The organism is Photobacterium sp., assembly GCF_033720175.1.
Classification (GTDB): Bacteria; Pseudomonadota; Gammaproteobacteria; order Enterobacterales; family Vibrionaceae; genus Photobacterium.
In genome coordinates this window covers 57,672-115,342 of record NZ_JAWWDA010000001.1, presented here as the reverse complement: position 1 = coordinate 115,342, position 57,671 = coordinate 57,672, and the positions used below count along the sequence as shown (strand labels likewise).

General features: G+C 45.8%; 45 protein-coding genes and 1 tRNA gene (2 of these 46 cut by a window edge). 22 read left to right on the top strand and 24 right to left on the bottom strand.

Going from position 1 to position 57,671, the window contains the following annotated elements:
* Positions 1 to 1,267, bottom strand: partial view of a methyl-accepting chemotaxis protein gene (locus R3289_RS00470; RefSeq protein WP_318923318.1) — the 5' portion only. It extends 602 nt beyond the left edge of the window; 1,267 of the gene's 1,869 nt are visible here — the first part of the coding sequence; the start codon lies at positions 1,265 to 1,267; its stop codon lies off the left edge, out of view.
* Positions 1,268 to 1,768: 501 nt separating this feature from the next.
* On the opposite strand from R3289_RS00470, the gene cobU reads away from it, so the two are divergent.
* The 8 genes from cobU (at position 1,769) to R3289_RS00430 (ending at position 13,585) form a co-directional block, all read left to right on the top strand.
* Positions 1,769 to 2,326, top strand: a complete 558-nt coding sequence (cobU, locus tag R3289_RS00465; RefSeq protein ID WP_318923317.1) for a bifunctional adenosylcobinamide kinase/adenosylcobinamide-phosphate guanylyltransferase — start codon at positions 1,769 to 1,771, stop codon at positions 2,324 to 2,326.
* 128 nt (positions 2,327 to 2,454) lie between these two features.
* The gene (locus tag R3289_RS00460) at positions 2,455 to 3,072 is read left to right on the top strand and encodes a histidine phosphatase family protein (RefSeq protein ID WP_318923315.1); all 618 of its coding nucleotides are present in this window, start codon (positions 2,455 to 2,457) and stop codon (positions 3,070 to 3,072) included.
* Positions 3,073 to 3,304: 232 nt separating this feature from the next.
* Entirely contained in the window at positions 3,305 to 5,194 is a 1,890-nt protein-coding gene (locus R3289_RS00455) for a methyl-accepting chemotaxis protein (RefSeq protein ID WP_318923313.1), read from the top strand.
* A 259-nt stretch (positions 5,195 to 5,453) separates the two neighbouring features.
* Positions 5,454 to 7,778 (top strand): ATP-dependent helicase, encoded by a 2,325-nt coding sequence (locus R3289_RS00450; protein ID WP_318923311.1) that lies wholly within the window; start codon positions 5,454 to 5,456, stop codon positions 7,776 to 7,778.
* Positions 7,779 to 8,024: 246 nt separating this feature from the next.
* Positions 8,025 to 10,712 (top strand): EAL domain-containing protein, encoded by a 2,688-nt coding sequence (locus tag R3289_RS00445; protein ID WP_318923309.1) that lies wholly within the window; start codon positions 8,025 to 8,027, stop codon positions 10,710 to 10,712.
* Positions 10,713 to 11,028: 316 nt separating this feature from the next.
* Positions 11,029 to 11,826 (top strand): transporter substrate-binding domain-containing protein, encoded by a 798-nt coding sequence (locus R3289_RS00440; RefSeq protein ID WP_318923306.1) that lies wholly within the window; start codon positions 11,029 to 11,031, stop codon positions 11,824 to 11,826.
* A 66-nt stretch (positions 11,827 to 11,892) separates the two neighbouring features.
* Complete coding sequence (locus R3289_RS00435; RefSeq protein WP_318923304.1) at positions 11,893 to 12,840, top strand: amino acid ABC transporter permease; 948 nt, start codon at positions 11,893 to 11,895, stop codon at positions 12,838 to 12,840.
* 19 nt (positions 12,841 to 12,859) lie between these two features.
* Entirely contained in the window at positions 12,860 to 13,585 is a 726-nt protein-coding gene (locus R3289_RS00430; protein WP_318923918.1) for an amino acid ABC transporter ATP-binding protein, read from the top strand.
* Between the two features lie 247 nt (positions 13,586 to 13,832).
* Here R3289_RS00430 and R3289_RS00425 read toward each other — a convergent pair whose 3' ends face one another.
* Entirely contained in the window at positions 13,833 to 16,988 is a 3,156-nt protein-coding gene (locus R3289_RS00425) for a C25 family cysteine peptidase (RefSeq protein ID WP_318923303.1), read from the bottom strand.
* A 663-nt stretch (positions 16,989 to 17,651) separates the two neighbouring features.
* Between R3289_RS00425 and R3289_RS00420 the strand changes: the two genes are divergently transcribed.
* Entirely contained in the window at positions 17,652 to 17,864 is a 213-nt protein-coding gene (locus tag R3289_RS00420; protein WP_318923301.1) for a hypothetical protein, read from the top strand.
* Positions 17,865 to 17,935: 71 nt separating this feature from the next.
* Here the strand turns inward: R3289_RS00420 and R3289_RS00415 are convergent, their stop codons facing one another.
* From R3289_RS00415 to R3289_RS00380, 8 genes are all read right to left on the bottom strand, one after another.
* Positions 17,936 to 18,700: a metal-dependent hydrolase gene (locus R3289_RS00415; protein ID WP_318923299.1), complete on the bottom strand. Its 765-nt coding sequence runs from the start codon at positions 18,698 to 18,700 to the stop codon at positions 17,936 to 17,938.
* Between the two features lie 272 nt (positions 18,701 to 18,972).
* On the bottom strand, positions 18,973 to 19,683 hold the full coding sequence (locus R3289_RS00410) for a DUF445 family protein (protein WP_318923297.1): 711 nt from the start codon (positions 19,681 to 19,683) through the stop codon (positions 18,973 to 18,975).
* A 250-nt stretch (positions 19,684 to 19,933) separates the two neighbouring features.
* The gene (locus tag R3289_RS00405) at positions 19,934 to 20,440 is read right to left on the bottom strand and encodes a hypothetical protein (RefSeq protein ID WP_318923295.1); all 507 of its coding nucleotides are present in this window, start codon (positions 20,438 to 20,440) and stop codon (positions 19,934 to 19,936) included.
* 177 nt (positions 20,441 to 20,617) lie between these two features.
* Entirely contained in the window at positions 20,618 to 21,802 is a 1,185-nt protein-coding gene (locus tag R3289_RS00400; protein WP_318923294.1) for a pyridoxal phosphate-dependent aminotransferase, read from the bottom strand.
* Positions 21,803 to 21,956: 154 nt separating this feature from the next.
* Positions 21,957 to 22,033 (bottom strand) — tRNA-Val (locus tag R3289_RS00395).
* A gap of 523 nt (positions 22,034 to 22,556) precedes the next feature.
* Positions 22,557 to 22,817, bottom strand: coding sequence for a DUF5062 family protein (locus R3289_RS00390; RefSeq protein WP_318923293.1), 261 nt, complete (start codon positions 22,815 to 22,817; stop codon positions 22,557 to 22,559).
* A gap of 302 nt (positions 22,818 to 23,119) precedes the next feature.
* Positions 23,120 to 23,980: a glutathione-dependent disulfide-bond oxidoreductase gene (yghU, locus tag R3289_RS00385; protein ID WP_318923292.1), complete on the bottom strand. Its 861-nt coding sequence runs from the start codon at positions 23,978 to 23,980 to the stop codon at positions 23,120 to 23,122.
* Between the two features lie 167 nt (positions 23,981 to 24,147).
* Positions 24,148 to 25,518 (bottom strand): MATE family efflux transporter, encoded by a 1,371-nt coding sequence (locus tag R3289_RS00380; protein ID WP_318923291.1) that lies wholly within the window; start codon positions 25,516 to 25,518, stop codon positions 24,148 to 24,150.
* Between the two features lie 217 nt (positions 25,519 to 25,735).
* On the opposite strand from R3289_RS00380, the gene R3289_RS00375 reads away from it, so the two are divergent.
* Positions 25,736 to 26,338 carry a riboflavin synthase subunit alpha gene (locus tag R3289_RS00375; protein WP_318923289.1) on the top strand — a complete coding sequence of 201 codons (603 nt, stop codon included), beginning with the start codon at positions 25,736 to 25,738 and terminating at the stop codon, positions 26,336 to 26,338.
* A 242-nt stretch (positions 26,339 to 26,580) separates the two neighbouring features.
* Here the strand turns inward: R3289_RS00375 and R3289_RS00370 are convergent, their stop codons facing one another.
* The 8 genes from R3289_RS00370 to hutC form a co-directional block, all read right to left on the bottom strand.
* Positions 26,581 to 26,784, bottom strand: a complete 204-nt coding sequence (locus tag R3289_RS00370; RefSeq protein ID WP_318923288.1) for a CPXCG motif-containing cysteine-rich protein — start codon at positions 26,782 to 26,784, stop codon at positions 26,581 to 26,583.
* 350 nt (positions 26,785 to 27,134) lie between these two features.
* Positions 27,135 to 27,788 (bottom strand): hexitol phosphatase HxpB, encoded by a 654-nt coding sequence (gene hxpB / locus R3289_RS00365; protein WP_318923286.1) that lies wholly within the window; start codon positions 27,786 to 27,788, stop codon positions 27,135 to 27,137.
* A gap of 166 nt (positions 27,789 to 27,954) precedes the next feature.
* Positions 27,955 to 28,824, bottom strand: coding sequence for a fructosamine kinase family protein (locus tag R3289_RS00360; RefSeq protein WP_318923283.1), 870 nt, complete (start codon positions 28,822 to 28,824; stop codon positions 27,955 to 27,957).
* A gap of 260 nt (positions 28,825 to 29,084) precedes the next feature.
* Positions 29,085 to 30,617, bottom strand: coding sequence for a histidine ammonia-lyase (gene hutH / locus R3289_RS00355; protein WP_318923281.1), 1,533 nt, complete (start codon positions 30,615 to 30,617; stop codon positions 29,085 to 29,087).
* A gap of 23 nt (positions 30,618 to 30,640) precedes the next feature.
* Positions 30,641 to 32,368, bottom strand: coding sequence for a urocanate hydratase (gene hutU / locus R3289_RS00350; protein ID WP_318923279.1), 1,728 nt, complete (start codon positions 32,366 to 32,368; stop codon positions 30,641 to 30,643).
* 45 nt (positions 32,369 to 32,413) lie between these two features.
* A complete protein-coding gene (hutG, locus tag R3289_RS00345) occupies positions 32,414 to 33,430 on the bottom strand; it encodes a formimidoylglutamase (RefSeq protein WP_318923276.1) in 1,017 nt (338 codons plus the stop codon).
* Positions 33,420 to 34,673 (bottom strand): imidazolonepropionase, encoded by a 1,254-nt coding sequence (hutI, locus tag R3289_RS00340; protein ID WP_318923274.1) that lies wholly within the window; start codon positions 34,671 to 34,673, stop codon positions 33,420 to 33,422. The genes hutG and hutI overlap by 11 nt, the downstream gene beginning before the upstream one ends.
* A 222-nt stretch (positions 34,674 to 34,895) precedes the next feature.
* The gene (gene hutC / locus R3289_RS00335) at positions 34,896 to 35,600 is read right to left on the bottom strand and encodes a histidine utilization repressor (protein ID WP_318923271.1); all 705 of its coding nucleotides are present in this window, start codon (positions 35,598 to 35,600) and stop codon (positions 34,896 to 34,898) included.
* Positions 35,601 to 35,852: 252 nt separating this feature from the next.
* Here hutC and yqfB point away from each other — a divergent pair, with 252 nt between their 5' ends.
* The 6 genes from yqfB (at position 35,853) to rplT (ending at position 40,558) form a co-directional block, all read left to right on the top strand.
* Positions 35,853 to 36,149 carry a N(4)-acetylcytidine aminohydrolase gene (gene yqfB, locus R3289_RS00330; protein WP_318923917.1) on the top strand — a complete coding sequence of 99 codons (297 nt, stop codon included), beginning with the start codon at positions 35,853 to 35,855 and terminating at the stop codon, positions 36,147 to 36,149.
* Between the two features lie 265 nt (positions 36,150 to 36,414).
* Positions 36,415 to 36,627 (top strand): cold-shock protein, encoded by a 213-nt coding sequence (locus tag R3289_RS00325; protein ID WP_107282525.1) that lies wholly within the window; start codon positions 36,415 to 36,417, stop codon positions 36,625 to 36,627.
* A 760-nt stretch (positions 36,628 to 37,387) separates the two neighbouring features.
* On the top strand, positions 37,388 to 39,316 hold the full coding sequence (thrS, locus tag R3289_RS00320) for a threonine--tRNA ligase (RefSeq protein ID WP_318923267.1): 1,929 nt from the start codon (positions 37,388 to 37,390) through the stop codon (positions 39,314 to 39,316).
* 3 nt (positions 39,317 to 39,319) lie between these two features.
* The gene (gene infC / locus R3289_RS00315) at positions 39,320 to 39,871 is read left to right on the top strand and encodes a translation initiation factor IF-3 (RefSeq protein ID WP_107282386.1); all 552 of its coding nucleotides are present in this window, start codon (positions 39,320 to 39,322) and stop codon (positions 39,869 to 39,871) included.
* A gap of 95 nt (positions 39,872 to 39,966) precedes the next feature.
* The gene (gene rpmI, locus R3289_RS00310) at positions 39,967 to 40,161 is read left to right on the top strand and encodes a 50S ribosomal protein L35 (RefSeq protein WP_006232269.1); all 195 of its coding nucleotides are present in this window, start codon (positions 39,967 to 39,969) and stop codon (positions 40,159 to 40,161) included.
* A 43-nt stretch (positions 40,162 to 40,204) separates the two neighbouring features.
* Positions 40,205 to 40,558 carry a 50S ribosomal protein L20 gene (rplT, locus tag R3289_RS00305; RefSeq protein ID WP_005367388.1) on the top strand — a complete coding sequence of 118 codons (354 nt, stop codon included), beginning with the start codon at positions 40,205 to 40,207 and terminating at the stop codon, positions 40,556 to 40,558.
* A gap of 205 nt (positions 40,559 to 40,763) precedes the next feature.
* Here the strand turns inward: rplT and R3289_RS00300 are convergent, their stop codons facing one another.
* On the bottom strand, positions 40,764 to 42,257 hold the full coding sequence (locus R3289_RS00300) for an acyltransferase (protein WP_318923227.1): 1,494 nt from the start codon (positions 42,255 to 42,257) through the stop codon (positions 40,764 to 40,766).
* A gap of 464 nt (positions 42,258 to 42,721) precedes the next feature.
* On the opposite strand from R3289_RS00300, the gene pheS reads away from it, so the two are divergent.
* From pheS to btuD, 6 genes are all read left to right on the top strand, one after another.
* On the top strand, positions 42,722 to 43,705 hold the full coding sequence (gene pheS / locus R3289_RS00295) for a phenylalanine--tRNA ligase subunit alpha (RefSeq protein WP_107282717.1): 984 nt from the start codon (positions 42,722 to 42,724) through the stop codon (positions 43,703 to 43,705).
* 18 nt (positions 43,706 to 43,723) lie between these two features.
* On the top strand, positions 43,724 to 46,126 hold the full coding sequence (gene pheT, locus R3289_RS00290; RefSeq protein ID WP_318923226.1) for a phenylalanine--tRNA ligase subunit beta: 2,403 nt from the start codon (positions 43,724 to 43,726) through the stop codon (positions 46,124 to 46,126).
* A gap of 510 nt (positions 46,127 to 46,636) precedes the next feature.
* A complete protein-coding gene (gene ihfA / locus R3289_RS00285) occupies positions 46,637 to 46,933 on the top strand; it encodes an integration host factor subunit alpha (protein ID WP_107282389.1) in 297 nt (98 codons plus the stop codon).
* A gap of 346 nt (positions 46,934 to 47,279) precedes the next feature.
* Positions 47,280 to 48,326, top strand: a complete 1,047-nt coding sequence (locus R3289_RS00280; RefSeq protein WP_318923223.1) for a succinylglutamate desuccinylase — start codon at positions 47,280 to 47,282, stop codon at positions 48,324 to 48,326.
* A 100-nt stretch (positions 48,327 to 48,426) separates the two neighbouring features.
* On the top strand, positions 48,427 to 49,419 hold the full coding sequence (gene btuC, locus R3289_RS00275) for a vitamin B12 ABC transporter permease BtuC (RefSeq protein WP_318923221.1): 993 nt from the start codon (positions 48,427 to 48,429) through the stop codon (positions 49,417 to 49,419).
* A gap of 15 nt (positions 49,420 to 49,434) precedes the next feature.
* Positions 49,435 to 50,196, top strand: coding sequence for a vitamin B12 ABC transporter ATP-binding protein BtuD (gene btuD, locus R3289_RS00270; RefSeq protein ID WP_318923220.1), 762 nt, complete (start codon positions 49,435 to 49,437; stop codon positions 50,194 to 50,196).
* 116 nt (positions 50,197 to 50,312) lie between these two features.
* On the opposite strand, the gene R3289_RS00265 is transcribed toward btuD, so the two are convergent.
* From R3289_RS00265 to R3289_RS00245, 5 genes are all read right to left on the bottom strand, one after another.
* Positions 50,313 to 52,001: a methyl-accepting chemotaxis protein gene (locus tag R3289_RS00265; RefSeq protein ID WP_318923218.1), complete on the bottom strand. Its 1,689-nt coding sequence runs from the start codon at positions 51,999 to 52,001 to the stop codon at positions 50,313 to 50,315.
* 318 nt (positions 52,002 to 52,319) lie between these two features.
* Positions 52,320 to 53,978 carry a putative transporter gene (locus tag R3289_RS00260; protein WP_318923216.1) on the bottom strand — a complete coding sequence of 553 codons (1,659 nt, stop codon included), beginning with the start codon at positions 53,976 to 53,978 and terminating at the stop codon, positions 52,320 to 52,322.
* Positions 53,979 to 54,470: 492 nt separating this feature from the next.
* A complete protein-coding gene (locus R3289_RS00255) occupies positions 54,471 to 54,821 on the bottom strand; it encodes a hypothetical protein (protein ID WP_318923214.1) in 351 nt (116 codons plus the stop codon).
* 118 nt (positions 54,822 to 54,939) lie between these two features.
* Complete coding sequence (locus tag R3289_RS00250) at positions 54,940 to 55,629, bottom strand: NrdJb (protein ID WP_318923213.1); 690 nt, start codon at positions 55,627 to 55,629, stop codon at positions 54,940 to 54,942.
* Positions 55,630 to 55,649: 20 nt separating this feature from the next.
* Positions 55,650 to 57,671: the 3' portion of an adenosylcobalamin-dependent ribonucleoside-diphosphate reductase gene (locus R3289_RS00245; RefSeq protein WP_318923212.1), read on the bottom strand. It continues 129 nt past the right edge of the window; 2,022 of the gene's 2,151 nt are visible here — the last part of the coding sequence; the start codon falls outside the window, past its right edge; its stop codon occupies positions 55,650 to 55,652.

The window sequence follows — 57,671 nt, the reverse complement described above, 5'->3', positions numbered from 1 at the left end:
GCGAAACAATATTGCTGCCATCAATGACGGCGTTATCTGCTTCTTGTGCGGCAGCCGCTGCGCCCTGGGCATTGCCTGCCACATCAGAAGATGTCGAGGCCATCTCATTCATCGCTGTCGCCAATTGTTCTAACTCTTCCAATTGGGTTGCCATCGCTTTGGCGGAATGCTTGGCACCTGCCGCCGTTTGCTCGGTACCCTCCATGATATCCTGGCTGAGACCTTTGGTTTGGATGATCAGATTCTGGAGTTTTTCAGTAAAGGCATTAAACCCTCGCGCTAATTCAGCAAACTCTTCATCAGTATTGGTATCAAGACGTTGGGTCAGGTCGCCCTGACCGGAGGCAACATTCTGGATAGCGGCATTAAGCACTTGAAGCGGGCGCATTAACACTTTAATCAGTAGTAACAGTGCAATGATGCCCAGTACCAGCGCAACTAATGAATAAATTATGGAATTAGTTTTTAACTCATCAACGGCGGCATAAGCGATGCTCTTATCAAGTACAACACCGATAAACCAGCGCTGCCCCTCAATTTTGGCAAACGATACATCAACCTGGTTGCCGTCTAGCTCTGTGGTTTGGATAGAATTTGATATGGAGATCCCGCTTAAGAATGCAGACATTGGCTGGCCATTCATTTTGGTATCTGGGTGCGCAATAACAGTGCCATTTTCTGAAACTAAAAAGAGGTAACCGGCATCAAACAGCGACACCTTGTTCACTGTTTTAGCCATACCCGCCAGGCTGACATCAAAAAAAATGGCACCTTTGAATTGACTTGCTTCCATGACTGGCGTCGCGATGGAGACTAAAATTTCGTTAGTCACAGAGTCTGCATAGGGAGCCGTAATAATAAGATCCCGGGCATTTTTGGTATCTTTATACCAAGGCCGGCTTCTTGGATCCCATGATGTTCCCGGGTTCCAATTAGGATCATTACTGATGTAAGAGCCATCATTTTCAAAACCAACCCCGGTCAATAAAAAAGTGTTTTTGATCGTGGGTTGGCTGATTATCGATTCGATATTATTCAGTGACAGATCCTCTTCGATCATGCTGGCGGCATAGCGGACAAGTGCTTTTCGGCTGTTTAACTCCGCGTTAACGGTATTACCAATTCCGGACACAATTTCATCCACACTTTTCGTCACAAGTGTTTCAATTTCTCCTTTGATATTAAAATATTGGTTTGCAGACAGCAGCGAAAGTGCAACTAGTAGTATAGCTGAAGAAGTCGCGACAACTTTGTGGTTGAACTTCATAGGATCCTTCCCTCAACGAGAGCTAAAAATTATTTTTTATGTGTTACTGATCATTTTATCGGCAAAGAGAATAGATTCTAAAGAGAAGTGTTGAAAATATGTGTGATGAGGATGGATATTTTGTATAACTGCTTGTTGTGAAATAGTTTGTTAGGCTGAGAAATATTCATGTTAGTCGGTTGCGCATCATGGTGGGTATGCATGGTGTTGAAAAGAACACTCAACTTGATTTTCAGATCCCTTCATAAAAATAATTAACCATGTAATATGCAAGGCAGCTGGTTTTAAAGTTATCTTTAAGTGTATGGATATTAATATAAAAATATTTTTATATTAGTTTTGATTTTAATTACACTTCAATATCAGCCGTTTTTCATCTCAATACTTGGCGCACAAACTTAATGATATAGTGGCGTGTATGGTTATGAATTGGAACAACTTCCTTAACGATACTTACTGAAAATCACCCAACAATAATAACTTGGTCGGAAGGTATATGAGATGAACACGCGAATGGGGCACGTTGAATTTATTCTAGGCGGAGCACGTTCTGGCAAAAGCAGCTACGCGGAACGCAGAGCCAAAGAGTCGGGGCTGACAGTTAAATATATTGCGACCGCCACCGTGGATGATGATGAAATGGCGCAGCGTGTCATCCATCATCAGCAACAACGACCGGCACATTGGCCGGTTATTGAAGAGCCGCTGGCACTGGCTGAAGCAATACGTTGCCACAGTATTCCCGGCAGCTGTCTGCTGGTTGATTGCTTGACGTTATGGCTCACCAACTGTTTGTTTGGTGAGCACGATCTCGTCTGGTCTGATGCAAAAGCACAACTGTTAGAAGCACTAGATCAGGCTCAGGGGCAAGTCATCTTAGTGTCAAACGAGGTCGGGCAGGGCATTGTCCCGATGGGGGAAATGTCGCGTCGCTTTGTTGACGAAGCCGGATGGTTGCATCAGGCAATTGCAAAGCAGGCTGATCGGGTGGTTTTCGTAATGGCGGGCTTGCCGCAAATACTGAAAGGCGTCGCCAGTGAGTTGGATTTACGTCATTAGTTGTAATACGGCGGCATAGTTACCCGAACGGTTGCGGGCACTACTCACGATCTCTGGTGAAACCGCCGTAATGTCATTAACACAAAACTGATATCATTCGCTGATCTTAACCGTTTAAAGGCGTAGTTATGACGACCACAACAATCGAGTTATTACGGCATGGCCAGCCAACAGACAGTGACTGCATGCGAGGAAGAACCGATGTTCCTCTGAGCCCGGTAGGGTGGGAGCAGATGCAACAGGCTTTGGATCGCCAGCCAGAGAGTACGTCGGGTATTGATTGTATTATTACCTCACCGCTTGTTCGTTGCGCAGCCTTTGCCAAGCGATTCGGGCAACAGGCAGGAAGGCCGGTAAACGTTATCGAACAGTGGCAAGAAATTGATTTTGGTGACTGGGACGGCATTCCCTACGCGCAGCTGTGGCAGCAAGAGAAAGAACGCTTAAGTCAGTATTGGGCTGATCCCTGGTCGCATACACCGCCCAACGGTGAGGCGCTGGTTGCGTTCGATAGCCGGATTCGAAATGCTTTCCAGCAGCTGCTTCGTGATCACGCGGGGAAACATCTGCTAGTGGTCACCCATGCAGGAGTCATAAGACAACTTATTCAGCAACTGCTCAAGCTACCGAAGGATGATACCCATTTAAGCCGTATCGAGCTTCCTTACGCATCGAGGATCAAGATAACCGTTTATGTTGATGAAGATCAGCATCAGTGGCCGCGTTTACATCTGGCCGTTTTTTGATCGCCTAACTGTTATATCAATGTTCATTTGCGATTTGAGAGGCTCTGGCCTCTCTGGTACTGGCTCCTTTCTCTACCTATATTTTCCAAATCCGGCACTATATTACTGAACAAGGTTCAACTTGTTGCACTTCAATTATTGTATTTATAGCATTTTATGGATACTTTCTAGCTATAACATATAAAAATCATACACTTAAATATAAAAGTGGTTGCACATCAAGGTGGTATCGATGAGTCTCACATTAAAAGCAAAACTGGTGTTAGCCAGTGTGGTCGCTATTACCGTGACCGCAGCGTCTTTTGGCATTGTTTCATATTCTGAAATGAAGCAGGAAGCGTGGCGTGCTATTGAAAGTGAAAGTACGAATACAGCGCAGGCCCATGCGATGGGAATTGGTGACTGGATACTAGGGAAAAGACATGCGATAGAGGGCCTTAAAGAAGCAATTGAAAATGATCAGTCACTCGATATTGTTTCGCACCTTAAACAAACCTATAAGTCAGGTGGATTTGGTTTAAGTTATTATGGTAACGCAAAGGGAGAAATGTTCCGTCAGGATCCGTCGCTCAATACTGCGGGATATGATCCGAGAACCCGAGGTTGGTATAAACAAGCATTCGCAGCAGACAACTTTATTACCACCAAGCCCTATGTGAGCCATACGATGAACGCGCTGGTGGTGACTATGGCGGATCCTGTACGTAATAATGGTAAGGTGATCGGGGTTGCCGCATCTAACTTAGCATTAGATAAGCTTACCCAGGACGTCATTTCAATGCCTGTTTTGGGTGAAGGTTATGCCATGTTACTCGATAACAGCGGGATCATTGTTGCGCACCCAAACAAAGACTTAGTCTTAAAAGATACCGCGGAAATAGGCCAGGGTTTTGCACTGGAGAATTTACGCCGGGAAATGAGTTCCGACAGCTTCTTTAAAACAACAATTGACGGTCAGGAAATGGCCGTGAAGATCGAACGTGTTCCTAACACAACATGGCTTCTTGCGTTTGTTATGGATATCGACGTGCTTGAAGCGCCTTTGAGAAATATGGTCTTACAGCAGATGCTGTTTGGTCTGATGATTCTTCTTGCGATGGGGAGCGGTACAGCGTGGTTTGTGAACCGCCAGCTGGCTGAATTAGCCAAAGTCAGTGATGCGCTTTCTGATATCGCCCATGGTGAAGGTGATCTGACCGTGAGTATCAGCACCCGCAGTGATGACGAGGTCGGAAAACTGGCTTCTAATTTCAATGTTTTTGTTGCGCGTTTACATCAGATGGTCACACGATTAAGTGAAATAACGGTACAGTTGAACGATCAGGCAAAAGTAACCTCTCAAGCGGCAGCTGCGCGACATCAGAATATCCGCCTGCAGCAGGACGAAATCACGATGGTTGCAACGGCTGTTACTGAAATGGCTAGTGCAACTCAGGAAATTGCCGGAAACGCTGAAAACACCGCAAAAACCAGCACTCAGGCGGTGACGCTGAGCAGCGACGGTTACGATCAGGTAAACAAGAGTCAGAGCTCTATTGGAGAGCTGGAAAAAGAAGTTACCAATGCGGTGGGAATTATCGAAGAATTGAACGGCCACGCGCAGCAAATCAGTACGATTTTGGCGACTATTCGCTCGATTGCTGAACAAACGAATTTACTGGCGCTTAATGCCGCTATTGAAGCTGCTCGAGCCGGCGAGCAGGGACGGGGATTTGCGGTGGTAGCGGATGAGGTACGCGTGCTGTCACAACGTACGCACTCGTCAACAGAAGAAATTCAGCAAATGATTGAGACGCTACAATCGACAACCCAACGTGCGGTATTAGTAATGTCAGATAGCCATCAACTTGCTGCAACCAGTGTGGATGATGTGGACGAAGCGGGATCGAGCTTAGAGCGAATTTCGCATGCGATCAGTGAAATCAGTGATATGGCCACCCAAATCGCTTCAGCAGCAGAAGAGCAGTCTTCGGTGACATCTGAAATTAGTCGCAATACTGAAGGCGTAAAAAATGTTGCCGATAATTTAGCCGAAGAGTCTTTGGAAGCCGCTAAGCAGGCAGAAGAGCTCAACCTGCTGGCTTCAGAGCTTGGGCAAGAGGTCGGCCGATTTAAGCTCTAAACCTGAAAAACATAAACCAGAAGAAAAAGCCCGGCCTCAGTTTGCCGGGCTTAATATATCCAAATTACTGCGTAAGAAATTTCATTGAAGCCAGCTTCACTGCCTTGGCTTTAATCGATTTTGATTCAATAATTATTTAATTTTCCATTGTCATTCGAATTAGAGGTGTCAGTTGAGGTTGTTGCCTTTTTAGGGAATATAACGCTCAACTATGGCAGAATCCTCTTTATTCGATAGGATTTGAGATTTGGTTATACCCATGACACGTTTTACCCCTGAACAACAAGCATTTATTCATCATCAAACCGGAAATGCTTTATGTGTGGCGGGAGCCGGAACGGGGAAAACGACCACGCTGGTAGGTCTTATCAAGCATAAACTGGCCAGCATACCTGCGAGTGCAATGCTGGTTATGATGTTTAACCGGGACATTCGCACCGATTTTCAACATAAGCTGCAAACTTCCGGGGTAAGCGACGCCGTACCGGTCCATACCTTCCACAGTTTTTGTCTAAAGCTGCTTAATCAGACCGGATACTTAAGAGAAACGGGCTACCAGCTCGATTTTCAGGAGGGTGATCGGGATAAAGCATTGGCCAAATCCGTGCTTCGAACGCTGGCGGGGCACGAGAAAGGGTATCAACGCCAGCAGCTGATCAAAGATCCTAAGTCAATCGAACTGCTGATGAGTTTTATTGGCCTAGTTAAAGCGCATATGATGGCGCCGAAAGACGTATTCGAATTATCCGATATCAACCGTGAGTACCGATTTATTATTGATGCGTATTGGCAGTTTGAGACGTTACGCAAAGAACACAAATTACTTTTCTTTGATGACTGGCTTGTCGAATCAGTCAATGTGCTCAAAAATTCAGAGGCACTACGAAACGACTACCATCAACAATTCCAATTGATTGTGGTTGATGAATTTCAAGATATTAATACAGCGCAGTATCAATTATTAAAGCAGCTGCTAGGGCCGCAAGCTCAGCTGATTGCCGTTGGTGACGTCGACCAGTGTATTTACAAGTGGCGTGGAAGTGCACCGCAATTCATGCTCAATTTCGAAACGGATTTTTCGCCGGCGAGTACTTACTCACTGTCGAGAACATTCCGCTTTGGTCATAGCCTTGCGCTGTCGGCAAGCCATCTTATTGCCAATAACAAACAGCGATTTCATGATTTTTTGACCGTTTCGCACGATAACGTTGCCGATACGCAAGTTGAAGTGGCGGGAAGTGCGCGTCAGGTCGGGGAAATCATTGAATCTGTTCAGGCATATATTACCAGCGGTGGTGATGCCTCCGAGGTTGCGATTCTGGTCAGACGCTGGTCTCAGACCCTACTGTTTGAACTGGCTTTCTTAAGTAAGCAGATTGCTTATCAGATGCCGGTTCCCTCGGTGCTGGCCAATAGCCGTGAAGTGAAATTACTGATCGATCTGATGTCTGTTGCAACCGGTCGCTATGATGAGTGGAGCCATCAGCAGAAATCAACGCTGCTGTTTAACCTGCTATGCTTTCCGCACTGTTATGTGCCGAATAAGCAACTGCGTCCGATCTGTGACGAGCTGGCCGTTATACCAGCAGCGAAGTGGGATACGTTTGCTAAGAACCTTGAGACTGCGGATCGTGACGGTAAGTTTGATAATTTGCTCGACAGGCTTGATCTCATTGTGCGATTAGCGCGAAAAGGGGCGTTCAAAGCCTTAGATGTTTATCGTCAGTATCGAAGAGAAAGCCAGCTTGACAATTGGATCTGGAAAACAGAATCGACAGCCTCAGAAATTGAGGAAGCAATTGAGCGATTAGACAGTATTGAGACGGTGCTGGATTCGATGGATCAAAACTGTGAAAAAGCCTTGCAGTATTTTGAATATTATTCGCAACAATCAGCCTCAATGAACAAAAATCCACAAGGTATTCAGCTTACAACCATTTTCCGTGCCAAAGGCTGTGAATACAATCAGGTTTATCTGCCCTATTGGGATAAAGATGCTTTCCCTTACGTGAATAAGTCGGCGGTCAGTATATCTGCTGATACGGAAGAAGAACGAAGGTTGGCTTACGTCGGGCTTACCCGGGCTAAGAACATCGCAAAAATCTATTACAGTATGACCAATATCGGTGCAAAAAGCAGTACTGGCAATAAGGCACAGCAAATGAAAAATGCGAGTTCTTTTGTACCGGAAGCCAAAGTTGATATCGCCAGTGAACTGGGCCCTCAGTTATACCAGACGGGCAAATTGCCACACCATAAATCCCCCATTGTTTGCGAATACTATAAGCGTCTGGGACGGTCAGATGACGTTCTAGTGCCTGAGCCGCAAAAAGAAGCCTTACCACAAAGTGGATCTGTACAGCTTAGTGAAGGTAACAATTACAGCTATCTGTGGGCGTTAGAACAACCGGTGCCAAATAATGCTGAAAAAGTAATTCGGGCATTGGTAAAAACCAAAACGGCAAAGTATCTCGATTCAGAAATTGCGCGCGTTCTGCGTGAATTAAAATCAGCACAGGCAACCAAGAAAAGCGTGCTGGTGAATCGCCTTATTGTTGTTGCGAGAGCCAGGGCAAGGCGGTGATTATTCCCTGTTCTGGCATCGCGATAATTCGTATAGAGAAGCAATGGAAGCGTTACATCAGCAGCGCCTGCGAAAGAACAGTCAAAAGCGGTTTTGATTTACTTCGCGCTTTAAATGCGGCATTGGGTACCGGGTGCTATGAGCGAATTTTACCTCGGTATAATATGGAAAAGTACAACTGGCTGTTGTATCAAACTTTTCCCTGTGTTGTTACTATGTAAATGACGAATATAACAATATAAATGCATGACAGATGCAAATAAAAAAGAGACAACGACAAGAATGAACAATGCTGGTTTTCTCGCTCTGACGCACAATGCCGCCTTATTACTGGCAATGTTTTTTATCTACGATATGGCAACCAGTCGCAGTCGTGCCGCATTCGCTCCATTCTGGACGGTGCTCACGGGTATTGCGCTGGGAGTGATCGGCATTATCATCATGCTCACACCCTGGGAGTATGCACCTGGAATTGTATTTGATACCCGCTCGGTGCTGCTTGGGATCGCCGGACTTTTTTTTGGCGCAGTTCCTACTTTAGTTGCTATGGTGATGACCGCAATATTACGCCTTTATCAGGGGGGCGACGCTGCAATTACTGGGGTCATGGTGATCGTCGCTTCAGGCTTATTGGGCATTGCCTGGCACTATTACCGTCAGCGTCCGTTATCAGAGTTATTGGCCCGTGAAATTTACCTGTTCGGCATCGTTATTCATGGGGTAATGCTGGCGTTGATGTTTACTTTGCCGTGGGATATCGCGCTCAAGGTACTCTCTAGCATCACCTTTCCGGTATTACTTATTTACCCATTGATCACCGTTGTTCTGGGGATGTTGTTTACCCGACGTCTCCAGCGTGATCAGACAGCCGTTGCTTTACAGGAAAGCGAATTCCTGTTCCGCTCTCAATTCGATTTGGGCAACATTGGGGTTGCTATCACCCATCCGGAAAAAAGCTGGTTGCGGGTAAACCCCCGGCTCTGTGAAATGCTTGGCTATAGCGAGGAAGAGCTGCTTCGGCTGACCTGGCCTGAGTTGACTCATCCTGAAGATCTGCAGCCTGATCTGGATCAGTTTGATCGTATGCTGAAGGGTGAAAATGAGGGCTATTCGTTAAACAAACGTTTCATCCGTAAGGGGGGCGATACCGTTTATGCCCACATGACGATTACCTGCTACCGAATCGATGGGAAAGTCCAGTTTGTGATTGCCGGTATGTTAGATACCACTGAGAGCAAACAGGCCGAAGAGTCGATGAAACTGGCCTCAATGGTTTATCAAAACAGCAGTGAGGCGATGGTTGTTACTGACAGCGAGGGAGAAATTATTACCACTAACCCTGCGTTTACGGAAATGACGGGTTATTCGCTCGATGAAATCAAAAATAAAAGCCCTACATTTCTGACGTCTAACCAGGATAAAAAGGTCTTCCAGGCCATGTACCATGCTTTAAATACGACTGGCCGCTGGCAGGGAGAGGTGAAGGGTCGTCATAAAAACGGTGAAGACTATGTTGCGATGCTGACAGTTAACTCCATTTATAATTCTGATGGGGCAATCCATCGCCGGGTTGCTCTGTTGTCCGATATTACCGATAAGAAAAAGTCTGAAGAAATTATCTGGACCCAGGCTAACTTTGATTTTTTAACCGGGCTGCCTAATCGCCGTATGTTTATTGAGCGGCTGGATCTGGAAAAGAAGAAGACGGACCTTTCCACCATGCCCATGGCTTTGCTGTTTCTTGACCTTGACCATTTTAAGAAAGTAAACGATACCCTTGGCCATAATTTGGGGGATCAGCTACTTAATGCTGCAGCACTGCGCCTGCGCGGCTGTGTACGGGAAACCGATATGGTATCTCGGCTTGGAGGGGATGAATTTACCGTGATCCTCGGTGAGCTGGAAAATACACAGGGCGCTGAACGAGTTGCCCAAAAAATTCTGCACGCATTCTCTGCGCCTTTCTTGCTCGGCGTTGAAACCATTTATATCACCCCCAGCATTGGGATTACCTTCTATCCGGATGACGGTAATGAAACGGAGGCTCTGCTGATGAATGCCGACCAAGCCATGTATTCGGCCAAGGAGCAAGGGCGTAACCGTTACCACCTTTTTACTGTATCCATGTATGAAGAGGCGCAATACCGGCGGCAATTAGCAAACGATTTACGTGAAGCGATTAAAAACAACCAGTTACAACTTCACTATCAGCCAATCGTTGAGCTGGCAACAGGTAACATCAGTAAAGCCGAGGCATTGATCCGCTGGCAACACCCAGTTCTCGGCTTGGTTAGCCCTGCTGAATTTATCCCTATTGCCGAAGAAACCGGCATCATTGTCGAGATTGGAGATTGGGTATTCCGTCAGGCGGCTCACCAGACCGCTCGCTGGCGTGCATCGCACCATAAAAACTTTCAGATCAGTATTAATAAATCCCCGTTGCAGTTTTGTGACGGAGGAAGTGATATCTCGAGCTGGCTGCAACACCTGCAAGAACTTGACCTGCCTGGGCAGGCTGTTATTGTCGAGATCACTGAAGGTTTGTTGCTTGACGCCAGCAAAACAGTCACGGACAAGCTGCTTGCGTTTCGTGATGCCGGAATTCAGGTTTCACTGGATGACTTTGGCACCGGCTATTCGTCCCTGTCTTATATCAAAAAATTTCATATCGATAATATCAAGATCGATCAATCGTTCGTGCGTAATCTCAAAGCGAATTCAGACGATATGGCATTGTGTGAGGCCATCATCGTAATGGCACACAAACTAGGCATGCAAGTCGTAGCTGAAGGGATTGAAACTGAGGAGCAGCGAGCTTTACTGGCTGCCGCCGGCTGTGATTACGGACAGGGTTACTTGTTTTCCAGGCCGCTTCCGGAACCAGAGTTCAGCCGCATATTGCCGCGCCATATACCGGTGCTAGATATCATTTGATTGTTAATATTGTTAGGACAAAACCATTATTAGCATAAGTTTTCTAATATTCTGAATATTATCTTATTTTCAAAGTATTCATGGGGGCGATATTACTGGTGGGGTGGTAATCACTCTAATCGATACACATAGCCATCAATTATATTGCCAAAGGGCCCCCATGTTAATGGTTTTGCTGTTATTTGTTTCGTAAATGTTTGGGTGTGTAGTGGTTAATTTGTTATAAAAACAACGGTGTCGTATTGATGCTGGTGAGTTATAACTAATTTGCTGTTTAAATTAAAGACTTAAACAGCCTAACTATACAGGGATGTCTATGCGCAAATTATTTGGTGGTTTTGTCGCTGCTTTAGCACTTCTTACTACGTCGGCTACAACGTCTGCTGGTCCGATCCTCGATGATATTGCAAAATCGGGTGAGTTACGGGTTTGTTTTGATGCTGGCTATATGCCGTTTGAAATGAAAAGTAAAAATGGTTCTTTTATTGGGTTTGATATTGATATCGGTAAGTTGATGGCGCGTCAGATGGATGTGAAATATGTGCCGATTAATACTGCCTGGGATGGAATTATACCCACCTTGCTGACGGGAAAGTGCCATATGATTAATGCTGGCATGACAATAAATGCCAAGCGTAATATGCGAGTTAATTTCGCTGACCCTTATATTGTCATTGGCCAGAGTATTCTGCTTAACCCTGAGCTTGAAGGAAAAATCACCAGCTATAAAGACTTGAATGATAGTCAATATACTATTGCGACTAAGCTGGGCACCACGGGTGAGCAAGCAATTAAACGTATGATCAGTAAAGCCAAGCTAAACGTATTTGAAACCCAGTCTGATGCCGTACTTGAAGTGGCAAACGGTAAGGCCGATGCGTTCATTTACGATATGCCGTTTAATGCTATTTATGCCTCGCAAAACGCAGGTAAAGTTGTGCACCTGGATCAGCCATTTACATTTGAACCGCTAGGTTGGGCGGTTGTACAGGGCGATAGCGATATGCTGAATTTTTTAAATAACTTCCTTCGTCAGATCAAAGGCGATGGTACGTATGATCGTGTCTACGACAAATGGTTTAAAAACGACAGTTGGTTGAAGCAAGTGCAATAACCATCATCGGCCAGGCGGTATGTCTGGCCGGCTTGTTTTACTCCCCAACGCCTAATGGAAGAAGTTATGTTTAGGACGTCGAATCGTTGGCTGTGGCACGGCCTTTTTGTTGTTATTCTCGGGTTATCCATTCTTGGTGTGTATCAATCCTCCAAACAAATAAATTACAACTGGCAATGGGAAAGGGTAACCCCTTATTTACTCGATACCTCTCCTCTGGAAATCAGAGCTGGCGGTGATGGAACTGTCATTGTTAATGACAATGGCTCACTGATCATCGATTTTGATTACGATGACAGCCCTCAACGAGTGAAGAACTACGATGAACGTTTGGTCGAAGACGGTGACATCGTATTTGAGGGAGATATTATTGCGCGATCGGAACATTGGTCAATCGGACCCTTAGTGTTCGGACTTTGGGTGACACTGAAAATATCTGTTATTTCATTATTCTTTGCTGTCATTCTCGGTTTAGTCGCGGGACTGATGCGGATATCGGATAATCCGGTTACCAAGAACTTCTCATTTCTCTATGTAGAAATTATCCGTGGTACGCCCTTATTGGTTCAGATATTCATCGTCTACTTTTTCTTGGGTACGATAATGGATTTGGAACGATTTACCGCCGGTGTCGTTGCGTTATCTATTTTTACCGGGGCGTATATCGCAGAGATTATTCGTTCGGGTATCCAGTCCATTCCGCCGGGCCAGATGGAAGCAGCCCGTTCGCTTGGTATGAGTTACCCCAAGGCAATGGTTTATGTCATATTGCCTCAGGCATTTAAACGCACACTGCCACCAATGGCCGGACAGTTGATCACCTTAATCAAAGATTCCTCTTTAGTTTCTGTTATTTCAATTACGGATCTGACAAAAGCCGGGCGTGAAGTGATCAGTGGCAGCTTTGCCACGTTCGAAATCTGGTTCGTGGTAGCGGGGCTATATTTGCTATTAACCACTTCGTTATCTTGGTTTGTTCAACGCATTGAGAAGAGGTTAGCGTCCAGTGACTAGAGATTACAACGGCAACGAGATGATCGTCGCGACCCAAGTCGACAAGATATATCCGAATAACTGTCATGCATTGAAAAAGGTAAGTGCGACCATCAAGCGCGGTGAAGTGGTCGTGATTATCGGCCCGTCGGGATCGGGTAAGTCGACATTTCTGCGCACGCTTAATCAGCTGGAAGATATCAATTCTGGCACTATTATGATTGATGGCATAGATATGTATGCCCGAGGAACTGATATTAACGCCCTGCGTGAAAATGTGGGAATGGTATTCCAGTCATTTAATCTATTTCCGCACAAGACCGTGAAGGGCAATGTCATGCTGGCACCGTTAACCGTCACTAAACGGACAGCGAAAGAGGTTGAAGAGCACGCAGAAAGCTTGCTGTACCGAGTGGGGTTAGCCGAAAAAATGGATGTTTATCCCTCTCACCTTTCTGGTGGACAGCAGCAGCGGGTAGCCATTGCGCGCGCATTGGCAATGAAGCCCGACATTATGCTGTTTGATGAGCCAACATCAGCGCTTGATCCAGAAATGGTCGGCGAAGTGCTGGATGTCATGAAAGGACTCGCAGCAGATGGCATGACGATGGTGGTGGTTACCCACGAAATGGGATTTGCTCGCGAGGTCGCCGACAGAGTGCTGTTTATGGAAGAGGGTGAATTACTGGTCAGTGATACCCCAGAAAATATTTTCGGTAGTGCCAAGCATTCTCGGTTACAGCAATTTTTATCCAAAATACTGTAGTTATAATCATTTAAATCACTGTCTCGACGGTGGTTTAAATGTGAAGAAAAATGGACAATTAAACAACCCGATAGGTTTATTTTTTTGGATTAATTGTACGAGTTTGCAAACAGATTACATCTGAAAATTATTACGTATGTACATCAGCATAACTTTTCGATAGAACCATATTTTTAACAATGACCTTAACCTGACAGCCACCATCCCGAAGATTGCTAACTGTCAGATCAAGTTTCAATTTTATACCTTATTTAACATGGATAGTATTGGTCGATGAAGATTGCATGCCTTCATTATCCGTCACTGTTAATTTGAATGTTAACGTTGTTTCGAATGCCGGTGCTGCAGCATAGGCGTAGTGGCCATCTGAATGGTCAATCCGTACTGCTGGGCCTTCGATCTGAGTCCACTTATAGCTTACGATGGAACCATCAGAGTCGCTTGATTTCCTGCCGTCTAGCGCGATCCATTGATTAAACGATGCTGTTTGTTCAGAACCTGCATGCGCCACTGGTGCCTGGTTAGACGGAACGTCAGGATCTTTTACAACCACGGTCTGTAGAACCGAACTACTCTTACCTTCATTATCGGTGACTGTTAATTGGAATTTTAACGTTGCATCGAATGCAGGTGTTGCAGCATAGGCGTAACTGTTATCCGAATAGTCAATTCTAACTGCAGGCCCCTCAATCTGAGTCCACTTATAGCTCTCGATGGAACCATCAGGATCCATTGATTGTCTGCCGTTTAGAGTGATCCATTGATTAAATGAGGCCGTTTGATCTGAATCAGCTTGTGCGACAGGTGCGAGATTAGTTGTGCTCGCAGGTGCTTTTACAACCACGGTGTGCGAGGCTGAATGACTTAAACCAGATCCGTCAGTTACCGTTAGTTTGAATACCAGAGTTTCATCACTGGTGATATTTTCTGCTGTTTGCACCCAGGCTCTGCTCGAGTAAGCGCGATTGATGGTAACGCTCTGTCCTGAAGTCTGTGTCCAGTGATAACGAAGTCTTCCTTTAGACGCGACAGATTGGCGTCCGTCTAAGAAAAACCAGTCGCTAGCTTCAACGGTTTGACCTGATTGAACATTGGCTTTAGGGCCATTACCTTCAACGGTAATCTGGCCTTCATAGGCCGCTGCATTGTGCTCAGTGACCGTTAGGGTCATCGCTTCATTGGTTTTCAGTTCAAAATGTGCAAGTCCGTTTTGATCCGTGGTGGCCACATGGGATTCACCCGATACGGTAACCAGTGCAACGCGTGCATCTTTTAACAGTTCACCGTCGCTGCGAACGGTGACATCAAATGATGCAACGCTTCCGTGGGTAAAGCGTGTTGGGTGAGTCACCGTTAGTTCTTGCGGACGTTGGGTTCGTAATTCCAGTTCAGGATCGCCAAACCAGCTGAAGAAACGAGCTGTTGAAAGTGCTAGGCCTTGGGCCCCAAAGTGGTTGAACAGGCGGTGCTTGGCACGGTTCATTGCCATTGCCGGACGCCATGAAACCGGGTAAATATTGCTGGACCAATTGCCGTCATAATCATCCCAGAAGCTATCCATAATGGCGGCGTGCATAAGATCGTTGTAACCGGAATAGCTGACACGTACAGCACCTGTGAAGCCTACTGCGCCACCGTTAGGATTGCGCATCCAAGATTCTGCAAATGAATCTTTGCCGTCAAACCAGCCGGTCGCACAGTTAAGGCTAAAAACGACTGGCGACATGTTACCGTTGACCAGTTCGTTGACTTCCGAAGCGGTATATTGCGGATCTGCCCAGCCAGAGCCATCGGCATAACCATGATCTCGGTGCATAACCAGCCCGACGCCTTGGTTAATCGCTGTTGCGATTTGAACCTTGTTACCATTCCCCTGATTTTTCCACTCTTGGGGAACCGTCAACGGCGGTGTTATCCTTGCGCTGCCGTAGTCCCATCCACCATATTGAAGTTCTTTCGTTAGATCGGCGTCCCACTGCAGTGCTGTGTGGATTTGATAGCCTTTGTTAAACAGGTCGCCGGGACTGCCGAAGAAGTTATAATCAGGCCCGAGGAAGTCGGCCACCCGGTGAAGATCTTCCATAAACATTCGATCGGCTTTTCTATTATTATTGCTGTCCTGATACTGACCCGCCAGTAGGGCGTGGCTGTAACGATCTGAATCAAATGGTGTTTTTTCATAATTTAATGTTCGATTGACCATGTTAGTGATCTGATCTTCGGTATCACCAGGTAAACGGCCGATCACCAGGTCAGGGTATTTATCGGAGCCATCAACCAGGGTGTACTCGAAATCGGTGTGCCACTTATGATCCGTGCCATGATAACCATGACCGACGATTTCCCAGGCGGGAACATCTTCATGATCGCCAACAAAAAGAACATAGGAGGTCATTGTCCCTTTCTTGTACGCATTGGCAATGTATTCTTTGATCTGAGCCTGAGTGCTACCGGTTTCAGTAATAGGTGCGACATAAACGTTATAGCCCTTTTTACGCTTCCATGCTGCCAGAGGTTCTATGGCGTTTCTGAATCGATCTGCGGTAATGATTAAGTAATCCGCAGCCTGAGACGGAGTAATTGTCGAATTAGTTTCTGGCTGGGCTGGAATAAAATCCTTTCCAGAGTCTTTCGTCGTTTCGGATCGAATGTCGATGATGGAATCTGTCGGCGCATCAAAATCTAGCGCGTCTTTACGCTTGGCTTTTTGCTGACTGTTTTCTGGCAGAACATAGTTCACATGAAAACGTACTTTTTGCGCAAAACGAACGGTTTTTTCAATCGGATTAAATTCAATTGGTCGATATGAAATTACCGCATAGCTTTTGCCTCGCACACGGATTGTTTCTATAACGGTAACCAGTGGGCTTTTACTATCAGTTAAGAGACCGTAAGCAGCCTCATCTTTAACGAATGGCATGTGTTGATCAGGTCGTTCACCATCCATTGTGACAACGTCAGGGAAGGGCAATTGAACCGGGTCGACGGTGATATCGCTAAATGTTTCAGACCACTCAACCTCATCAATTGCAATATCCAGTTGTGCACCTTCAGGAATGCGAACCATTTGTCGGTAACCTGTCAGATTGGGTTTACCTGGTTCTGCCGGGCTGCCGCCGTCTGGTAGCATAATACGGTTATAGATATTTCCATCAGCCATTTTTATCTTGCCCATGGTCAACGATGAAAGTTTAGCTTCAAAGACTGCGCTATTACTACTTCGGGTCGCTATCGAGAAATATTTATCGCCCTGTGTTGGCGTAGCGGAAGAAACGGCATCAATCATTTGATCAAAATGGATGACTTGTTTGTCAAAAACCGTTGCGTCTGTGTGCTCGACGGCCCAAACGGGTTGTGCCAGCAGAGCAAGAGCACAGGCAGAGCCCTTAAACATTTTTCTCATTATTATCTCCTGTAAGTTCTGATTCGTGTTTGTTGCAAAAACTTGTGATAAGTAAATTCCGCTTAAATTAGCGAGATTGACTAAAAATAAAGACATGCTTGATAGCGCATGATCTGATTTATGTACCGATAAATTAGCTATTTCACTTTCTGATGTTCAAGGTTGGTTATACTGCACATATGAGTTGTGATTTTTAGACTGCGGTGAAAAAGTTGATAGCGAAAAACAGTACTAATCAAGGTGATTAAGCTATTGTTACGTATTGGTAAATATTGATTTATGTCTGATTGCTTTGTTCGGTGGTTGGCATGTCATCTGTTATGTGTAAATTCATTAGAGACGATAATTAATCACTGTTCAAAATGTTGTGCTGTTGAAGTTACCTCAATAAAAATGTTAAGTATTCGAGTGGAAGATTCGAGTTCAAACTGATTTTTTGTATGGCTTGTTAGGCATGAATATATAGCATGGGTTTTGAGGTGTGACGCATAAGATTTGTAGGTAAAGTGAAGTTTTATTATACAAATATGACATTCACCGAATAACTGATTGTTAAATTAAACATTGATTGTCCTAATATTGACTCGTCGTAAATTGAGAGCGTTATACTCATCGAAAGCAGTTGTTTAATTTATTCCTCAGAAGACCATGAAGGGCAATGCCATGCTGGCATCGTTAATGTTGACCAAACGGACAGCGAAAGAGATTGAAGATCATATAAAGAGCTTGCTGTATCGAGTGGGATTTGCCCGCGAGGTCGCCGACAGAGTGCTGTTTATGGAAGAGGGAGAATTACTGGTCAGTGATACCCCAGAAAATATTTTCGGTAGTGCCAAGCATTCTCGGTTACAGCAATTTTTATCCAAAATACTGTAGTTATAATCAGTTAAACCACCGTCTCGACGGTGGTTATTAATATGAAGCAAAATAAATTGCTATGGACGGTATTAAGCTGTATTTGAAAAGCCCTGAAAAATATCGGCTGTCGAGCTAATAAAATCACGCAGGGAATACGAGACGGTTTTTAAATCCAGCCATGACGGACGGAACTGAAACTGTTGCCAATCTGCCAGTAAACTCAGTGTTGAATCATAGGGCGGGGCCGCGAGGTACAGCGCGAGAATAGCCGCGACTTGAGCAAAACTTATCATCGGGTTTCGCAGTGAAATAATTTTAAGCGCAGTGCCAAATGATGACTTGATCTTTCTGTTTGCCAGATCGACGCTATAGACTTCATCCAAAACAAGGTGCAATACGCCTCCTGCCGTTACAAAAAGACCAGAAAGCCAGCTGGTGGTCTCGCGATACCCCATCAAACGGGCTAAGCAAACAATACATATCCCCAGTAATGCAACAAACGCCAGCGAATGACAGCAACCCCGATGGACAGTGATTTTTTCAAACACAGACTTGGCACTGTAGCGGATAAAAAGATAGAGTGAAACCGCATAAAGGATCAATTCCAGCATGGTGACATGCGGGGAAATATGGCACACCAGCACAAAGCTGCAGATCGCCGCTAACAGTCCGAATAACGTTTTCATCGACGTTGAATTATCTGAGTCGATATCGGGTAGCAGCCCACCAATTGAGCCTAAGAAAGCGAGCCATAAGGCGGTGATCGGCTGAATATTGCCTGCTGATAGCAATGCCGTTGCCGCAAGACCACTGGCGATAGCGGCACAGTTTAAATGGGTGCTGAAATTAGCCACTTACAGTGGCTTACTGTGGTATGTAAAGAAAACACCAGCATGGGGCATTTCGGTCGTTATAGTTTTCATCTGTGCCTCACCAATTAGCTGTCTGTATGTACAGTATTATGGCGTAAATCATGACGACATCAATGAAAACGGATGAAATGGCAATTGAAAGTAAATCAATGGCTGATTTTTAGGCGTTATGGCTACAAGATCGTTAGTTTATTATATAAACGCCGCCTTAAGGGGGGGAGGCGGCGTTTTGTATTTAAGGAAGATAACCGAACTTAAGCGGTGATCAGTGCTGAAATGATGCCGATAGCACCGCCCAGTACACCGCCCCAGATCACCAGCCAGCCAAGGTGTTCGCGGATCATCTTTTGCACCATTTCTTTAACTAACTGAGGCGTTAGTTCATTCAGACGCTGATCGATAATCTCTTCAATCGTGGCTTGGATCTCATTGAACATTGCCGGCTGTTCAAACTGATCTTTTAATGCTTGTTTAAAGTCATCGTTCTGGCTGATCTCAGTAATTGATTCCTGCATTTTTTCAATGAAAGGCTGTTTGAGTGGCTGTAACGCTTCTTCGCCGCCCATCATCACCAACATGCCGCCGAAAGAGGAGTTCATGATCACTTCAATCAGCGAATCAAAGGTCGGGCTAAGATCAATCTTCTCAATAACGGGCTGAAGATCCAGCTGAACCGGGTTGGCCATTTCATTGGTCAGGAAGCGGTCGACGTTCTCCTGGGTAAAGAACTGCTCCATCATCATCGTCTTAATGCCGAGTTTGAACTCTTCAAAGCGGGCAGGGATCACGCCCGAACCATAAAGTCCCGGTACTTTTTCAAACAGCATATGAATAGCAAGCCAGTTGGTTAATGCGCCTGAAAAAGCAAACAAGCCACAGAACATGACAACCTGCTGGTTAGTAAGATAACCCACAAGCAAAATCAACAAGGATACAATATTGGTAAGTAGACTTTTACTGGTCATAGCCGCCTCGGGGAAAGATAGAAAACGGCGGGATTTTAGCAAGGTAACGTGATGAATGTCACGAATGTATTTAGGGTAAAACGCAGATTTGCTCCGATGGCTGGGTATTATTTGACATAAAGGCAGGCTGGATAAATTCGGCGTAACTACCCGTAAAATGACAGTGGTAGGCATTTACGCCTTGAATCTGTATGACGTCTCGATAAACTTGCTGTTCCAGATACAACGGACTGGTTGGCTGCGACAGCGATTAACTATCACGGCTAAATTTTTTAGCTATTTTGCTAAAATAGTCTTCCATATCCTTTAAGGAAGCCATAGTGGTGTTTTCAATCTTTTTCTGTGAAACTTTAAATTCATGGACGATGCTATTTCCTTTTTCCTCCATAAAGTCTTCGACATTCATCTTAGCGAGGTGGCTTTGCAGTGCGGCGTGCTCAAGCTCGCCTTTTGCCTCACGGACTTTTTGATGGGTTATTTTTTCAAAACCGTCAAAAGAGTCGCTGATTTTCTGCCATTTGTCATGTGCCTCCATGGCGGCAAGATGGGCTTGCAGGGCTGCGTCATCTTTCTTGCTGGCCAGATGATTTGAAGCTTCACCCAGTTTTCCGTTAATTTCTGAGAGCCGGTCTTTGGCTTGCTGCCACAACTCTTTGGTATCAGCAGAAAACTCCTCAGATTTTTCTTCAATTTTATTGCTTGCCTCCCGAATTTTTTTTCGGGATAGATCGATTTTTTCTTTAAGTTGGTCTTTCATGATTAGCTCCGCTCATTAGTTTATCTGTTTCTTTCTGTCATGCCCTGGGGCTGCGCGTATTAAGTATAGACATTCAATAGGTAACGCAATAAGCCTATTCAGAAAAATGAACTTTTGTTTAGGAAACGAATGACACCTTGTATGCCATTAAAGATTAATTACTAATCCGGCTACGGATCATTTACCGGAAAAGTAGTTTTCTATCCGGTCGAAGGCAATATTGATTGTGTCTTCATCAACACAGTAGGCCATACGGACATGACTTTCACCCGAGGGACCAAAGGCGCTTCCCGGTGTTACCGTTACTTTGGCGTTGTATAGCAGATCAATGGCAAAGGATTTTGAGTCTGTGTGATCCACCAGAATTTTGGGAAACATATAATAGGCACCTTCCGGTTTTTGCCAGGAAAAAAGGTGGGGGACGTTTGACAGTCGCTCGACCATCAAACTGCGGCGTTGTTTGAGTATGGCTTCAAATTCTTGCTTATGGATTGAAGGTTGGGAGAGGGCGGCGATACCAGCCAGCTGAGAAATGCGCGGCGCACAGATCATGGTTGCATCGTGTACCTTCATTGCCTCCCGCTTAAGCTCTTCCGGCATGATCATATAACCAAGACGCCATCCGCTCATGGCGTAGGCCTTGGAAAAGGAATGCAGGTAGACGACATGGTCTTTATAGCGTTCGACGCTGGCAAGATTGAAATATTTGTTGCCGTTTTCATAGGTAAAACTACTGTACGGATCATCAATGATGACCAGAATGTCGTGTTGTCTGGCTATTTCGCCCACTTGTACCAATTCTTGCTCGGTAAATATTTTACCTGTCGGGTTCGAGGGGGTTACCAGCACAATGGCCTGGGTTTTATCGGTAATCAATGCCGGTAACCGATCAATATCCAGACTCCAGTTGTTGCTCTCATCCAAGGGCCAGTAAACGGCTTTGCCGTTAAACAGAATGATTTGTTGGATATGGGATGCGAAGCATGGATCGGTCAGAATGATTTCATCTCCGGGATCGAGCATGGTGTGAAACATTGTATTCAACCCCTGCATATTGCCCGCAGTGATCATGACGTTACTATCGGCAGAGACGTTGATCCCTGTCTCTGCGAGGTGTTTTTGAACAACCAAATCACGGAATTCCGGCAGACCATCCGGCAGGGTGTATTTCCCGGCGTCTGGATCTTCACTGAGCCGCTTGATAACCCCGTTACGGATGTAGTCTGGCGTTCTGAAAGATGGCAATCCCCACGCGAGTGAGACGGCTCCTTCCACCCGGGCACTCAACATCGCCATTTGCTTAATTTCAGACACGCAGGCTTGATGGACGTAGCTGGAAACAATGTCGGTAATAAAAGTCATGAGGTGGTACCAGTCAGAAGAATAGTCCAGATTGGTATAAGGATAGAACAACAAATCTCAATGTGGTTGACTGCAATGGAAACCAGCCTTGCAGTAAGCTCATTAAATGCCACGCACAAAAAAAAGCCTGTTCTGAGAACAGGCTTTCTTAATTTGGTGCTCGCTACTGGACTCGAACCAGTGACACCTTGCATGTCATGCAAGTACTCTAACCAACTGAGCTAAGCGAGCTTTATTTACGTTCTTACTAGGTGTTCCGTCTTGGGAACGAAAGGAATAGTAGCGACTCGAACTAACTGGCGCAAGTGTTTGAGGTCGCTTTTTTCTTAAATAGTGTTTATTTGCTCGCGCATTAATCAGTTTGGTGTCGGTGCATGCACCATATAGCATTAATGATAAAATACAGACGGTTAATCAATCCCCATTTCTCATTGTTTTAAAGGCGAGCTTAATTGAATCGAGTTGGTGGCCTGGCTGTTACTTGAGTTTCGACGCTGTTTTTTTGTGATAAAGCGCAAAAAATGACGATTTAAGTAAAGCAGGGGGAAGTTGCTGGCTTTCTTAGCTGCATGCTAGGCCCGATTACTTTCTATATATGGTAAAGAAATCATCGCCGGAGATCTGCGAACAACGGTAAGTGCTCCTGCTTTGACCGGGCGTTTATTACGGATCGAATAGGTAGCGTGCTAAGAGATTAAGCACATAAGTATCAAAAAGGTCTGCACTGGCAGACCTTTTTGTTGGGAAAAGACAATTAATTTAATAGCTCATGGTCTGGCGGAAGCAGGCGTGAAATCCACAGCACCAACTTGTGCTTCATATTTACCCCATCTTCTTGATCGATTGCCAGCGGGGTAATTTGTTTACATTCCACCAACAGGCGATAAACACACTCGACTCTTTCAGTTGATGAAACGGTTTTTTCCAGATCGCCATACCCTTGTTTCTTTGCAAAGGCCATGCCCAGCTCCATGGCTTTTTTCAGTAGCTTGGCTTCATTTTTGTTCTTTTTCATATCTCATCCCTTGCATATGAATGCATAATTCAATTAACGGCTTACGTTGGAATGCACTGTTCTTCACGTGATTTTGTGCAACAAGAATACATCAGGCAGTTTTATAATCCCACTTTGATCTTGCAAGGATCAAACGTGGATTGCCATATCAGCGCTCTTTTTTGGTGTGTACGCAGAGAAGAAAACCGAGTCAGCATTATCTGCTGACTCGATGCGGAACATAAATGAATAAGACAGTGCGGTTGAATGGCGAACCAGAGGCAAAACCTGGTTGTGTTGTGCCTACGCTAGAGTCAGTGCAATTACGGGCGTAATTTTAATACGCTATCAATATCTTCAGCGGAATGACGCTCTGGAACTTGTTCCCATTCTTCGCCCCAAGAGCGGTTTACGACGCGTCCGCGTTGTACCGCTTCTCTTCCTTCAAGCATTTTCGCCCAACGTACAACGTTAGTATATGTTTCTACTTGTAAGAACTCTGCGGCATCATACAAATGACCTAGCACTAAATTGCCGTACCACGGCCATATCGCCATATCTGCAATACTGTACTCTTCACCTGCGACATAGGTGTGTTTAGAGAGTTGCTTATCTAATACGTCTAACTGGCGTTTGGCTTCCATCGCAAAACGATTGATAGGGTATTCCAGCTTCTCATCAGTATAAGCGTAAAAATGTCCAAACCCGCCGCCAAGGAAAGGGGCTGAACCTTGCGCCCAAAACAGCCAGTTAAATGTCTGAGTTCTTGCATTCCCTTCTTTTGGTAAAAACTGACCAAATTTCTCTGCTAAATGAACCAGAATTGAAGCTGATTCAAATACATGAATTTTTTCATTACCAGACCTATCGACGAGGGCCGGGATTTTCGAGTTAGGATTTACTTCAACAAATCCTGATGAAAATTGCTCACCTTCTCCGATATTAATCAGATAAGCATCATACTCAGCCTCTTTAATGCCTAAAGCTAATAGCTCTTCTAAAAGAATCGTCACTTTTTGTCCGTTAGGTGTACCAAGGGAGTAAAGTTGTAATAGGTGTTCACCGACAGGTAACTCTTTGTCATGTGTCGAACCTGAAACGGGGCGGTTAATACTTGCCCATTTATTACCGCCATTTGTAGCATTAACCCAAACTTTCGGTGGCGTGTATTCATTGTTGCCCATAATTTCTCCCTACTTATGATTAACGTACAAGTGTGATTCTGAGAAACGTTTTTCAAAGCAAATTGACAAATCGCTGTTTGTCAATCTAAACGGTTTCCTGTGTCACAACGCGCGGCGGGCTACAGGCTTCAGCCGGAACGGCACCTTATGACGGCAATGACACTTTGCTATCGAAGTGACATTTCAATCTGGAAATCATTGCCCTGGCGTTGCACCCAGCGTAAACGGCTTGCCAGCATTAAAGCGGCCGATGACAGACCGACAATGTTGCCAATCCAGAAACCATGCGGCCCCATCGATCCAACAACCCAGTCAGTCATACCAAGAATATAACCCACAGGCAGACCTAATATCCAGTAGGCGATAAAGGTGCGAATAAAGATAGCACGCATATCTTTGTAGCCGCGTAGCGCACCCGCTGCGACAACCTGTATAGCATCGGTACATTGATAGATAGCAGCCAAGAACAAAAGCTGTCCCGCGATAAGGATAACGTCAGGGTTGTCGGTATACATTTGCGCGATTTGTTCGCGGAATATCACGGTTAACAGTGCCGTAAGCATTGAAACTACCAGCCCGACGAGTAAACCACAATGAGAAGCAATCTTCGCTTCTTCAAGATCTTGTCGACCGAGCAGGTGGCCCACACGGATACTGAGTGCCGCCCCCAGGCTCATCGGGATCATAAAGATCAGCGACGAGAAATTACTCGCAATTTGATGGGCGGCAACGGTAATTGAACCCAGAGGGGAAATTAACAGCGCAATGGCAGCAAAGAGGGATACTTCAAAGAAGATAGAGGCCGCCACGGGCAACCCCAGTTTGAAAAGGCGCAAGATTGCTGAAAGCTGTGGTTTGTGCCAATGGCTAAACAGCCCGATCGCGTTTAACCGTCTGTTCAGTTTTACGTATACCAGCATCGAAAAGAACATTAACCAATACACAATTGCTGTTGCAACACCACAGCCAACCCCGCCCAGCGCAGGTGCGCCGAACTTACCATATACAAATATCCAGTTAAGCGGGATGTTGGCAGCAAGGCCAATAAAGCCAATGACCATTGCAGGTATGGTAAGAGACAAGCCTTCAGAGAAACTTTTAAGGTTCTGAAAAAAGAGGAACGCAGGAACCGCAAATAAAACGGCATGCAGGTAACCAATCGTTTTATCTGCCAGGTCTTGCTCGACATCCATCATGTCTATCAGAGCGCCGGCATTGTAGAGCACCCAAATAATCGGTAAGGAGATAATGGCAGCCAACATGAAACCATGTTGTACTTCAAATGGAATTTTTTGCTTATTGCCCGAACCATTAAGGGTTGCCACAATAGGAACCAAAGCAATCAGCAAGCCGACACCAAACAGGATAGAGGGTAACCAGACACTGGTCGCAACAGAAACTGCCGCCATGTCAGTGGCACTTACGCTGCCTGCCATTACGGTGTCGACAAACCCCATCGATGTTTGAGCGACTGAGGCGATGAGTACGGGGATTGTTAGCTTGAGTAATTGACGTGTTTCACGCCGGTAATTATGCACAGAATGCTCCTGAAAGCAGGTATATCGGATACAGAGAAATATGTCCGCAGGTGTGCGCTGAATTATAGCGATTCAATGCGCAGAGACAATCGTTATTCTGATAAGTTGAATATAACTGTATTTTTAGGTGGCCTACCTGTGGGGATTATTATCTCGCTTGGTGTTTGGGTATAATATTTATCAATAGAACGCCATCAACCAATATGTAGGAGAGATAATGTTCACCGGAATTGTTCAAGGTACAGCTGAAGTTATTAAAATCATAAAGAAAGAAAACTTTCAGACACATGTAATTCGAATGCCTCAAGGGTTATCTGACGGATTAACACTTGGTGCATCTGTTGCCCATAATGGCTGCTGCCTGACGGTGACAGCGGTGGATGGCGATGTCGTCTCTTTTGATTTAATGCAAGAGACACTGAAAGTGACTAATTTAGGCCTGTTGTCAGCAGGTGATAGCGTTAATGTTGAACGGGCCGCAAAGTTTGGGGATGAGATAGGAGGCCACTCTATGTCAGGTCATATTATGTGCACCGCGGTGGTTAAAGAGGTGGTGGTCTCTGAAAATAACCGTCAGGTATGGTTTACAATGCCGCAAGCACAGATGAAGTATGTGTTCACAAAAGGCTATATCGGGATTGATGGGATCAGCCTGACGATTGGAGATGTGGTTGATAATACTTTTAATGTCAATTTAATTCCCGAGACATTACAGCGCACAAACTTAAAAGTGCGCTCTGCAGGCGATGTGATCAATATTGAGATTGATCCACAAACTCAGGCTGTGGTTGATACGGTTGAGCGGGTATTAGCGAATTAATCAGTGAAATAGACCCAAACCGAGCAATGAATTCTCGCGAAACCCTGTCAGTTAAGATGGTTTGGGTATAAGGTGTGATAGCGGTATAAAAAGGGAATGTTAACTTGTATTCCCTTTTTATTTTGTACCTATTGCTCTCGTTGCGCTTGAAATCCTAATGAGGCACAGCCTAATGGTTTCCATTCATACATAGATATAAAATCGTGGGTGTTAACAGGAGTAACGCTATTATAATTGCTCATTTAAAAGATCTGCTCATCATCGGCATCAATAAATAAGTTAATGGTTTTGTGTTGCTCGTCCACTTGCATATTAAGGTGGATGGCATTACAGCATGCAGGGCATTCATCATAAAATTCCTGGCTTCCCCCGCTGGTATCAAGCGTGATCTGAATATTATGCCCGCAGTGTGGGCAAACGACATTTTGCTCAGAATAGTTCTTCATGTTGTACTCCTTTGAATGCGCTTGCTGGTGCATAAAGCTTATAAAATCCACGCATTCCGTTCTTCTAACGGCTCAATCGGCTGTAATAAATAGGTATAACTAAATCGTAGCGTTAAGTATTCGTTTTTGCCGAGAATTAACAAAGAAGTTTGAGTTAATTTCAAGTTTCGATGATCTAATGGACTGACTGCCTCAAATTATTCATTTTTGCCTGGATATTTTGTTTTTTATACGAACTGAAATATTTTATAAGATGTCAAAAAGGGAACAAATCAGAGAGCTGCAGTGGTAATAACTTGATGTAAAGACAAGTGGGATTATCTTTACACCAAAGAGGAGGAAATTATAATTTACAGGCTGCGCAGTAACCGTTCTTTTACTTCGTGCAGCGAGGAAAGTTTATAATCAGCAATGGCCCAACGTGGGTCATCAGCGTATGCTTTTTCCGGAATGGCAATACCTTTCATTTGTGCAGCTTTGGCGGCAAGTAAGCCATTAACGGAGTCCTCAAAGGCGACACAGGCTTGTGGTGCGATACCAAGTGCATCAGCGGCGTTGATATAGACTTCTGGGTGAGGTTTACCGTAGCGAAGGTGTTCAGCTGACAGTACAGCTTCAAACTTATCTTCTAATGCGAGTGCTTCTAACGTTGCGATAATTAAACTCATCGGAGAAGAAGAGGCAAGGGCAATTTTTAATCCCATTTCTTCGCAGGCATTGATGGCTTCGAAAACACCGGGTAGCGCAGGTTTGTGCTCTTTAACCAGTTCTTTCACACGATCCACGATAGAAGCCGTGACGGCTACGCAATCTGGACCTTGCCATGGTTGCTTGTTAAACCAGAATTCAACCACCTGGTCGATTCGTAATCCCATGGTTTGTAACGTTTCTTTTTGTTCAATAATGACACCTAAAGAAGAAAAAACTTCGACTTGTGCTTGTTGCCAAAAAGGTTCTGAATCGACCAGCAGGCCATCCATATCAAATACTGCAGCTTTTAACATGATTATCCTAACGTCAGTAGTATTACCTATCGGTATTATTCATACTCAACAATATATTGCCCTATAAAATAAAAATTCTTAGCTTACGATGCAAGCTAAGAATTCAGTATCAGGTATCAATAAAGCCAATGGCTGGCACTGTATACCAAAGCGGTGGGGTTGTTACTCATGGCTGTGCTAAACCTAACTTCTCTATTGTGTGTTCGGCCTGAGCTAAATAATCACCACCAAACAGATTACAGTGGTTTAAAACATGGTATAGATTATATAGATCGCGACGATCTTGATACCCGTCATCTAAAGGCCAGACAGATTGGTAGCCTTGATAAAAACTGGCCGGGAAACCACCAAATAGTTCAGTCATCGCGATGTCACACTCTCTGTCTCCCCAATAGGTAGCAGGATCAAAGATGAGCGGACCGGTTACGGTGAGTGCCGTATTACCGTGCCAGAGATCACCATGAAGTAATGAGGGCTTCGGTTGATGGTTCATCAGAAGCTTAATTACGTTACCGGTGATGGTGTCGATGTTGCCGAACTTGATGCCTTTCTCTTCACACAATTGAAGCTGCCAGGCGATGCGTTGCTCAGCAAAAAAACGACACCAACGACGGCGCCATTTGTTCGGCTGCGGTGTTATGCCGATATAATTATCAAAATCAAAGCCATATTCAGGTTGTTCTCCCCATTGATGTAACTTGGCTAATTGCTGGCCAAGTATAAAAGCCGTATCGCTATCAATGGCTTTTGTGGGTAAGTAGTTAAGAATAATAAACGATTTATCACGGCAGGTGCCAACGTGAAAAAATTGCGGGACTTGCACACAATCTGCTTCATTGAGGATCCGTAAGCTTTCCGCTTCGGTTTCAAACATGGCGAGTTGCTCTTTGTCATTAAGCTTGATAAAGAAGCGTTCCTCACCATCACCAATACAATAGCATTGATTAATATCACCACCGGCGAGGGCTTCCCGCTCAGTGATTTTGAACGTTATCCCTAATACCTCTGAAAGCTGGTGAGAAATGGCTTGCCACATAGCATCCTCCACGGCAGAACAATATTGATAGCGATATAATGTTATTGGTGTCTCATCAACATCTTAGACTATTTCAGCAAGAGGTAACCGTGCATTTATCAAGGTTTTAGCTTTATAATGAAGTTGCTTTGAGTGAAAAAGCTTGTAAATCAACTTCTAAGCACTATGTGATAGGTCGATGAAATTACCGGGAGTGTTGAAAAAACAACAATCCCGGTATGGTTTGAGGTAAAACGAATTAATGATCGGCTGCTTATTGTTTATAGACTTGGCAACAGCGCTGCTGGCATTAGTTGATTGTAGAGTGCTTCTTTCAACAGCTGATTTGCCTTTTCGATATCGGGTGCAAAATAGCGATCTTTGTCGTAGAAGGTAACTCGTTCACGCAACTGCGCTTTGGCCTGTTCGATGCGCTCAGAACTTCTTACCGGGCTTCTGAAGTCCAACCCCTGTGCTGCTGCGAGCAATTCAACGGCAAGAATGCCCCGTGTATTTTCAGCCATATCGGTTAAGCGACGACCAGCGAAGGTGGCCATAGAGACATGGTCTTCCTGGTTTGCAGACGTTGGAAGGCTATCTACTGATGCCGGGTGAGCGAAGGTTTTGTTCTCGCTGGCAAGCGCGGCAGCCGTTACCTGAGCAATCATAAAGCCGGAGTTGACGCCGCCATTATCGACCAGAAATGGCGGTAGCTGACTCAGAGTACTGTCGATCAATAGCGCCATACGACGTTCTGACAGGCTGCCTATTTCTGCAATTGCCAGTGCCAGGTTATCGGCGGCCATCGCAACCGGTTCAGCATGGAAGTTGCCACCAGAAATAATATCGCCATCGTCAGCAAATACCAGCGGGTTATCAGACACCGAATTGGCTTCAATTTCGAGAATATCTGCCGAATTACGAATTTGCTGCAAGCAGGCGCCCATGACCTGCGGCTGGCAACGGAGCGAATAAGGGTCTTGTACTTTTTCGCATTGCAGGTGTGACTGGCCTATTTCACTATGATGATCCAACATATGACGATACGCCATTGCTGCATCAATCTGGCCACGGTGACCACGCACACGGTGAATTCGGGGGTTAAATGGACGGCGGCTGCCGAGTGCGGCATCAACGGTCATCGCGCCACAAACTGTGGCAGCCGCATACAGATCTTCTGCTGCAAATAAACCTTCCAGCGAAAAGGCTGTTGACGCCTGAGTGCCGTTCAGCAGAGCCAGACCTTCCTTCGGGGCCAGTGTGATGGGTTCCAGGCCTGCAATCTCAAGCGCCCGGGCGCCAGTAATTACGTCACCGTTGTAGCGGGCCTGCCCTTCGCCCAGCAGAACGGTACTCATGTGGGCGAGGGGAGCAAGATCGCCCGAGGCGCCAACCGAGCCTTTTTTAGGAATGCACGGATACACTTCAGCATTCACTAATTGAATTAAGGCATTTACAACTAATGGGCGAATACCGGAATAGCCACGTGCCAGGCTATTTACCTTAAGCACGATCATCAAACGCACGGTGGCATCATCCATGAACTGGCCAATACCGGCAGCATGGGAAAGCACGATACTGCGTTGCAGGGTTTCCAGATCGTCTGCCGCAATCCGGGTATTGGCCAGTAAGCCAAAACCGGTATTGATGCCATAAACCACTCTGTCTTCTTTGATAATTTGCGCGACGGCTTCTGCACTGGCCAGCATGCCCGGCAATGCCTCATCATTTAACGACAGTTGGACTGAGTGACGGCTGACTTCACGAAGTTGTTTTAACGATAGCTTTCCCGGATTAATTTCTAACTGGTACATGATCCTTCCTTTTTCACGAGCTGTTATTTGTTATTATTGTGATTGCAATCTGTACGGTTAACCATTGGCAGGTCAAGGCCTTGTTCTTTAGCACAGTTAACGGCAATGTCGTAACCTGCATCGGCATGGCGCATTACGCCAGTTGCCGGATCATTGTGAAGCACTCGCCCCACGCGTTCTGCGGCATCGTCAGTGCCATCGGCGACAATGACCATGCCCGAATGTTGTGAGAAGCCCATGCCGACACCGCCACCGTGGTGAAGTGATACCCAGGTTGCCCCTGATGCTGTATTTAACAGCGCATTGAGTAGCGGCCAGTCAGAAACCGCATCAGAGCCGTCCATCATGCTTTCAGTTTCACGGTTAGGGCTGGCAACAGAGCCGGAATCCAGGTGGTCACGGCCGATAACAACTGGTGCTTTCAGCTCGCCATTTTTAACCATTTCATTGAATGCCAAACCGAGACGAGCACGATCTTTCAGACCAACCCAGCAAATCCGTGCTGGTAAGCCCTGGAATTGAATACGCTCGTGAGCCATATCTAACCAGTTATGCAGATGCGGATTATCCGGGATCAGCTCTTTCACTTTCTGATCGGTTTTGTAAATATCTTCCGGATCGCCCGATAATGCTGCCCAGCGGAACGGACCGATACCTTCACAAAAAAGCGGACGTATATAAGCAGGTACGAAGCCCGGGAAGTCAAATGCGTTTTTGACGCCTTCTTCAAACGCCATCTGGCGGATGTTGTTACCGTAATCTACCGTTGCCGAGCCCGCAGTTTGCAGATCTAACATCGCCTGTACCTGAATGGCCATAGACTGTTTCGCCGCCTTTACGACAGCAGCTTCGTCTTTGGTTCGCATTTCAGCGGCATACGCCATGCTCCAGCCTTTTGGCAGATAGCCATTCAACGGGTCGTGTGCCGACGTTTGATCGGTGGTTGCATCTGGTGTAATGCCACGCTCAACCAGCTCTGGATAGATGTCGGCGGTGTTGCCTAACAGTCCGACAGAGACCGGTTTACCGGTTTTTTTGGACTCTTCAATAATGGCCAGGGCTTCATCTAAACGGGTCGCTTTGCAGTCGACATAACCGGTACGCAGACGGTAATCAATTCGGGATTCATCGCATTCAACGGCAATCATTGAGAAACCAGCCATTGTTGCAGCAAGAGGCTGAGCGCCACCCATGCCACCAAGGCCACCAGTCAGGATCCAGCGGCCATGGGCTTCACCATTAAAGTGCTGACGAGCCATTGCCACGAAAGTTTCATAAGTACCCTGCACGATGCCCTGCGAACCGATGTAGATCCAGCTACCGGCAGTCATCTGCCCGTACATCATCAGGCCTTGTTTATCCAGTTCGTTGAAGTGTTCCCAATTCGCCCAATGTGGAACCAGGTTAGAGTTGGCTATTAATACTCGCGGTGCATTGGTGTGTGTTTTAAAAACACCGACAGGTTTGCCGGACTGTACCAGCAAGGTTTCATCACTTTCCAGCCGCTTAAGTACCTCAACAATTTTGTCATAGCACTCCCAGTTACGGGCAGCGCGGCCGATACCGCCATAGACAACCAGTGCATGGGGATGCTCAGCTACATCGGGATGCAGGTTATTCATCAGCATTCGCAACGGTGCTTCTGTTAGCCAGGATTTGGCATTCAATTCTGTACCGGTAGGTGCAATGATGGTTCTTGTTTCATCTAATCGTGCCTTTGCTACTTGGGGGCGGGGTGATACTCGCGTCATGTTGCTCTCCTTGCTATGTGCGATCGTAACTATAAGGGGAAATGATTAACGGATTGCACGGGCGATAGTCCAGGCCAGCCTTGCGGCTAACCGTGCTGTTTGGTTATCAATATCAAAACGGGGGTTATATTCGGCTAAATCGGCAACTAATAGCTTCGAGTCACCTTGTGCATTTTTAGCGCTTAAAATGGGGTTCATTAATGTCTCGACAATTTCAAGCGGTACGCCGCGTGCCGCCGGTGCACTGACACCGGGGGCGACGGATGCAGGAAAGACATCCAGATCGATGGTGAGATACAGGTGATCACACCCGTCAATAAAAGCGTTCAGCTCGGACAGGGTATGTTCGAGGTTATGATGAGTCAGCTCGGTATCGTCTTTGTATCGCACCCCTAGTCGGTCGGCTTTTTCATAGAGTGCCTTGGTATTACTGGTTCGGCTCAGCCCTAAGCAGGTATATTTAAATGGCCAGTTCTGGCGCTGGCAAAAACGCGCGGCCTGATGGAAGGGGGTGCCCGAACTGCCTTGTTCTGCATTCGGGCCTGCTGGGGGATTTCTTAAATCAAAATGGGCATCAAAGTTGATGATACCAACACGAGGTGCGGCCTGTCCAACCGGCTGATCAGCCATATCTTCACAGACGCGCTGCTTCTGCAGCAGATAATTACCAATGCCCTGGAACGTTCCCCATGCCACTTCATGGCCACCGCCAAAGACGATAACCTTGTGGCGCTGGCGCAATGCACGACTGACATCTTCCCCCAAGCGATATTGTGCTAGCTCTACGTTGCCATCATTACAGCAGATATCGCCGCCGTCATAGACGGGTTCCTTGTGATGCCAGGCCAGATTGGCTAAAGCGCGGCGGATGGCAACAGGGGCATCAAAGGCGCCGGTGCGGCCTTTATTACGGGCGACACCTTCATCGCAGGCAAAACCAAGCAGCATAATGCCTTCATTATTAGCCAGATCAGCGGGTAGCACTTTTTGATGCCAGCGCATGCCTAGTTCACCGTCTTCCGGATCACACCGGCCTTGCCATGCACTCATATCAATAGGCATTATGCTTTTCCTTATCTATAGAGCCTTTCGCTTCATTGGCATAGAACAGCTCACCATCAACAACACGCGCGATTAAATCAGGAACCCCCAGGCGGTACGATAATTCTGCCGGGCTTTCTAGCTGCCAGAGAGCCAGATCAGCATCCATTCCTTCCTGGATCCGGCCACGATTTTCGCTGAGGCCTAAAGCCATTGCAGCGTTGCACGTTACCCCGCGCAAGCATTCCTCCGGGGTAAGCCTGAATAAGGTACAGGCCATATTCATCATGGTACGGAGTGATGCTATCGGTGAGGTGCCAGGGTTAAAATCCGTTGCAATAGCCATGGGAACATCCAACTGGCGAAGGTGCTCGATCGGGGGCAGCTGCGTTTCTCGCAGAAAGTAAAATGCGCCGGGGAGCAGTGTTGCAACCGTATTACCCGCCGCAAGAGCGGCAACACCGTCGTGATCCAGATATTCAACATGATCGACAGATGTTGCTCCCATACGGGCGGCGAGGGCGCTACCTCCGAGGTTCGACAGTTGCTCTGTATGGCCTTTAATCCCGAGACCAAATTCTTTCGCTGTGGCAAAAACGCGCTGGCATTGCTGTGGAGAGAACCCGAGCCCTTCACAGAACACATCAACATAATCGGCCAAGCCTTCACGGGCAGCCGCTGGGATGATTTCCCGGCAGATTAAATCGATGTAGTCATCAGCGCGATTGGTGTACTCCGGCGGTACTGCATGCGCGGCAAGCAGGGTCGTCGAGACTTTAATATCTTTGAGTTCACCAATACGGCGTGCGACACGAAGCATTTTTAGCTCATCGTCAATGGTTAGTCCGTAGCCCGATTTGATTTCGATAGTCGTGACGCCGTCACTTTTTAGTCCTTGCAGACGTTGAAGGGCCAGCTGGTAAAGTTCGTCTTCTGATGCCTCGCGGGTTGCGCGAACGGTTGCGAGGATCCCGCCGCCAGCTTTGGCTATCTGTTCATAAGTCACCCCGTTAAGGCGCTGTTCGAATTCGGAGGCACGATTGCCAGCGAAAACCAGATGGGTATGACAATCAATGAGTCCTGGTGTCACCAGTGCATTGTGGCAATCAATCACATCAGGATGGCCATGCAGATCGTCGTGGCAGGCTTTACCTGCAAACATGATCTTGCCATTGGTAATGCCAATCATGCCGTTTTCGATAACTCGATAGCCATTGCCTGTGTGCATCGTCACTAGTCGAAGGTTGGTGAGTACTCGTTCCATGAATTATCTCTGATTCAAAAGTCTGGTTATGTGTCTGTCTGTTCGCAACAATGAATATGTATATACAAATAAATAGACGATTATAACGAGGAACTCAAGATGGTATGTAAAGGAATTGTGATCGAAATTGTAATATTATACTGACAATGAGTGAAATATGTGGCGTGGGAGGTTTTTGGTCGGGCCGTAAAATCGGGTCTGGACTCAAGACCCTCACTGAAATTACACCTTCGTCCGTGAGCTCAATTTATACTTATCGCCTGGATGATAGAGCAAAGCGATACTGATAAGATTCTTCTTACTCCATGTCCTTCGATTCAACAGCAGGCAAGGGGAGCGATCATTCATATTTAGCAGTGTGGAGATGTGCTTAGGTGGAATAATGGCTTCTACAGTATGTTCTATATCACTCAGTGGGCAGGTCTGGACCAGATACTCATTGGGGGTCTGTCGGGTAAAATCTTGCGCAATATACTCTGGTGCGAAATCCGGGTTGACCCAACGCTCTTCCAGCTGAACCGGGACATCATTTTCGTAGTGGACAATTTGAGTAAAGTAAATGACAGTACCGTGTCTGACCCCGATACGTAACGCTATATCATCTTTAGCATCAACCTTCGCTTGGGTAATGATTTTATTTGAATACTGATGACCACGGTTGCGGATTTCAATCGCAATATTGCGGATCTCCATTAAAGGCGACTCGGCCTTCTTATGGCAAACAAACGTGCCCAGCCTCGGTGTACGCTCAAGCAAACCTTCACCGACCAGATCTCGAATGGCTTTATTGGCAGTCATACGACTGACATAGAATTGTTCAGACAGCTCAACTTCGGTCGGAATTTTAAAGCCTGGTGGCCATGTCCGAGATTGAATCTTCTCGTTTAGGTATTGTTTAATTTGTAAATAGCGGGGTGACTGTGCCATTGCGGTTTGTCCATAATTGCCTATACAAATAAAAGCAACTTTTACCGTGTATTTCAAGCTATTGTTTTGTTTCTTTGGCTGAACTGAGAAACAGCGCGATCTGGATGGTGGTGAATGATTTGGCCAATGTCTTTAAGATCTGTTTTAATATACCCACACGAATAAACTGAAGCACAAATCATGACAAACAGTGACACATCTACTACAAAAGCCCAGACAAGCAACGATTCGATGGAAAATCCGCCTACCGTGATGACGTTCTTTGAGCGCTTTGAAGCCGATATTCTTTCAGGCAAGAAGACGATCACGATCCGCGATGAATCTGAATGTGATTATGTACCGGGTTCGCGTGTTGATGTATCGACGTTCGAAGATGGCCGAGGCTTCTGCCAGTTAGATATCATCTCGGTTGAACCCATTTTATTTGATGATTTGAGCTTCTTTCATGCCGAACAAGAAAACATGACGTTGGCAGAGCTGAAAGCGGTGATTCAGGAGATCTACCCGGGTATCGAACAGCTTTATGTCGTGTCATATAAGTTGGTATAAACGATATTGTTGTAAGTCTAAGAACGAGAGGCTGGGAAAGATTTTAAAATTATACTGTACAAAAAATGCACAGGTGTTATTATCTCGCTCAGTTCTTCAGAGAGTTATTAAATGCAACATCAAGTACAAGTTAAACCTTCAGCTACATATACGTTATCGTTTTGTGCTTATGTGTTTCCCTTATATTTATCGTAACATTATATAATTCAATATATTAGAATGTCGCGAATCCGCGATTTTCATGAATTTTAAATAAGGGGCATATATGTCTAATTCAACTACTGGCATCGTAAAATGGTTTAACGAAGAGAAAGGTTTTGGTTTCATCACTCAAGATAACGGCGGCGCTGACGTATTCGTTCATTTCCGTGCTATCGCTTCAGAGGGTTTTAAAACTCTAGCTGAAGGTCAAAAAGTTTCTTTTGACGTAGAGCAAGGCCAGAAAGGCCTTCAAGCAGCAAACGTAGTTGCTTTATAATTAGAAGACTTATCTTCAGAAAAGTGCTGGCTATGGCCGGCATTTTTTATGTCTGACGTTTATACCCAAATAACCTCAAGATGTTCGTTTCAGCATCTTGAGGTTATTTGGGTATAAGCGATGGCTATTCTGGTGCGGTGTAACTTGAATAGGAGCAATAATAGCAGCCATTTGATTTTGGGTAGACCTTTTTAGCCGCAGTTAAGGCTGTACTGCAGGCGGTGTGATAACCAAGTGGGTGGCAGTTTTCTTTCTTTGGAAGATAGCTACATGATGCACTGTGAACCTCATGATCGCCATTCTCTTGTGCGTCTTTGTTTACATAAAATAAACTCATAATTCCCTCTGATAATTAATATGCAACTGATCAATCCTAGTGCCACAGTACACCGATAAAATCAAAGGGTATAGTTATGAATTCAAATACTTAGATAGTCATCACTTTGATTTACACAGACATATAATGATTAATAAAGAATAAAAGAGAATAAAGCTCGTATCTTGAAGTGGTTTAGATCCAGGTAACTGTATGCAATGCGCTAATTATGTACAACGTAAACGGCTTATACGGATAGACATTGTTATTTCATATCATTTCATTAGAATGTGTTCCTTCTTGAATACATTCTTGTTTTTTGTACCAAGAACAGTTCCAAAAAGTTCAAATCACTAAAGCACCAACCGTAAGGTGCTGATTTTATTTGTATTTAATTAACTCAAGTGCTACTTGGTATGTGGCACCACTGTGAAGGACATTTTCATGCCTGTAATTACTCTTCCTGACGGTAGTCAACGTCAATTCGATAATGCTGTTTCAACTATGGATGTTGCTGCTGACATTGGCCCTGGTCTAGCGAAAGCTTGTATCGCTGGTCGTGTTAACGGTGAGCGCGTTGACGCCTGCGATCTGATCGAAAATGATGCGAACCTAGAAATTATCACAGCTAAAGACGCAGACGGTCTGGAAATCATCCGTCACTCTTGTGCGCACCTGCTAGGTCACGCAATCAAGCAACTTTATCCTGAAGCTAAAATGGCGATCGGCCCTACGATTGACAATGGCTTCTATTACGATATTGACCTTGAGCAATCTTTAACGCAAGAAGACGTCGATGCGATTGAAAAGCGCATGCAAGAGCTTGTGAAGACAAAGTATACCGTTATTAAGAAGAAAGTAAGCTGGCAAGAAGCGCGTGATGCATTTGAAGCGCGTGGCGAGACTTACAAGATTGAAATCCTTGACGAGAACGTTTCTCGTGACGATCGTCCAGGTTTATATCACCACGAAGAATACATTGATATGTGTCGCGGCCCTCACGTACCTAACATGAGCTTCTGCCAGAACTTCAAACTTCTGAGCGTTGCTGGTGCTTACTGGCGTGGTAACAGCGACAACAAAATGCTGCAACGTATCTACGGTACGGCTTTCCAAGACAAGAAGCTGCTTAAAGCACACCTTACTCGTCTTGAAGAAGCAGCAAAGCGTGATCACCGTAAAATCGGTAAGCACCTTGACCTGTTCCATATGCAGCAAGAAGCGCCTGGTATGGTGTTCTGGCACCACAACGGTTGGACTATCTTCCGTGAGCTAGAAGTCTTTGTGCGTGAGAAGCTGACTGAGTACGATTACCAAGAAGTAAAAGGTCCATTAATGATGGACCGTGTTCTATGGGAACGCTCTGGTCACTGGGACAAATATGCAGAAGCGATGTTCACAACAAGTTCTGAGAACCGTGAATACGCAATCAAGCCAATGAACTGTCCGGGTCACGTTCAGATCTTTAACCAAGGCTTGAAATCATACCGTGATCTACCGTTACGTATGGCTGAGTTCGGTGCCTGTCACCGTAATGAGCCATCAGGTGCACTACACGGTATTATGCGAGTACGTGGCTTTACTCAAGATGATGCGCATATCTTCTGTACTGAAAGCCAAGTGCAACAAGAAGTTACTTCTTGTATCAAAATGGTGTACGATACCTATCAGACATTCGGTTTTAGCAACATTGTTGTTAAACTATCTACACGTCCTGAAAAACGCGTGGGTTCTGATGAAATGTGGGACAAAGCTGAATCTGATCTTACATTAGCTCTTGAATCTATGGAAATTCCATATGAAATTCAGGAAGGTGAGGGTGCATTTTACGGCCCTAAGATCGAGTTTACACTGCATGACTGCTTAGATCGTGCATGGCAGTGTGGCACCGTTCAGCTAGACTTTGCATTACCAGAGCGTTTAGGTGCGACATATGTGGGTGAAGACAACGAACGTCATACCCCAGTAATGATTCACCGTGCGATTCTTGGTTCACTAGAGCGCTTCATCGGTATTCTTATCGAAGATTACGCAGGCTTCTTCCCGACATGGTTGGCGCCTCAACAAGCTGTTGTGATGAATATTACTGACAGTCAGTCAGAATATGCACAAGAAATAGTAAAAAAATTGCAAAAATGTGGAATTAGAGTCAATGCGGACTTGAGAAATGAGAAGATTGGCTTTAAAATCCGCGAACATACTTTGAAGCGAGTGCCTTACATGCTTGTCTGTGGTGACAAAGAAGTCGAAGCAGGCGAAATAGCAGTACGTACTCGCAAGGGTAAAGATTTGGGTAAATTCAAGATTGATGACCTTGTTGTGTTCTTGCAGCAAGAAATTAGCAGTCGTAAGCTCAATGTTTTGGAGGACTAAGGTATTAAAGGCGGAAGAAGAACTCAAGCACCAGTTAAACAAAATGCACACCGTTTAAACGGTGAGATTCGCGATGTTAGTGAAGTGCGTTTAACCGGTATAGATGGCGAGTCCATCGGTGTCGTTTCTATTGATGAAGCAATTCGTATTGCGAATGATGCTGGTGTGGATCTTGTCGAAATCAGCCCGAATGCCGAGCCACCAGTTTGTCGAGTGATGGACTACGGTAAGTACCTGTTCGAAAAGAGCAAGGCTGCTAAAGATCAAAAGAAAAAGCAAAAACAAATCCAGATCAAGGAAGTTAAATTCCGACCTGGTACAGACGAAGGCGACTATCAGGTAAAACTACGCAACCTGACTCGCTTTTTAGAAGAGGGCAACAAGGGTAAAGTCACACTACGTTTCCGTGGTCGTGAAATGGCCCATCAGAATCTTGGTATCGATCTTCTAAATCGTATTAAGGCAGAACTAGAAGACCTAGCGGTCTGCGAAAGCTTCCCTAATCGAGTTGAAGGTCGTCAAATGACTATGATGCTTGCTCCAAAGAAGAAGTAATAACGGCATTCAAGTAGCTAAAAGCGCTGCTTCGGCAGCGCTTTTGTTCGCCCTATTACTATGATTATTAACTATCAACAATGCGGAGTCTCATCATGCCTAAGATGAAATCCAACAAAGGCGCTTCTAAGCGTTTCAAAAAAACTGCTGGTGGCTTTAAGTTTAAGCACGCTACTAAGCGTCACATCCTGACTAAACGTACTACTAAGAACAAACGTCAGCTTCGTCCAAATGCAATCCTTCCTAAGTGTGAAGTGGCTGCAGTTGCTCGTATGCTTCCGTTCGCTTAATCGTTTTTAGTTTTATATTTTATTTATTAGTTAGGAGTCTCCTATGCCTCGCGTAAAACGTGGTGTACAAGCGCGTGCACGTCACAAGAAAGTTCTTAAACAAGCTAAAGGTTACTATGGTGCACGTTCACGTGTTTACCGCGTAGCTTTCCAGGCTGTTACTAAAGCTGGTCAATACGCTTACCGTGACCGCCGTCAGAAGAAACGTACTTTCCGTCAACTTTGGATTGCACGTATCAACGCTGCAGCTCGCCAGAATGGTATGTCTTACAGCCGTCTAATCAACGGTCTTAAGAAAGCATCTATCGAGATCGATCGTAAGATCCTTGCTGACATCGCTGTATTCGACAAAGCTACTTTCACAGTACTTGTTGAAAAAGCGAAAGCTGCACTGTAATACAGTCCAGTTTTAAGTGAAAAGGAGAGCCTCGGCTCTCCTTTTTTCGTTTCTGCACCACAGTAATTCAGTTTTTAAAGCCGCACAATCTCACCTTTCGCTTATACCTGCACGACCAGTTTATTGTCAGCAATATTGATTTGGGCTACATCGGTGTAGTTAAACACTTTGTGTCAGCGCGCCAGTGACCACATCACAAGAGGCTCTAACGATGAGGGATAACTTGTTCTCTGGTATTTAGGTTCGGCGCATAGAGCCATTTATGCAGTCCGAGAGTGATGCCAACAGAGAAAACAATGAGTACACTAAACGTAACGAGCGGGCTCGATAGTACTGAAACAAACGGATTGGCCTCCTGCTGGTAGAGGCTTCTCAGCATCTCTAGTGCACCGCCAGCAGAAAGGGCTAACCAATAACCAGAGACTGCGGCTCCGACAATAATATGTTTGATAATCGGAATTGATTGTTGACTGCTAACAGGGGCTAGCCATCGAACGAAACCGTAATAGGCCATGCAACATATACAAACTGCAATAAACATTGTCATTGGGCTCTGGCTGTTAAACAGGTTTTCGCCCTGTCCATTTGGGACATATATAAATAACAGCCAGAACGCACTGAGTACCATAGCGGATTCTCGGTAAGCGCTAAGAGTTTGCTTGCCAAAGCAACGCCGGAATAAACTGCGGATGGCAAAATAGAAAGTAAGGTTGACTGCAAGGGCGAAAGGAACCAGAAGTATTTGTAGGGCAAGGTTGTTACCCACCACAGCTCTTACTTCGGGATCCGAAAAGACGCCCATGTGCCAGAATACGGACATAACCAAGCCGTTTAAAATTCCATGGTTCAGGTAGATTTCACCGCTGTGCTCCCCGATTCTTGCGAACCATGATGGTTTGTTTACTGTGGGCAGAGACAGAGCCAGTGCGATCAAGGAAAGTGTGACAGGAAGCGTCATGATGTAATAGTCAGCGATGATCCCGCCGTGACCCTGGATCAACCATAAACCTTCAGCAATCGACAAGCCTGAAAAAAGAACTGTTCCCAACAGATAGACTGGCCAAGGTAGTTTCTTAATTAAACTCACTGCATTAACCTTGGCCAGTTGGTATCCAAGTGTCACATAGAACAGTCCGAAAAAGAGCGGATCGCGGGAATTGATAAAGAAGGTGTTTGTTTCTGGATTAAAAATCTCAAACGGCAGGAGTGCTTGATAGGACTGACCGCTTAGTCCTATCAGGTGCAGCAGGCTGGCGATCGCAAACAAGACTGTGCTGGTATTGAATTTTTGGGCGATATATTGAAGTAGCACGGCAATTGTTAATGCAGGCATAAACCACATGATTTCAGAACCGAAAGTACCGTGGTAGAACGCAGATGAAAATGAATACGGACGCCAGAATTGATAGCCAATACCAGCAAGTACAAAATAAATCAGGGTCCAGCTGAGATACATCCTGATCAGCTTGGCCAGATAGCGTTTTGTATAAGCACCACTGTCAGTCATGCTTTGGAAATAATAAAGATAGCCAGCAACGACAAAGAAAAACGGTACCGCAAAACGAGCCAGAATATTCAGGATAAGGTAAATGCTATTTTTCTCAACGTCGCCGTAAGAGTAAAAAATTGAGTAATGAATGACAAATATTGCCACAATCCCCAGTAATTTCAGGCTATCAAATGCGTAAATTCTTTTCATTTTATCTCCTATAAATAGGTTTATCTAAGTTGTACCGAAGGGTCGATTTGACATTAATTGTGTCCGCATATCCTGACTTGGATCATACTGATATCGTGAGCATCTGGGCTGGAATAACGATAAGTCATGGCTAGGCGTATCTCTGCAGTCTTTGCGTTACAATCAATAAGGGTTTGATTTCATATTGTTGAGGATTTCAACATATCGCTGGACATATTCAAGCGTCATATTGACGTTTCATGACATTTCGTCACTCCGCGCGAGTGACTACTCGATTGTGATTGTGTTATACCCATGAGAGAAGTTTTTGGCCGGTTCATAACAACAAAGCGGCATTATTTTTGTTCAATCCCCTCTTTTTATTACGATTCAATTTGGATTTAGACGCGTGTTTCTTTAGTATGTATCGTTACGCGAATTTATATCTCCCGAAAGGACGCCACCTGTGGGTGGATGAGGAAACGATGCAACATCTAGACGAGATTATTGCCAATGCAACGGCAGCTATAGAGCAGGCTGAATCATTAGTCGCTCTGGACGAAGTCCGAGTTCAGTACCTAGGTAAAAAGGGTCACTTAACCCTTCAACTACAACAACTAGGTAAACTACCACCAGAAGAGCGTCGCACTGCGGGTCAAGAGATCAACAAAGCGAAGCAAGCTGTTCAGGCACTACTTGTTGAGCGCAAAGACGCTCTACAGCGTGCTGAACTAGAAGCGAAGCTTGCCGCAGAAACCATCGACGTATCTCTTCCGGGGCGTCGTATTGAGAACGGTGGTCTACACCCTGTTACTCGTACGATCGAACGTATTGAAAGTTTCTTTGGTGAGCTTGGTTTTACGACTGAAGCTGGCCCAGAAATCGAAGATGCTTTCCACAACTTCGATGCATTGAACATTGCTGAAGATCACCCTGCACGTACGGATCACGATACCTTCTTCTTTAACCCAGACTTGATGCTTCGTACGCACACCTCTGGTGTTCAGATCCGTACTCTGGAAGAAAGCCAGCCGCCACTACGCTTTATTGCTCCAGGCCGTGTTTACCGTAATGATTACGACCAAACACACACGCCAATGTTCCACCAGGTAGAAGGCATGCTAGTTGACGAAAATGTTAACTTTGCCCAGCTTAAAGGCATTCTGCACGACTTCCTGTGTAACTTCTTTGAAGAAGAAGTGGAAGTACGCTTCCGCCCATCTTACTTCCCATTTACAGAGCCTTCTGCAGAAGTCGACGTTAAAGGCAAAAATGGTAAATGGTTAGAAGTTCTTGGCTGCGGTATGGTTCACCCGAACGTACTTCGCAGTGTAGGCATCGATCCTGAGAAATACTCTGGTTTCGCATTTGGTATGGGCGTTGAACGTCTGACTATGCTTCGTTACGGCGTAAACGATCTACGTGCGTTCTTCGAGAATGACCTTCGTTTCCTAAAACAGTTCAAGTAATCCAGAGGTTTAATCACAATGAAATTCAGCGAATCATGGCTTCGTGAGTGGGTTAACCCTGCGGTTACCACTGATGAACTAACTCATCAAATTACAATGGCTGGCCTGGAGGTAGACGATGTACTACCTGTGGCGGGTGCATTTACTGGCGTTAAAGTTGGTCAAGTTGTTGAGTGTGGCCAGCACCCAGATGCAGACAAATTGCGCGTAACCAAAGTTGATGTTGGTGCCGAAGAGCTACTAGACATCGTTTGTGGTGCGTCAAACTGTCGTCAAGGCATCAAAGTGGCTGTAGCAACTGTAGGTGCTGTACTGCCAGGCGATTTCAAAATCAAGAAAGCAAAACTACGTGGTCAGCCTTCTCACGGTATGCTTTGCTCTTTCACTGAACTTGGTATTGATGTTGAGTCTGACGGCATTATGGAACTTACCGAAGACGCCGTGCTGGGCACTGACTTCCGTGACTTCCTGGGTCTGGATGACGTCACTGTCGACGTTGACTTAACGGCGAACCGTGCTGACTGTTTCAGCATTCGCGGCCTTGCGCGTGAAGTCGGTGTACTAAACCGTGCTGACGTGACTGGGCCGACGGTTGAAGTCGTTGCGGCTTCAATTGAAGACATGGTGTCGATCGATGTTAAAGAGTCTGATGCATGTCCACGTTACCTTGGCCGTGTTGTTAAAAGTGTAAACGTTAAAGCTGATACACCGCTATGGATGCAAGAAAAACTGCGTCGTTGTGGTATCCGCTCTATCGATCCTATCGTTGATATCACTAACTATGTGATGCTCGAAATGGGCCAGCCAATGCATGCGTTCGACCTTAACAAGATTGACGGTGGAATTGTGGTCCGTATGGCAGAGCAGGATGAGATGATCACACTGCTTGACGGTACGGAATCTAAACTGAACAGCGATACCTTGGTTGTTGCTGACCACGGTAAGGCTCTGGCCATTGCCGGTATCTTCGGTGGTGAGTTCTCTGGTGTTCACGCCGATACAAAAGACGTATTGCTTGAGTGTGCGTTCTTTGCACCTGATGCAATTCGTGGCCGTGCACGTAGCTATGGCCTGCATACGGATTCATCATTACGTTTCGAACGCGGTGTTGATTCAACATTACAAGTAGAAGCGATGGAGCGTGCAACGCAGCTTCTAGTCGCAATCTGTGGTGGTGAAGTAGCGCCTGTTGTTAGCGTTGAGTCCGAAGCTGACCTACCTAAGCCAAACACAGTAGCACTACGCCGCACTAAGCTTGATAACCTGTTAGGTCACCACATCGCTGATGCTGATGTTGTTGAAATTCTAGAGCGTCTAGGCCTAATTGTTGAAGCAACAGCTGAAGGCTGGAATGCTACGGCACCAACATGGCGTTTCGATATTGCCATCGAGCAAGACTTGATTGAAGAGGTTGGCCGTATATACGGTTACAACAACATTCCAAATCAGTCGCCAGTTGCTGCGCTCAGCATGAACGACCATAAAGAAGCGAACCTGCCGCTCAAGCGCGTACGTGACCTTCTTGTTGACCGTGGCTACCACGAAGCAATTACTTACAGCTTCGTTGAGCCAGAGCAGCAAAAACTGCTTGTGCCTGGTGTTGAGCCACTAACTCTACCATTCCCAATTTCTGCTGATATGTCAGCAATGCGTCTTGGTCTTATCCAAGGCCTATTGAATACTGTTGTCCACAACCAGAAGCGCCAACAGCCACGTGTTCGTTTGTTCGAATATGGTTTACGTTTCATTCCATGTGAGTCTGCTGAAAACGGCATGCGTCAAGAGCCAATGCTGGCGGGCGTTATTGCGGGTTCTCGCAGCGAAGAACACTGGGACATCGAAACTAACACGGTTGATTTCTTTGATCTGAAAGGCGATCTGGAAGCTGTTCTTGAACTGACGGCTAACGATGTCGTATTTGGTTTCAAAGCCGCTAAGCATCCAGCTCTGCACCCAGGGCAGACCGCCGCAATTGTGGTTGATGCTGGCTTGGAAACAGAGAGAGAAGTTGGCTTTATCGGTACAGTGCATCCTGAACTTGAGCGTAAGTTTGGTCTTAACGGCCGTACTGTCGTATTCGAAATTGAGTGGGATGCGATCAATACGCGCGTATTGCCTGAAGCGGCTGTAGTATCTAAATTCCCGGCAAACCGTCGTGATATTGCGGTCGTTGTGAGTGAAGAAGTATCTGCAGGTGATGTGGTTGCTGCTTGCCGTGAGAACGGCGGTGAATTATTAACAGGGGTTAACCTGTTTGATGTTTACCGTGGTAAAGGTGTGGAAGAAGGCAATAAGAGCCTTGCGATTGCACTGACACTGCAATCTGTTGATCGCACACTTGAAGAAGCTGATATTTCTGGTGCCGTTGACAATATTGTTGCCGCCCTTGCTGAACGTTTTGGTGCAAGCCTGCGCGACTAGCTTCATACTAGAGTAAAAACTTGGTTTATATCTGAGTAACAAAGCAGACATTGTCTTTTTAAGTCTTTGTTTTGAGAAAGCAGCCATAAAGGGCTGCTTTTTTTGATCTAAATCTAAAAAATTCTAACATTCTGATTGTTAGAGATATTTTCTGAATTACACGATTACTTTGGAAGCTTGTTCTGTATCTGGCTGTTTTATCAGGGTTTATTTTTTGTTTCATTCAATATGAAGCTCAACCTGATGCATGAAAATGGAGCCTGACGTACCCTATAAATCAATAATTTGACATGAACTTCACTTAAAAAAGTTGGCGGAAATCAGCGAGTTGGCTTAAACTTGTCACTAGTTGAGGTCGAGCGGGTATTCCCAGAACTTAACTGCATATCAAATTGATGATACGCAGGTTTCGGCCCAGCCAAACTAATTCGCAGTGATACGCTAACTTGTACTAATACATATTCGAGTTGTGTGCACTATCCATTCCGCATAGTCTTGAGGGAGTTATCTATGGCGCTCACAAAAGCCGATTTGGCTGAGGACCTGTTTGAGAATGTTGGATTAAGCAAACGGGACGCCAAGGATACGGTGGAAGTCTTCTTTGAAGAAATCAGGAAGGCTCTTGAAAATGGCGAGCAGGTAAAGTTGTCAGGTTTTGGTAACTTCGATTTGCGCGACAAAAACGAGAGGCCGGGACGTAACCCTAAAACGGGTGAAGATATTCCAATTTCTGCACGCCGTGTTGTTACTTTCCGCCCTGGTCAGAAACTTAAAGCTCGCGTAGAAAGTATAGATATCGAAAAATAAGAGCCTTAAGTTAACGCTTAAACCATACAATAAAGACCCTGGCAAAACGTGTAGATTTGCCAGGGTCTTCTTTTTAAACTCTTTCCACAATTCCACAATTCCACAATTCCACAATTCCACAATTCCACAATTCCACAATTCCACAATTCCACAATTCCACAATTCCACAATTCCACACCCTATATCATAAATTGCGATATACAGCAGAAAAGCAGGCGTTACAAAGATGTAGCTAGCTTGTATAGTAAATGAGATTGATATAATAACGCTGGTTGGATTACTCCGATTGGTATTAAGTTATCTCGATTGGTATAGCAATATGATTAGCATGACACGGAGGTTGTAAATGACATTGCTACAGTCGGTGAAAGAGGGGAAGTTTTTAGCGGCGACATTGGATCTTTCCCTGCCATTCGAAGCCGGTGAATGGGTGCTGGATTCAGGTGTGCGCTGCGAACTGTCTCATCGAGGTGTGCTGTACATCACACCTGCAGAGGCGAATGATTCTGTTAAAGATATTGTGATTTCTTCTGGTGTCCACGGGGATGAAACCGGGCCGATAGAGCTTGTTCAACAACTGGCAGAGCAAATTCTCCTGCAGAAAATTGAACCCAAGCATCGGCTATTACTGATCATCGCGCACCCTCAGGCAATCAACGCCCATAAACGTTTTATCACCGAGAACATGAACCGCCTTTTCGCGGATCGAAATGATGACTCTAATGTTGATCGTGTGATGGCTAATCAGCTACAAGATAGCGTTGATCATTTCTTCGGGAAAACATCTGCCACTCCTCCGAATCGTTGGCATTTGGATTTACACTGTGCGATCAGGGACTCTGTCCATTATACGTTCGCTGTCAGTCCTTATAGCGAAAATAAAATCCGGAGCCAGGCTTTGTTTGCTTTTTTACAGCAAGCTGAAATTGAGGCGATCTTACTGTCTAATTCCCCTTCGCCGACATTCAGTTGGTATAGTGCCGAAAAATTTTCGGCGCAGGCACTGACGATGGAGTTAGGTAAGGTTGCTGCTTTAGGTAAAAATGACCTGACACAACTTGAACCTTTTGCTGCGGCCATGAACAATCTGGTCTGTGAACCCGAACTCGATACTGAATGGAAGGCGGGAACACCCTATGTTTACCGTATTACCCGGACACTAGTGAAGCAAACCCCGGCTTTTGCCTTTAGCTTCCCGGCGCAGCAGGCCAATTTTTCATTCTTTGAGCATGGCAAACTACTGGCACACGATGAAGGGGTGGAATATTTTTCTTTAGAGGGGGGGGAAGCTATTGTTTTCCCTAACGCCAATGTTGCTACAGGACAGCGAGCCTGTTTATTGGTTCAGCGGACAGAAGTTGTCATAGGCGATCAGGTTATCGCTAAAACCTAATTTATATTCCAGTTGACGAAAAAACCATTTTTGTGGGGCTTCTTTTCATTTAACCATTGAAAAGGTATTGTTAGCGCACTATTTTTTATTGCGACTTCTAATGCTATTAAACGATCTAATTTTACGTCAGCAAGCAAAATGGAAATTCAGCTTTTGGATTGTTTCGGCTTTATTGTTGGCCACTTGCCTGTTTTCACTTGCTATCGGTGAACTATGGATCCTGCCATGGTCACCAGACGGCGCCCTCGAACAACAATTGTTGCTTCAGTTACGTTTCCCCAGATTGATTGCAGCATTAGCGATTGGCGCTTCTCTTGCTGCTTCTGGCGCAGTATTGCAAGTGTTACTGGGTAATCCTCTGGCAGAGCCCGGGGTGCTCGGTATATCCGGTGGCGCTAGCCTGGCATTGGTGATTCTGCTGTTTGCCCTGCCTTTTGCCCCAACCCCGATGCTAACGATGTTAGCTGCGATGGTCGGTGCCTTATTGTTTACTCTGGTGTTAGTGGGTTTATCGCGTCGGCGGAAGGTCTCAACAGCGCGCCTGTTACTTATAGGTGTCGCTTTGGGGATACTGTCGGGTTCTGTCGTGACATGGGCGTTTTACTTCAGTGATGATCTGAACTTGCGCCAGCTCATGTACTGGCTGATGGGCAGTGTCGGCGGCGTAAGCTGGTCTCAACTGTCTGTATTACTATTAGTGGTACCGGTTTTATGCTGGCTCTGTCTTCAGGGCAAGAAACTGGATTTACTGATGCTGGGCGAAACTCAGGCCAGACAGTTAGGGCTGGATGTTGCTTCGTTGCGCTGGCGGTTCATTCTTATTGTGTCGTTGCTGGTCGGAGCTTCTGTCGCGCTGGGAGGCGTGATCGGATTTGTTGGCCTGGTCGTGCCTCACCTGCTGCGTTTAAGCTTTGGTACCGAAAACCGCTACTTGTTGCCCTTATCGGCACTGTGTGGAGCCTTGTTACTGGCTGTAGCCGATACGTTATCCCGAATCGTGTTACCTTCTGCTGAGTTGCCGGTTGGTGTGCTTACCACCACCATAGGTGCCCCGGTATTTGTCTGGATGTTGCTTCGCTCTCAATTTGATTAAGATTCGGTAAATACCATGATATTAGATGTACAAAATCTGGCAATGCCACCACGGTTACTTCCGGTTTCCTTTTCGATTGAACAAGGTGAGATCGTTCACTTTATCGGCCCGAACGGCAGCGGTAAGAGCACCGCGATTTCGATGCTTTCCGGTTTATACGAAGGGCAGGGGAAGATTGAATTTTTGGGCCAGTCTTTATCCGATTATGACTTGCCGTCACTAGCCCGGCTCCGGTGTTACTTAGCGCAGCAAGATCGCCCGGTGTTCTCTGTTGGGGTGCATCACTATCTGGCGCTCTCTCTGTCGGCATTAAATAAGCCGGATGAGCGGAAAGTACAACAGGCGCTGGACGAAATATGTGATGCGCTGAATATCAGCGATAAATTGAACCGGAATATCCAGCAGCTCTCTGGTGGTGAATGGCAGCGTGTTCGTCTTGCCGCCGCCTGTCTGCAGGTGTGGCCAAGTATTAACCCTGAAGCGCAGTTGTTGTTACTCGATGAACCGGCAGCAGCACTTGATATCGGACAGGAAGCTGCAATGTATAAGTTGGTGCGGCGCATGGCTGAGCAGGGAGTGACAGTCGTCATGGCAAATCATGACCTCAATCGGACCTTACGTGAAGCAGATAAGGTATTGCTGCTCAACAATGGGTCATGCGTTGCCAAAGGGCCACCGCAAGAGGTCATGACGGTTGAACAGCTTGAAACAACTTTTGCGACCAAGGTACAGCGCATTGAATATGATGGCCGTAGTTGCCTGCTGTTTAATGACTAACTGTTGATATCAGTTGTCGACTCTGACGTCACTTAAATAAAATCTGATACGAAAACGGCAACTCTTGAGTTGCCGTTTTTTTTGTTTACAGGAAATGAGCTTGGTATTGCTTAGTACTAGCTAGTCTTAAACTGACCGACTAATTGTTTCAGCTCGCTTCCTGCGTGGTTAAGTTCATTGACGACTTGCTCTGAGGTGCTGCTAGAGTGGATGAGTTCAGAGACAATATCTTGAATGGCAACCATGTTGCGGTTGATTTCATCGGTGACAGAGCTTTGCTCTGTAGCTGCCGTTGCAATATGGCTGGTCATATCGTTAATAGCTTCAACCGCGCCAGTCACAGAAGACAAGCTATCAGTGATGGAGTTTGCCGCATTAACCGCCTCGTGGCAGGTTGACTGGCTGTGGTCCATTGACGATACCGCTTGACCAACCAGGCGATGTAACTCATCTAGCATTTCTTTAATTTCTTTAGTGCTTGATTGCGTGCGGCTTGCAAGCCCGCGAACTTCATCTGCCACAACCGCAAATCCCCGGCCTTGCTCGCCGGCACGTGCGGCCTCAATGGCAGCGTTCAGAGCCAGCAGGTTAGTCTGCTCAGCAATTTCACCAATGACTTTGAGTACATTATCAATTTTTTGCGATTGCTGGTGGAGGGAATGAATATGCTGCCCGGCCTGATCCACTTCCTCGACCAGTGCGGTGATAGAGACCACAGAAGTATCTACACGCTGTTGAGCAACCAGAGAATCCTGACTGGCATTACTGGTGGCGTTTGATACTTCGTTAGCATTCATCGCCACTTCACTGGCAGCAGAACTCATTTCCGTTACCGCAGTCACGACTTGCTCGGTTTCATTATTATGAACCTGCAGCTGGCGAGTCAGACTAATGGTTTGATCATTAATGTTTTTCGCGGCTCCGGTGACCTGTTCAGTAACATCAGCAACCTGACTGATGATGCTTTGTAACTTACCGGCAAAGCGGTTAAAAGCATGACCTAGCTGGGCAATTTCATCGTCACCTTTAACCTCCAAACGACGGGTCAGATCCCCTTCACCGTCGGCAATATCATTCAGTGTATCGACCATATTTTGAACTGAGTCTGTCATCCGGTTGGCGATGAATAGAATCGCAATAATGGAGAACACAACAATAACAATTGAACTTAGCAATACAAATTTTAGCCGTTCTTGCATTGCTTCTGTTGATAGCTGCTGGTACTGCGCAACTTCAGTATCAATATCATCAATATAAATACCTGTGCCAATATACCAGTCGGTGTTCTTAACAGAAGCGGAGTAGCTTAGTTTTGGCTGCGGAGTCGGATTGCCGTTTTTCGGATGAACATAGTTGACGAACCCCCCACCTTGTTGCGCAGTCTGGTATAGCTCATCAAGAATTTTGACTCCGTTCGGATCTCTCATCCCCCGATGGTTTTTATCCTGCATATCCGGACTTCCGGCATGAACAATGTTGTTTCCATTCTTGTCATAGATAAAAATGTAGCCAGTATTGTTTATTGCAAATCTCAGCGGAATCAGCAGCTTCCGAATCTGTTTAATTGCTTGCATTTCATCACTATTGGCAGCGAGGATGTTCTCAACAGCATGTTTGTTGATGTTAACAGCATCTTTCAGTTGGCTCTGACGCTCGCTGATCGATCGTTCTTTAAATTGAACGACCTCATCTTCTAACGCTTTGTTTTCTAATGTTATTATGATGCCGATAGCGACGGTCATAATAATAAAAAGTGGAACTAAACTGAGTAATAACAGTTTACTCTTTAATTTAAGTTTATGCATAACAAAACATACCTACCTATAGTATTTATAATAATGGCGCGGGCTAGCTACATTTATTGTATCGGCGAGGAAAGTCATAGCTTTAGGTTTATTTGTTAATGCCTTGTGGTCATTAAGTTTCATTTAAATCAATGTGTTGGCGGTTATATAAAGTTTCCGTTCTAATAAATAATAAATTATTTAAAAATATAGTCGCTGTTATTAATATAAATATTAAGAATTATGGTTCATATTGGGGGCTATTGCACATATTAATAAAAAACCACTGTCCTGAAGGCAGTGGTTTTTTATTTCAGTTATTTTGTTGCTGCTAATGAATTACATAGTCCAGAGCAGCAGGGCAAGGATCTGAGGCGAAAGTATCCGCAGGCACATCACAAGGGGATATACTGTCGCGTATGACAGGGCTGAAGCGCCGCTGGTTGCATGCAAGCCATTAGCAAAGGCCAGTGCCGGTGGATCGGTCATAGAGCCGGCCAGCATGCCGCATATTGTCAGGTAGTTCAGTTGCCCGACGATTCGGGCAATAATCCCAACCGTCAGCAGCGGCACTAAAGTAATAACAATGCCGTAACCCATCCAGCTTAAGCCATCGCCATTGACCAGTGTATCGACAAAGCCGCCACCGGATTTCAGACCAACAACAGCCAGGAACAGTACGATACCAATTTCGCGCAGGGCAAGGTTGGCACTCGGCGGCATAAACCAGTACATTTTACCGATACTGCCAATACGTGCCAGGATCAGAGCAACCAGTAACGGACCGCCAGCCAGACCGAGCTTTATCGCGGCGGGAAAGCCGGGCAGATAGAACGGAATAGAGCCCAGTAAGACCCCTAGACCAATACCCACAAACACCGGGAGCATCTGGACCTGCTGCAGTTTTTGATGGGCGTTGCCGACAATGCCACTGACAGCTTCAATCGCCTCATGACGACCGACCAGATTCAGGATATCGCCAAACTGCAGGGTCGACTGGCTGGTTGGCACCAACTCAACACCGGCACGGTTAAGGCGTGAAACCACCACATCATATTTTTCTTTCAGATCGAGATCGCGGATCTTTTTACCCAGCACAATTTCATTGGTGACCACCAGGCGCTCAACCCGTAATTCGGTTCCTCGTGTGGAAAGTGAAGTATCGACTTCTTCACCAATCACCAGGCGGGCTTTTTCGAGGGCGGCTTTGTCGCCGACAAGGTGAAGCAGATCATTGGTTTCGATTCGGGTATCAGGGCGGGGAACATGCAGAGTATCACCCCGCTTTAAGCGAGAACAAACGATGTCACCTTCAGTCAAAGCGGGTACAGCCTGTAACTGTAATCCGTTCAGGTTAGGGTTACGAATGGCCACGTTCAGAGTATGCAGGCTTTCCTTTTTATGGCCGTTGTGGATTTCAAACTCATCAGCTTCTTTATCCACGTTGACCTTAAAGACCAAACGCAGGATCCACATTGTCAGCAGAATACCGCAGATCCCGAACGGATAAGCCACCGCATAACCCATCCCCGTCAGTTCGAGCATACCGTCCTGAGCACCTAATTCCGTTAAGATCTGCTGGCCAGCACCCAATGACGGCGTGTTGGTCACGGCACCAGAGAAGACCCCTAAGATAACAGGAAGCGGGACATCAAAGATCTTATGCAGGCCGATGGCAACCACACAGCCTAATAAAACGATTAAGGCAGCAAAGCCGTTGAGTTTAAGGCCGGAGCTTCGCAGTGAAGCAAAGAACCCCGGGCCGACCTGAATACCGATGGTATATACAAACAGGATCAGGCCGAACTCCTGAATGAAGTGCAGGGTATGTGAATCGAGAGCGATGCCCCATGCGTCGGTAAAGTGACCGACGAAAATGCCACCAAACAGCACCCCGCCTATCCCTAGTCCGACCCCACAGATGCGCCAGTTCCCAATCCATAAGCCCAGCACCGCAACCAGCGCTAATATGCTGATAGATAGTGCAATATCACTCATGGTGTGTCTCCGTAGTTTGCTTAAATGAAATCGTTTTGATGCCTGTTGGCATAATAACAGCAGAGATCTGCCGAAAAATCGGTGAAAGATCTGTGTCAGGGGTAGGCTTTGGGACTCAGTAAGGACTGATTTCGCACTCAGGCGAAAGGAGTGAATAGGGAGTTAATGTCTACAGCTGGTAATGGATCATTTTGGTCACTGTATCCAAATGAAAATCATTATTTTATTCAAGTGGATATCAGTAGGCAGCAATGCTCTGCTATTGTCTTTGGTTTATATTAATAGCGCATTATTATTAATGTTTTAAGTGGGTTTCCCTATAAATGTGCGGTTGCCCGCGATAAAGAAGGATTGGGATAAGTGCTTGTTAAATAATGGAATGATTTATAATACAATATGTTCTGGAGTTGTTAACGCCGAGGGCTGTTAATGATAGAAATGCCAGTGCTTCGACTGGCATTGTGATGGTGGGATTTTGGGTATAAAAGCCAATTACTGACGTTTGGGTTGCTGGTAAGTACGCCCAGCCGCCTGGTAGGTGTCTTTATGCTTTATTTCGAACATGGTGTAGAAGAACCACGCAACGAACTTCAGCATCTCATCACCATCGTTCATTACCCATTCAACATATTCCTGTTCTTCACCTTGTTCATTCTCTTGGATGAAAACGTGGTAGATACGTTTTTCACCATCGATTTCTGCAAGCTGGAATTGTCCTGTTAATGATGCCGCGGCTTCGACGACTTCTGGTTCTTCTGTGGCTTTAAGTGCTTCAAGTACTTGCGGAAGACTTTCTTTCTGACACAGCGCTTTAACTAATATTTCAAATTCGTCTTGTTGCATGATTCATTAACTCAATTGTTTTAATGCCAGTATTGTATCTGATTATGTTGAATGACTTGGTATAAAAATAAAAAAACTGCCAGAAGGCAGCTTTTAGAGTACCGAACGCTAAGAAGCATTAGCCGCACTTAGATTCGCCACAGTTCAGACAAGTCTGACAATTGTCTTTAATAATGACGGCTTTGTTATGGCACTTGTAGCAAAGCGTGGCACTGGGGGGAAAACTGCCCGTTTTTTCTTCGTCAGCAGCAGGTTTTGTACCTACCAGCTCCGCTTTTTTAGCGTCCAGAAATGCCTTCTGATGTTCGTCGACCTCTGGTGCACCCAGCATCCCGATTTTAATCAGGTGCTGTTCGATGATGTTACCGATTTCTGCGATAAGCGAAGGAACATATTTCCCTTTATTCCAGTAGCCGCCACGGGGATCAAACACCGAGCGTAGTTCTTCAACCAGAAAGGTACAGTCGCCGCCTTTACGGAATACCGCTGACATAATACGGGTGAGCGCAACAATCCACTGATAGTGTTCTAAGCTCTTCGAGTTAATGAAAACTTCAAACGGTCGGCGTACCTCGTGTTCTGTGCCTTCGTTTAGTACCACATCGTTAATGGTGATAAACAAAGAATGCTCAGAAATATGCTCGGGCGTTTTTAGCTTGTAAGTCGTGCCAAGCAGGATATCGGGCCGGGGCATGTCTTCATGCATGTACTCAACCTTCTGCTCCGGTTGTGCAGCCTGCTGTGGGAGTTCTTGTTCCTGGCTCTTAACTTGGAATCCAATAATTTTGCTGTTAATTTTTTTGACCATGATTCTATGACCTGTCTAACTTAGTACTTACCGTAATAGCCTTCTTTAAGGGCATCGTAAAGGTTTGCTGCAGTGTGGATTTCACCGTCATATTCGATTTCTTCGTTACCTTTAACTTCCAATGTTGATCCGTCTTCTAAGTTGAAAACGTAGGTGGTATTTTCCAGATCGCTCTCTTTAACCAGTACCCCCTGGAATACCTCCGGGTTAAAGCGGAAAGTTGTACAGCCTTTCAGACCTTTATCGTAGGCATCCATATAGATGTCTTTAAAGTCTTCAAACGGGAAGTCGGTTGGTATGTTAGCTGTTTTTGAAATGGAAGAGTCAATCCAACGCTGGGCTGCCGCCTGTACATCTACGTGCTGGCTCGGCGTAACATCATCAGCTGTGATGAAGTACTCAGGTAGTTGTGTTTCTGCTTCAGTGCTATATGGCATGGCTTTGTGGTTGATCAGCTCACGGTAAGCCAGCAGTTCAAAGCTATACACATCAACATTTTCTTTGGTTTTCTTGCCAGGCACGATCACATTGCGGCTGTAGTGGTGGGCGAAGCTCGGCTCGATACCGTTACTCGCATTGTTTGCCAGTGATAATGAAATTGTGCCGGTTGGCGCAATAGAGCTGTGATGAGTAAAACGTGCACCTGTTTTTGCTAACTGATCAATCAGTGCCGGCTCGATCTCGGCAATCTGCTGCATGTAACGGCTATATTTAGCATGCAGCACTTTCCCTTTCACTTTATCGCCAAGCTTGATGCCATCTTCTGCCATTTCAGGGCGCAGACGCAGCATTTTTTCCGTGATTTCGAATTCCTCATCCATCACGGGGGCGGCACCTTTCTCTTTTGCCAGGCTTAGCGCTTCTTTCCAGCCTGTGATGGCTAATTCCTGAGCGACTTGCTCTGTGAAAGCAACCGATGTTGCACTGCCGTATTTATGGGTCAGCATAGTGATAGCAGATCCCAACCCTAAGAAGCCCATTCCGTGGCGACGCTTGTGGATGATTTCGTGGCGTTGTTTTTCAAGTGGCAGCTGGTTGATTTCAACAACGTTATCCAGCATTCGAGTGAAAATAGCGACAACACGACGGAAACTATCCCAGTCAAATGCGGCTTTATCTGTAAAGGGATCACGGACAAATTTAGTCAGATTTACGGACCCAAGCAGACAGGCACCGTAGGGTGGCAGCGGTTGTTCACCACACGGGTTCGTGGCGCGAATTTCTTCGCAAAACCAGTTGTTGTTCATCTGGTTAACTTTATCGATCAGAATAAAGCCAGGTTCAGCGTAATCATAGGTTGACGTCATAATGACGTTCCATAAGTTGCGAGCTGGCAGAGTATGGTGAACCTTGCATGCAACCCGGCCTTCGTGGCCTTCAATCAGATTATCTTTTACAGGCCAGTCTGCCCAGACGATAGCCGGATCGTTATTGAGATCGAGGTTATCCTGTTTCGCTTCTTTAGCGGTGACAGGGAAGATTAACTGCCATTCCTCGTCATTTTTAACTGCCTGGATAAATTCTTCTGAAATTAGCAGCGAGAGGTTGAACTGGCGCAGGCGACCGTCTTCACGTTTGGCGCGAATGAATTCGATAATGTCCGGGTGACGAATATCCATCGTACCCATTTGAGCGCCTCGGCGTCCTCCGGCAGAAGAGACGGTAAAGCACATCTTGTCATAGATATCCATGAAAGAGAGCGGGCCAGAGGTGTACGCCCCCGCACCTGATACAAAAGCACCACGAGGGCGAAGCGTCGTGAAATCGTAACCGATACCGCAACCTGCCTTCAGGGTCAGGCCCGCTTCGTGAACTTTGGCTAAAATGTCATCCATCGAATCTTCGATGGTGCCGGAAACCGTACAGTTGATCGTTGACGTCGCAGGTTTGTGTTCGAATGCGCCTGCGTTAGACGTTATACGGCCCGCAGGGATTGCGCCATTACGCAATGCCCACAAGAATTCGTTGTACCAGTGCTCTCTGACTTTATCTTTTTCTAAATCGGCTAACGCGCGAGCAACGCGTTTGAAGGTATCATCAAG

Coding starts and splice junctions, on each gene's coding strand:
- R3289_RS00435 (WP_318923304.1), top strand. CDS start 11,893: ATGTTTAGGACGTCGAATCGTTGGCTGTGGCACGGCCTTTTTGTTGTT.
- hutU (WP_318923279.1), bottom strand. CDS start 32,368: ATGACGCGAGTATCACCCCGCCCCCAAGTAGCAAAGGCACGATTAGAT.
- R3289_RS00420 (WP_318923301.1), top strand. CDS start 17,652: ATGCTGGCATCGTTAATGTTGACCAAACGGACAGCGAAAGAGATTGAA.
- R3289_RS00255 (WP_318923214.1), bottom strand. CDS start 54,821: ATGCAACAAGACGAATTTGAAATATTAGTTAAAGCGCTGTGTCAGAAA.
- ihfA (WP_107282389.1), top strand. CDS start 46,637: ATGGCGCTCACAAAAGCCGATTTGGCTGAGGACCTGTTTGAGAATGTT.
- R3289_RS00325 (WP_107282525.1), top strand. CDS start 36,415: ATGTCTAATTCAACTACTGGCATCGTAAAATGGTTTAACGAAGAGAAA.
- R3289_RS00440 (WP_318923306.1), top strand. CDS start 11,029: ATGCGCAAATTATTTGGTGGTTTTGTCGCTGCTTTAGCACTTCTTACT.
- R3289_RS00390 (WP_318923293.1), bottom strand. CDS start 22,817: ATGAAAAAGAACAAAAATGAAGCCAAGCTACTGAAAAAAGCCATGGAG.
- cobU (WP_318923317.1), top strand. CDS start 1,769: ATGAACACGCGAATGGGGCACGTTGAATTTATTCTAGGCGGAGCACGT.
- hutI (WP_318923274.1), bottom strand. CDS start 34,673: ATGGAACGAGTACTCACCAACCTTCGACTAGTGACGATGCACACAGGC.
- pheS (WP_107282717.1), top strand. CDS start 42,722: ATGCAACATCTAGACGAGATTATTGCCAATGCAACGGCAGCTATAGAG.
- hutG (WP_318923276.1), bottom strand. CDS start 33,430: ATGCCTATTGATATGAGTGCATGGCAAGGCCGGTGTGATCCGGAAGAC.
- R3289_RS00450 (WP_318923311.1), top strand. CDS start 5,454: ATGACACGTTTTACCCCTGAACAACAAGCATTTATTCATCATCAAACC.
- R3289_RS00425 (WP_318923303.1), bottom strand. CDS start 16,988: ATGAGAAAAATGTTTAAGGGCTCTGCCTGTGCTCTTGCTCTGCTGGCA.
- R3289_RS00360 (WP_318923283.1), bottom strand. CDS start 28,824: ATGTGGCAAGCCATTTCTCACCAGCTTTCAGAGGTATTAGGGATAACG.
- rpmI (WP_006232269.1), top strand. CDS start 39,967: ATGCCTAAGATGAAATCCAACAAAGGCGCTTCTAAGCGTTTCAAAAAA.
- R3289_RS00430 (WP_318923918.1), top strand. CDS start 12,860: ATGATCGTCGCGACCCAAGTCGACAAGATATATCCGAATAACTGTCAT.
- R3289_RS00260 (WP_318923216.1), bottom strand. CDS start 53,978: ATGAGTGATATTGCACTATCTATCAGCATATTAGCGCTGGTTGCGGTG.
- btuC (WP_318923221.1), top strand. CDS start 48,427: ATGCTATTAAACGATCTAATTTTACGTCAGCAAGCAAAATGGAAATTC.
- hutC (WP_318923271.1), bottom strand. CDS start 35,600: ATGGCACAGTCACCCCGCTATTTACAAATTAAACAATACCTAAACGAG.
- thrS (WP_318923267.1), top strand. CDS start 37,388: ATGCCTGTAATTACTCTTCCTGACGGTAGTCAACGTCAATTCGATAAT.
- hxpB (WP_318923286.1), bottom strand. CDS start 27,788: ATGTTAAAAGCTGCAGTATTTGATATGGATGGCCTGCTGGTCGATTCA.
- R3289_RS00370 (WP_318923288.1), bottom strand. CDS start 26,784: ATGAAGAACTATTCTGAGCAAAATGTCGTTTGCCCACACTGCGGGCAT.
- R3289_RS00300 (WP_318923227.1), bottom strand. CDS start 42,257: ATGAAAAGAATTTACGCATTTGATAGCCTGAAATTACTGGGGATTGTG.
- R3289_RS00445 (WP_318923309.1), top strand. CDS start 8,025: ATGACAGATGCAAATAAAAAAGAGACAACGACAAGAATGAACAATGCT.
- R3289_RS00250 (WP_318923213.1), bottom strand. CDS start 55,629: ATGGTCAAAAAAATTAACAGCAAAATTATTGGATTCCAAGTTAAGAGC.
- rplT (WP_005367388.1), top strand. CDS start 40,205: ATGCCTCGCGTAAAACGTGGTGTACAAGCGCGTGCACGTCACAAGAAA.
- yghU (WP_318923292.1), bottom strand. CDS start 23,980: ATGGGCAACAATGAATACACGCCACCGAAAGTTTGGGTTAATGCTACA.
- pheT (WP_318923226.1), top strand. CDS start 43,724: ATGAAATTCAGCGAATCATGGCTTCGTGAGTGGGTTAACCCTGCGGTT.
- R3289_RS00405 (WP_318923295.1), bottom strand. CDS start 20,440: ATGAAAGACCAACTTAAAGAAAAAATCGATCTATCCCGAAAAAAAATT.
- R3289_RS00375 (WP_318923289.1), top strand. CDS start 25,736: ATGTTCACCGGAATTGTTCAAGGTACAGCTGAAGTTATTAAAATCATA.
- R3289_RS00265 (WP_318923218.1), bottom strand. CDS start 52,001: ATGCATAAACTTAAATTAAAGAGTAAACTGTTATTACTCAGTTTAGTT.
- hutH (WP_318923281.1), bottom strand. CDS start 30,617: ATGTACCAGTTAGAAATTAATCCGGGAAAGCTATCGTTAAAACAACTT.
- R3289_RS00280 (WP_318923223.1), top strand. CDS start 47,280: ATGACATTGCTACAGTCGGTGAAAGAGGGGAAGTTTTTAGCGGCGACA.
- R3289_RS00410 (WP_318923297.1), bottom strand. CDS start 19,683: ATGACCAGTAAAAGTCTACTTACCAATATTGTATCCTTGTTGATTTTG.
- R3289_RS00400 (WP_318923294.1), bottom strand. CDS start 21,802: ATGACTTTTATTACCGACATTGTTTCCAGCTACGTCCATCAAGCCTGC.
- R3289_RS00455 (WP_318923313.1), top strand. CDS start 3,305: ATGAGTCTCACATTAAAAGCAAAACTGGTGTTAGCCAGTGTGGTCGCT.
- yqfB (WP_318923917.1), top strand. CDS start 35,853: ATGACGTTCTTTGAGCGCTTTGAAGCCGATATTCTTTCAGGCAAGAAG.
- R3289_RS00460 (WP_318923315.1), top strand. CDS start 2,455: ATGACGACCACAACAATCGAGTTATTACGGCATGGCCAGCCAACAGAC.
- btuD (WP_318923220.1), top strand. CDS start 49,435: ATGATATTAGATGTACAAAATCTGGCAATGCCACCACGGTTACTTCCG.